Annotated in this window: 52 protein-coding genes (1 of these 52 running past the window's edge); 21 read left to right on the forward strand and 31 right to left on the reverse strand. The window is 66.2% G+C overall.

The features are described 5' to 3' along the window. Positions 1-159 carry the start of a flagellar basal body rod protein FlgC gene (flgC, locus tag AB6724_RS04540; protein ID WP_369337326.1) on the reverse strand. 246 nt of this gene lie to the left of the window's left edge, so only the first 159 of its 405 coding nucleotides appear in the window; its start codon is at positions 157-159; the stop codon falls past the left edge of the window. 15 nt (positions 160-174) lie between these two features. Beyond that, complete coding sequence (gene flgB, locus AB6724_RS04545) at positions 175-588, reverse strand: flagellar basal body rod protein FlgB (RefSeq protein ID WP_369337327.1); 414 nt, start codon at positions 586-588, stop codon at positions 175-177. A gap of 203 nt (positions 589-791) precedes the next feature. Here flgB and flgA point away from each other — a divergent pair, with 203 nt between their 5' ends. The 3 genes from flgA (at position 792) to AB6724_RS04560 (ending at position 2,416) form a co-directional block, all read left to right on the forward strand. Then, positions 792-1,550: a flagellar basal body P-ring formation chaperone FlgA gene (flgA, locus tag AB6724_RS04550; protein WP_369337328.1), complete on the forward strand. Its 759-nt coding sequence runs from the start codon at positions 792-794 to the stop codon at positions 1,548-1,550. Positions 1,551-1,709: 159 nt separating this feature from the next. After that, positions 1,710-2,018 carry a flagellar biosynthesis anti-sigma factor FlgM gene (gene flgM, locus AB6724_RS04555; protein WP_369337329.1) on the forward strand — a complete coding sequence of 103 codons (309 nt, stop codon included), beginning with the start codon at positions 1,710-1,712 and terminating at the stop codon, positions 2,016-2,018. A gap of 26 nt (positions 2,019-2,044) precedes the next feature. Continuing rightward, positions 2,045-2,416 (forward strand): hypothetical protein, encoded by a 372-nt coding sequence (locus AB6724_RS04560; RefSeq protein WP_369337330.1) that lies wholly within the window; start codon positions 2,045-2,047, stop codon positions 2,414-2,416. Here AB6724_RS04560 and AB6724_RS04565 read toward each other — a convergent pair. After that, positions 2,413-3,906 carry a glycosyltransferase family 39 protein gene (locus AB6724_RS04565; protein WP_369337331.1) on the reverse strand — a complete coding sequence of 498 codons (1,494 nt, stop codon included), beginning with the start codon at positions 3,904-3,906 and terminating at the stop codon, positions 2,413-2,415. The two genes, AB6724_RS04560 and AB6724_RS04565, sit on opposite strands and share 4 nt — an antisense overlap. 129 nt (positions 3,907-4,035) lie before the next feature. Here AB6724_RS04565 and AB6724_RS04570 point away from each other — a divergent pair, with 129 nt between their 5' ends. Genes AB6724_RS04570 through AB6724_RS04580 form a run of 3 tightly spaced genes read left to right on the forward strand, consistent with a single transcriptional unit; the run spans position 4,036 to position 6,274 of the window. Beyond that, positions 4,036-5,040 (forward strand): glycosyltransferase family 2 protein, encoded by a 1,005-nt coding sequence (locus AB6724_RS04570; RefSeq protein ID WP_369337332.1) that lies wholly within the window; start codon positions 4,036-4,038, stop codon positions 5,038-5,040. Continuing rightward, positions 5,037-5,453, forward strand: coding sequence for a GtrA family protein (locus AB6724_RS04575; RefSeq protein WP_439329825.1), 417 nt, complete (start codon positions 5,037-5,039; stop codon positions 5,451-5,453). Before AB6724_RS04570 ends, AB6724_RS04575 begins: the two co-directional genes overlap by 4 nt. Continuing rightward, positions 5,450-6,274 (forward strand): ChbG/HpnK family deacetylase, encoded by an 825-nt coding sequence (locus AB6724_RS04580; RefSeq protein WP_369337333.1) that lies wholly within the window; start codon positions 5,450-5,452, stop codon positions 6,272-6,274. Before AB6724_RS04575 ends, AB6724_RS04580 begins: the two co-directional genes overlap by 4 nt. Here AB6724_RS04580 and AB6724_RS04585 read toward each other — a convergent pair. After that, positions 6,271-7,743, reverse strand: a complete 1,473-nt coding sequence (locus tag AB6724_RS04585) for an aminotransferase-like domain-containing protein (protein ID WP_369337334.1) — start codon at positions 7,741-7,743, stop codon at positions 6,271-6,273. The two genes, AB6724_RS04580 and AB6724_RS04585, sit on opposite strands and share 4 nt — an antisense overlap. A gap of 385 nt (positions 7,744-8,128) precedes the next feature. On the opposite strand from AB6724_RS04585, the gene AB6724_RS04590 reads away from it, so the two are divergent. Both AB6724_RS04590 and AB6724_RS04595 read left to right on the forward strand, forming a co-directional pair. Further along, complete coding sequence (locus tag AB6724_RS04590) at positions 8,129-9,307, forward strand: aminotransferase-like domain-containing protein (protein WP_369337335.1); 1,179 nt, start codon at positions 8,129-8,131, stop codon at positions 9,305-9,307. Between the two features lie 231 nt (positions 9,308-9,538). After that, positions 9,539-10,465, forward strand: a complete 927-nt coding sequence (locus AB6724_RS04595) for a PhzF family phenazine biosynthesis protein (protein ID WP_439329828.1) — start codon at positions 9,539-9,541, stop codon at positions 10,463-10,465. A 20-nt stretch (positions 10,466-10,485) separates the two neighbouring features. Here the strand turns inward: AB6724_RS04595 and AB6724_RS04600 are convergent, their stop codons facing one another. The 3 genes from AB6724_RS04600 to AB6724_RS04610 all read right to left on the reverse strand — a co-directional run bounded on the left by AB6724_RS04600 (position 10,486) and on the right by AB6724_RS04610 (position 14,198). Then, on the reverse strand, positions 10,486-11,139 hold the full coding sequence (locus AB6724_RS04600; RefSeq protein WP_369337337.1) for an ABC transporter ATP-binding protein: 654 nt from the start codon (positions 11,137-11,139) through the stop codon (positions 10,486-10,488). 166 nt (positions 11,140-11,305) lie between these two features. Beyond that, complete coding sequence (locus tag AB6724_RS04605; RefSeq protein ID WP_369337338.1) at positions 11,306-12,958, reverse strand: ABC transporter permease; 1,653 nt, start codon at positions 12,956-12,958, stop codon at positions 11,306-11,308. A gap of 211 nt (positions 12,959-13,169) precedes the next feature. Then, on the reverse strand, positions 13,170-14,198 hold the full coding sequence (locus AB6724_RS04610; protein WP_369337339.1) for an extracellular solute-binding protein: 1,029 nt from the start codon (positions 14,196-14,198) through the stop codon (positions 13,170-13,172). Between the two features lie 235 nt (positions 14,199-14,433). Between AB6724_RS04610 and AB6724_RS04615 the strand changes: the two genes are divergently transcribed. The 3 genes from AB6724_RS04615 to AB6724_RS04625 all read left to right on the forward strand — a co-directional run bounded on the left by AB6724_RS04615 (position 14,434) and on the right by AB6724_RS04625 (position 16,688). Continuing rightward, complete coding sequence (locus AB6724_RS04615; RefSeq protein WP_369337340.1) at positions 14,434-15,111, forward strand: histidine phosphatase family protein; 678 nt, start codon at positions 14,434-14,436, stop codon at positions 15,109-15,111. Positions 15,112-15,159: 48 nt separating this feature from the next. After that, positions 15,160-15,603 (forward strand): hypothetical protein, encoded by a 444-nt coding sequence (locus AB6724_RS04620; protein ID WP_369337341.1) that lies wholly within the window; start codon positions 15,160-15,162, stop codon positions 15,601-15,603. A gap of 104 nt (positions 15,604-15,707) precedes the next feature. Further along, on the forward strand, positions 15,708-16,688 hold the full coding sequence (locus tag AB6724_RS04625) for a Bug family tripartite tricarboxylate transporter substrate binding protein (RefSeq protein WP_369337342.1): 981 nt from the start codon (positions 15,708-15,710) through the stop codon (positions 16,686-16,688). 119 nt (positions 16,689-16,807) lie between these two features. Here AB6724_RS04625 and AB6724_RS04630 read toward each other — a convergent pair whose 3' ends face one another. After that, positions 16,808-17,671 carry a creatininase family protein gene (locus AB6724_RS04630; protein ID WP_369337343.1) on the reverse strand — a complete coding sequence of 288 codons (864 nt, stop codon included), beginning with the start codon at positions 17,669-17,671 and terminating at the stop codon, positions 16,808-16,810. A gap of 66 nt (positions 17,672-17,737) precedes the next feature. On the opposite strand from AB6724_RS04630, the gene AB6724_RS04635 reads away from it, so the two are divergent. The 3 genes from AB6724_RS04635 to AB6724_RS04645 all read left to right on the forward strand — a co-directional run bounded on the left by AB6724_RS04635 (position 17,738) and on the right by AB6724_RS04645 (position 22,286). Continuing rightward, on the forward strand, positions 17,738-19,258 hold the full coding sequence (locus AB6724_RS04635) for an MATE family efflux transporter (RefSeq protein ID WP_369337344.1): 1,521 nt from the start codon (positions 17,738-17,740) through the stop codon (positions 19,256-19,258). Positions 19,259-19,357: 99 nt separating this feature from the next. Continuing rightward, a complete protein-coding gene (locus AB6724_RS04640) occupies positions 19,358-21,625 on the forward strand; it encodes a protein-disulfide reductase DsbD family protein (RefSeq protein WP_369337345.1) in 2,268 nt (755 codons plus the stop codon). Positions 21,626-21,770: 145 nt separating this feature from the next. After that, complete coding sequence (locus AB6724_RS04645; protein ID WP_369337346.1) at positions 21,771-22,286, forward strand: hypothetical protein; 516 nt, start codon at positions 21,771-21,773, stop codon at positions 22,284-22,286. A gap of 97 nt (positions 22,287-22,383) precedes the next feature. Here the strand turns inward: AB6724_RS04645 and AB6724_RS04650 are convergent, their stop codons facing one another. From AB6724_RS04650 to AB6724_RS04715, 14 genes are all read right to left on the reverse strand, one after another. Continuing rightward, positions 22,384-23,235, reverse strand: coding sequence for a GNAT family N-acetyltransferase (locus AB6724_RS04650; RefSeq protein ID WP_369337347.1), 852 nt, complete (start codon positions 23,233-23,235; stop codon positions 22,384-22,386). A gap of 181 nt (positions 23,236-23,416) precedes the next feature. After that, positions 23,417-24,163, reverse strand: coding sequence for an ABC transporter ATP-binding protein (locus AB6724_RS04655; RefSeq protein ID WP_369337348.1), 747 nt, complete (start codon positions 24,161-24,163; stop codon positions 23,417-23,419). After that, complete coding sequence (locus tag AB6724_RS04660; protein ID WP_369337349.1) at positions 24,160-26,049, reverse strand: branched-chain amino acid ABC transporter ATP-binding protein/permease; 1,890 nt, start codon at positions 26,047-26,049, stop codon at positions 24,160-24,162. Before AB6724_RS04660 ends, AB6724_RS04655 begins: the two co-directional genes overlap by 4 nt. Beyond that, a complete protein-coding gene (locus tag AB6724_RS04665) occupies positions 26,046-27,074 on the reverse strand; it encodes a branched-chain amino acid ABC transporter permease (protein ID WP_369337350.1) in 1,029 nt (342 codons plus the stop codon). The genes AB6724_RS04660 and AB6724_RS04665 overlap by 4 nt, the downstream gene beginning before the upstream one ends. Before the next feature lie 92 nt (positions 27,075-27,166). Continuing rightward, on the reverse strand, positions 27,167-28,315 hold the full coding sequence (locus AB6724_RS04670; RefSeq protein WP_369337351.1) for an ABC transporter substrate-binding protein: 1,149 nt from the start codon (positions 28,313-28,315) through the stop codon (positions 27,167-27,169). A gap of 141 nt (positions 28,316-28,456) precedes the next feature. Beyond that, positions 28,457-29,092: a TetR/AcrR family transcriptional regulator gene (locus AB6724_RS04675; protein WP_369337352.1), complete on the reverse strand. Its 636-nt coding sequence runs from the start codon at positions 29,090-29,092 to the stop codon at positions 28,457-28,459. Between the two features lie 70 nt (positions 29,093-29,162). Further along, positions 29,163-30,236, reverse strand: a complete 1,074-nt coding sequence (gene paaE, locus AB6724_RS04680; RefSeq protein WP_369337353.1) for a 1,2-phenylacetyl-CoA epoxidase subunit PaaE — start codon at positions 30,234-30,236, stop codon at positions 29,163-29,165. A gap of 17 nt (positions 30,237-30,253) precedes the next feature. Then, complete coding sequence (gene paaD, locus AB6724_RS04685; protein WP_439329826.1) at positions 30,254-30,793, reverse strand: 1,2-phenylacetyl-CoA epoxidase subunit PaaD; 540 nt, start codon at positions 30,791-30,793, stop codon at positions 30,254-30,256. Beyond that, the gene (gene paaC / locus AB6724_RS04690) at positions 30,793-31,560 is read right to left on the reverse strand and encodes a 1,2-phenylacetyl-CoA epoxidase subunit PaaC (protein WP_369337355.1); all 768 of its coding nucleotides are present in this window, start codon (positions 31,558-31,560) and stop codon (positions 30,793-30,795) included. Before paaC ends, paaD begins: the two co-directional genes overlap by 1 nt. Positions 31,561-31,567: 7 nt before the next feature. Next, positions 31,568-31,888 (reverse strand): 1,2-phenylacetyl-CoA epoxidase subunit PaaB, encoded by a 321-nt coding sequence (paaB, locus tag AB6724_RS04695; protein ID WP_369337356.1) that lies wholly within the window; start codon positions 31,886-31,888, stop codon positions 31,568-31,570. 29 nt (positions 31,889-31,917) lie between these two features. Then, complete coding sequence (gene paaA / locus AB6724_RS04700; RefSeq protein ID WP_369337357.1) at positions 31,918-32,931, reverse strand: 1,2-phenylacetyl-CoA epoxidase subunit PaaA; 1,014 nt, start codon at positions 32,929-32,931, stop codon at positions 31,918-31,920. A gap of 14 nt (positions 32,932-32,945) precedes the next feature. Next, positions 32,946-34,250, reverse strand: coding sequence for a phenylacetate--CoA ligase PaaK (gene paaK / locus AB6724_RS04705; RefSeq protein ID WP_369337358.1), 1,305 nt, complete (start codon positions 34,248-34,250; stop codon positions 32,946-32,948). Between the two features lie 23 nt (positions 34,251-34,273). Then, positions 34,274-34,711, reverse strand: a complete 438-nt coding sequence (gene paaI, locus AB6724_RS04710) for a hydroxyphenylacetyl-CoA thioesterase PaaI (protein WP_369337359.1) — start codon at positions 34,709-34,711, stop codon at positions 34,274-34,276. Positions 34,712-34,726: 15 nt separating this feature from the next. Next, complete coding sequence (locus AB6724_RS04715; RefSeq protein WP_369337360.1) at positions 34,727-35,527, reverse strand: enoyl-CoA hydratase-related protein; 801 nt, start codon at positions 35,525-35,527, stop codon at positions 34,727-34,729. 196 nt (positions 35,528-35,723) lie between these two features. On the opposite strand from AB6724_RS04715, the gene hemE reads away from it, so the two are divergent. The 3 genes from hemE (at position 35,724) to AB6724_RS04730 (ending at position 40,959) form a co-directional block, all read left to right on the forward strand. Beyond that, positions 35,724-36,833, forward strand: a complete 1,110-nt coding sequence (hemE, locus tag AB6724_RS04720; protein WP_369337361.1) for a uroporphyrinogen decarboxylase — start codon at positions 35,724-35,726, stop codon at positions 36,831-36,833. 654 nt (positions 36,834-37,487) lie between these two features. Then, entirely contained in the window at positions 37,488-39,641 is a 2,154-nt protein-coding gene (gene priA / locus AB6724_RS04725) for a replication restart helicase PriA (RefSeq protein ID WP_369337362.1), read from the forward strand. A gap of 196 nt (positions 39,642-39,837) precedes the next feature. Beyond that, on the forward strand, positions 39,838-40,959 hold the full coding sequence (locus AB6724_RS04730; RefSeq protein WP_369337363.1) for an asparaginase: 1,122 nt from the start codon (positions 39,838-39,840) through the stop codon (positions 40,957-40,959). Positions 40,960-41,147: 188 nt separating this feature from the next. On the opposite strand, the gene AB6724_RS04735 is transcribed toward AB6724_RS04730, so the two are convergent. After that, complete coding sequence (locus AB6724_RS04735; RefSeq protein WP_369337364.1) at positions 41,148-42,098, reverse strand: AEC family transporter; 951 nt, start codon at positions 42,096-42,098, stop codon at positions 41,148-41,150. 196 nt (positions 42,099-42,294) lie between these two features. On the opposite strand from AB6724_RS04735, the gene AB6724_RS04740 reads away from it, so the two are divergent. Genes AB6724_RS04740 through AB6724_RS04750 form a run of 3 tightly spaced genes read left to right on the forward strand, consistent with a single transcriptional unit; the run spans position 42,295 to position 46,026 of the window. Then, entirely contained in the window at positions 42,295-44,367 is a 2,073-nt protein-coding gene (locus tag AB6724_RS04740) for an ATP-dependent helicase (RefSeq protein ID WP_369337365.1), read from the forward strand. Between the two features lie 10 nt (positions 44,368-44,377). Then, positions 44,378-44,833, forward strand: coding sequence for a hypothetical protein (locus AB6724_RS04745; protein WP_369337366.1), 456 nt, complete (start codon positions 44,378-44,380; stop codon positions 44,831-44,833). 2 nt (positions 44,834-44,835) lie between these two features. Further along, positions 44,836-46,026 (forward strand): phospholipase A, encoded by a 1,191-nt coding sequence (locus AB6724_RS04750; protein WP_439329827.1) that lies wholly within the window; start codon positions 44,836-44,838, stop codon positions 46,024-46,026. Positions 46,027-46,058: 32 nt separating this feature from the next. On the opposite strand, the gene AB6724_RS04755 is transcribed toward AB6724_RS04750, so the two are convergent. The 8 genes from AB6724_RS04755 to AB6724_RS04790 form a co-directional block, all read right to left on the reverse strand. Beyond that, on the reverse strand, positions 46,059-46,652 hold the full coding sequence (locus AB6724_RS04755; protein WP_369337367.1) for a GDSL-type esterase/lipase family protein: 594 nt from the start codon (positions 46,650-46,652) through the stop codon (positions 46,059-46,061). Positions 46,653-46,908: 256 nt separating this feature from the next. Continuing rightward, positions 46,909-47,301 (reverse strand): RidA family protein, encoded by a 393-nt coding sequence (locus AB6724_RS04760; protein ID WP_369337368.1) that lies wholly within the window; start codon positions 47,299-47,301, stop codon positions 46,909-46,911. Positions 47,302-47,498: 197 nt separating this feature from the next. Further along, entirely contained in the window at positions 47,499-47,936 is a 438-nt protein-coding gene (locus AB6724_RS04765; protein ID WP_369337369.1) for an acyl-CoA thioesterase, read from the reverse strand. A gap of 32 nt (positions 47,937-47,968) precedes the next feature. Then, positions 47,969-49,594 (reverse strand): benzoate-CoA ligase family protein, encoded by a 1,626-nt coding sequence (locus tag AB6724_RS04770; protein WP_369337370.1) that lies wholly within the window; start codon positions 49,592-49,594, stop codon positions 47,969-47,971. A gap of 15 nt (positions 49,595-49,609) precedes the next feature. Next, entirely contained in the window at positions 49,610-50,776 is a 1,167-nt protein-coding gene (locus AB6724_RS04775; protein WP_369337371.1) for an acyl-CoA dehydrogenase family protein, read from the reverse strand. Positions 50,777-50,937: 161 nt separating this feature from the next. After that, a complete protein-coding gene (locus tag AB6724_RS04780; protein WP_369337372.1) occupies positions 50,938-51,792 on the reverse strand; it encodes an enoyl-CoA hydratase family protein in 855 nt (284 codons plus the stop codon). Positions 51,793-51,927: 135 nt separating this feature from the next. Beyond that, positions 51,928-52,695, reverse strand: coding sequence for an SDR family NAD(P)-dependent oxidoreductase (locus tag AB6724_RS04785; protein WP_369337373.1), 768 nt, complete (start codon positions 52,693-52,695; stop codon positions 51,928-51,930). Position 52,696: 1 nt separating this feature from the next. Then, positions 52,697-55,060, reverse strand: coding sequence for a bifunctional salicylyl-CoA 5-hydroxylase/oxidoreductase (locus AB6724_RS04790; protein WP_369337374.1), 2,364 nt, complete (start codon positions 55,058-55,060; stop codon positions 52,697-52,699). Positions 55,061-55,168: 108 nt separating this feature from the next. On the opposite strand from AB6724_RS04790, the gene AB6724_RS04795 reads away from it, so the two are divergent. Beyond that, positions 55,169-55,693, forward strand: coding sequence for a MarR family winged helix-turn-helix transcriptional regulator (locus AB6724_RS04795; RefSeq protein ID WP_439329829.1), 525 nt, complete (start codon positions 55,169-55,171; stop codon positions 55,691-55,693). Positions 55,694-55,733 lie beyond the last annotated feature (40 nt).

The following is a 55,733-nucleotide window of genomic DNA, read 5'->3' on the forward strand; positions in this document are numbered from 1 at the left end:
GGGCACGGTCTGGAACACGACCTGGCGCGCCTTGTAGGCATTGCCGTCGGGGCCGGCCACGGCATCGACGTTGGCCAGGTTGGAGGCCACGACGTTCAGGCGCTGGGACTGGGCGCTGACCGCGCTGCCCGAGATATTGAAGATGGAGAACATGGACATCTGGAATTCCTTGGCTTACTGACCCTGGATGGCGCTGAGCATGGTCTTGGCCTGCCCGTTGATGAAGCGCAGCGTGGCCTCGTAGCGCACGGCGTTGTCCACGAAGTTGGCACGCTCGCGGTCCAGGTCCACGGTGTTGTTGTCGAGGCTGGGCTGCGAGTTGAGCGAATACCCGAGCTTGGCCTTGAGCGCCTCGTCGGTCATCTGCGGCTGCAGCGGGATATGGGCAGGCGCCGTGGTGCTGGCCAGCGTCATGGGCTTGGGGCCGCTGGTTGCGGCCAGCAGGGCTTCGCGGAAATTGAAGTCGCGCGCCACATAGCCGGGGGTGTCGGCATTGGCGATATTGCTGGCAATGGTGCGCTGGCGCTCGGCGCGCAGCAGCAGCGCCTCGCTTTGGAAGTCCAGTCGTTCAGTCATCTTGTTCAGCATTGCGGCCTCGCTTTGGAAGTGGTTTCATGCCGGAGCCCACAGACTGCGGCATGCGAGGATTATGAAAATCGCAACGCCGGACTAAAGCGCGAAGAAAACGGTTTTGCACTCTCACTTCAAGCCATCGCCCGAACGGGACCGCCCTATATTTGCAGCCATCGTCTGCAGCTTTGGCGTCTGCAGAGCGCACAAAGGATTGATGCATGTCTGGCCGCACCGCTCTCCACTCCGTGATTCGTCCCGCCAGGGGCGCGGCTGCGGCATGGGGCCTGGCGGCGGCGCTGTTTGGCACGGCCGCCCTGGCCCAGGACGGCAGCGCCCAGCTCAGCCAGATCGGCCAGCGCTTTGTGGACGCGGCCCTGCACCAGGAAGGCGGCGATGCGCCCAAGGCCGGCAACGACCTGCCGCTGCGCATGGAAGTGCAGATGGGTCAGCTCGATTCACGCCTGCGCCTCGCGGCCTGCGCCCGGGTGGAGCCCTATCTGCCCGCGGGCAGTCGCCTCTGGGGACGCACCCGCCTGGGTCTGCGCTGCGTGCAGGGCAGCGTGCCATGGAATGTGTTCCTGCCCATCACGGTGCGCGCCTATGGCCCGGCCTGGGTGGTGCAGGGCAATATCCCCGCAGGCAAGACCCTGTCGGCCGAGGATGCAGCGCCTTCCGAGGTGGATTGGGCCGAGGACAGCTCTCCGGCCTTTGCCAATGCACAGGACTTCGTCGGCATGGTCGCCGCGCGCCCCCTGACTTCGGGCCAGGCACTGCGCCAGAACATGGTGCGTCCGCCGGCCCTGTTCACCGCGGGCTCGCCCGTGCAGGTCATGGTCAACGGCGGCGGCTTCAGCGTTTCCTCTTCGGGCAAGGCCATGGCCGCAGCCGGCGAGGGCCAGCAGGTCCGCGTTCGCATGGATAATGGCCGCCTGGTGACGGGCATTGTCAGCCCCAGCGGCGTGGTCATGGTGCAATAAACATGCGTCCCCACGCTTGTCCACTTCGTGCCAGCGCCTCCAAGGGGCGGCTTTGGTCATGGTGCGCCCCGGCAGAAAAAATTTCTCAAGTTTTGCGCGCCCTTGTCGAAAGCAAGGCTAGAGCGCCCTACGCCGCAAAAGGGCGAATGGAGAACCACCATGAAGATAGGTAACAAGCCGGATCTGCCGCAAGCCACCTCGGCAGCCAAGCAGGCCTCGAAGTCCGCAGCCACCGCCGAAGAATCGACCAAGGGTTTGCCCGAGCGAGCCGCCGGTGTGCCCGTGTCCTTCTCTTTTTCTGCGCGCGCCCTGGATGGCCAGAGCCGCAGCAATGCCGATTTTGATTCCGAACGTGTCAAGGCCATGCGCGAAGCCATTGCTAACGGCTCGTTCCGCGTCAATGCCGAGGCCGTGGCCGACAAGCTGCTGGCCAATACCGAAGAATTTCTGGTCCACGCCCAGGGCTGAGCCAGAGCACCACAAAGGCTGACCCGATGACCTTGCAGGAAATGCTCGATTCGCTGGATGCGGTGGTTCGGACCGTTTCGGGATCGTTGCAGGCTTCGGATGCATCGGCCCTGGAGCAGTCCAGCACCCGACTGCGCGACGCCATGGTGGCGTTTTCCCAGTTGACCAAGCGCTTTTCCGCCGCGGACTGGACACCCGAGCTGCACCAGCGCGCCCAGCACCTGGGCGACGAGATCTCTCTGCTGCGCGATCAGTTGGCCCGCCTCTCGGTGCTGGCCCAGCGCCGCGCCCAAGCCCTGGTTCCCGTGGCCGCAGACGACGCAACCTACGAAAGCAGCCTGCGCGGCAAGTCCCAGTCCGGCCCGGGCCGCGCAAGAATCTATCACGCTGCCGGCTAAGGCCGCGCTCCTCCCTCGGCCTCATCCGCCGTCATGTGCACCGGGCGCCATGCCCAGACACCGTAGGCACGGTAAGCACCCACCGGCAATTCGCCGGGCGCCACAAAGACCTCAATCATCCTGGCCCTGGGCAGCTCCTCGGCATGGATCCAGGGGCTGAACTTCAGATTCCTGTCCACAAACACGCGCGGCCGCTCCGGCAGCAGCATGGAAATGCGGCCGGCCAGAGCCTGGGGGCCGATGATGATGTCTATGGGGCCGCCCAGCAGCTGGTGCGCGGCCGGGGCAATGCCTGCGGCGATCTTGTCGGCGGGAATATGGTTCTGGTGGTCGCTCTTGTAGCCGGAGACCCCCCCCGGCGAAGCCATCCAGAACTGGACCAGCAGCAGCGCCTGAAGAATGCCGAACGCCACCCAGGCGGCGCGCAGCCGGGTCGGGCTGCCCCAGCTGGCGCGGGAGCGCACCAGCTCCATGGCGGTGGGCACGCAGAGAAACATGAAGGCCGTACCCCATTGCAGGCGCAGCACGGAGCCCGTGAACAGCCCCAGCAGGATGATGCAGACCAGCGGAACCATGCCCCACAGCAGCCAGAACTCCCGCACCAGAGCATCCTGCTGCGCCGCCGACATGGCGTTCGCGTCCCGGACTTCGGCATCGCGGCGGCGCAGTCCCCACCACAGGGCGCAGGCGAGCACGATCCAGGCCGGCATGCAGCGGTTGAGCAGCCAGTCGACCACGAACAGCAGCGTCATCTCGCTGCGCTGCAGCATGTTCAGGTGCGCACCCAGCGAGCTGTCCTCGGCGTAGTGCAGCGGCATCCAGTCGTGGGTGACCAGCCAGTACAGATGGGGCGCAAAGGTCAGCAGCCCCGTCACCGCGGCCAGCACCGCGCCCTTCAGATGCACGGGATGGCGCCAGCCGCCCAGGCGCAGCCACCACAGGCCGATCACGGCCAGGGCCAGCACATACTGGTATTTGCTGAGCATGCCCAGACCGGAGATCACGCCCAGCAGCGCCCAGCCGGCCAGCGAGGGACGTATCGTCAGCTGCCAGCTCACGGCCACGGCCAGCGCGATCCACAGCATCAGCACCACGTTGTGGTTGTAGTAGTACAGCCGCCCGCAATAAAAAGTGATGCACAGCGCGGCCAGCATGGCCACCGTGGCATAGCCTTGGCCGCGCATGCCGCACAGCAGCCTCCAGAAGATGGCCAGCGAGCCCAGCGTGAGCACGGCACCCAGAATATAGGTCAGCCCCACCGAGGGGCCGAACACGGCGGCAGCCGCCGCCATGATCCAGGTCGGCATGGGCGGGTGCTTGTAATAGCCGAGCTCCAGCGAACGGATCCAGATCAGCTGCTCCACATTGTCCCCGGGCGCGGCCAGGGCCGTCAGCCAGTACATGGCGATCCAGACCACGCCGTACACGGCCAGCAGTACGGCCAGGGTACGGCCGGTGAGGATGAGGGATTCGCGTTGCGGGGCAGCCATTGGCAATGAGATGGAGAGTGACGGCGAGGCAAAATAGCCTGGGGTCGAGAGTATAGCGATGGCCATTTATGCAACACGGCCACCTCCGCTTGCCCCGAAATACCCCGAAGTCTTGAGAAAATCCGTGACATGACCGATTTCCACGCCGAATATGCCCCCGCCGCGCCGCCGGCCCAGTTGCCGCGAGCGCCGCTGAGCCTGAGCTGCGTGGTGCCGGCCTATAACGAACAAGCCAATCTGGAAGGCTTTCTGCGCGCTCTGGCGCAGACCGTGCAGACACTGACGCCCGATTTCGAGATCGTGGTGATCAACGACGGCAGCCGCGACGGCACGCACGAGCTGGCCATGCACCTGGCGCAGGAGCTGCCGCTGCGCTATCTGGCGCTGTCGCGCAACTTCGGCAAGGAGGCCGCGCTGTCCGCCGGCATAGACCACGCCCGCGGCAATGCGGTGCTGCTCATCGACGCCGACTTCCAGCATCCGCTGGAGATGCTGGCCGAGATGCATGCGCTGTGGCAGACCGGCTACGACATGGTCTACGGCGTGATTGCCAACCGCGGCGCCGAAAGCGGCGCCAAGCGCCTCGGCACCGAGCTTTTCTACCGGCTGATGAATTCAGGCAACCCGGTCCAGCTGCCGCCCAATGCCGGCGACTTCCGCTGGATGGACCGCAAGGTGGTCGATGCGCTCAAGGCCTTGCCCGAAAGCAATCGCTTCATGAAGGGCCTGTACGCCTGGGTGGGCTTCAAGACCGCGGCCCTGCCCTTTGTGCCCAAGGACCGGGCCGCGGGCAGCTCCAGCTTCAATCTGCGCCGCCTGGGCTCGCTGGCCCTGCTCGGGCTGACCTCCTTCACCACGCTGCCGCTGCGCGTCTGGAGCATGGTGGGCGCCGTGATCTCCCTGATCGCACTCAGCTACGGCCTGTGGATTGCGGCCGAAGCCATGTTTCTGGGCAACCCGCTGCGCGGCTGGCCCACGCTGGCGGCCAGCATCATGCTGTTCTCCGGCGTGCAGCTGCTGTCCATAGGCATTCTGGGCGAGTACATAGGGCGCATCTACGACGAGGTCAAGCGCCGCCCCATCTACCTGGTCGCCCATGACGAGGACCACAGTCCTCTGCGCGAGAAATCGTGATTTCGGACCTGTTGCAAGCGCTGCGCAGGCTGCCGCAGCTGCTCCAGTTCGTCCTGGTCGGAGGCGCGGCGGCGGCCACCCATCTGGCCGTGGTCGGAGCCCTGGTCGCGTTCACGGGCCTGGCGCCGCTGTGGGCCAATGTGCTGGCGTTTCTGGTGGCTTTTGTGGTCAGCTACAACGGCCATGCGCTGCTCACTTTTTCCGAGGCACGCGCACGTGGCTGGGCCGTGGTGGCACGCTATTTTGCCGTGGCCAGCCTGTCCTTCGCGGCCAATGAGCTGCTCTACTACATCGCGCTGAACTGGCTGCATTGGCACTACTTCTGGAGTCTGGCCGCGGTGCTGGTGCTGGTTGCGGTCGGCACTTTTGCCATGAGCAAGTTCTGGGCCTTCAGGTCGCACAGCACAGCATGAGCCATACCCCCTCCCGCAGCATTCTGCTGTGCGCCGACGATTACGCTCTCCACCCCCTGGTGGACGATGCCGTGCAGCAGCTGGCGCTAGCGGGCCGCCTGTCCGCCACCAGTTGCATGACGACTTCGCCGCGCTGGCCCGAGGCCGCGGCCGGCCTCAAGAGCCTGCGCCCCCAGCTGTCGGTCGGGCTGCATTTCAATCTGACCGAAGGCCATGACGGACAACATGCTGCACAGGCGCTGGGCTCGGTGATCCGTCAGGCCTATGCCCGACAGATGCCGCAGGCGCAGATGCGCGCGGCCTGGCGCGAGCAGCTCGATGCCTTCGAGCAGGCCATGGGCACGCCCCCGGACTTTATCGACGGCCACCAGCATGTGCACCAGTTGCCCGGCCTGCGTGAAGCCATGCAGGCCGAACTCCAGGCCCGCTATGCAGGGCCCGAGATGCCCTGGGTGCGCTCCACCGCCCCCGCGGCCGGTCTATGGCGCAGCCCCAAGGCCGCCATCATCGCCCTGCTCGGCGGCTGGACGGCCACGCGCCGGCTGCGCAGCGCCGGCATCCCCATGAACCATGGTTTCGGCGGCGTCTACGGCTTTGATGCCGCGGATGCGGCTGGCTATGGCGCGCAGATGGCCGGCTGGCTGCCGCATATGGCCGACGGCGGCCTGCTGATGTGCCACCCGGCCAGCGGCGTGGTGGAGGGCGATGCCATAGGCAGGCAGCGCCCCGTGGAGTTCGAGTATCTGATGTCCGACGCCTTTGGCGCGCTGCTGCAGCGCCAGGGCTGCCATATCCATCAGGGCCCCATCCAACTGGGCTAGGACTTCTGGGCCTGGGCCCGCATCTGGGCCACCACGCGCTCGAAGACGCGCCAGAAGGCGGCGTCCTGCGTGGTCGCGAAATTGATGCGCATGCAGGTGCTGGAGCCCCGGCTGGCATGGAACATGGCACCGGGGGCAATCATGTAGCCCTGATCCAGCAACAACTGGGTCAGCACCTCGGTATCCACACCGGTATCCACCCAGCCGAACATGCCCGCAGGCTCGGCCACGAAGCGGCAGCCGGCCTGCTGGGCCAGCGCCACGCTGCGCGTGCGCGCCTGGGCCAGATGCTGGCGCAGCCGCTCGGCATGGCGGCGCAGCTGGCCTTGCTCCATGCACAGGGCCAGCGCCTGCTCCATGGGGGTCGGCGTGGACAGGGTGGACAGCAGCTTGGTGTCCAGCAGTCTTTCGACCAGCTCGGGCGGCGCCGCCAGATAGCCCAGACGCCAGTTGGGCACCAGCACCTTGGCAAAGCCGCTGATATAGATGCTGCGCTGCAGCCGGTCCAGCACCGTCACGCGCGGCGCATGATCGGGCGCGATATGGCAATAGGTATCGTCCTCGACCACATAAAAGCCGTGGCGCTGCGCCATCTGCAACACCTCGTGGGCGCTGGCGGCGCTCAGGCTGTAGCCCGTGGGGTTGTGCAGCACGCTGACGCTCACATAGAGCTTGGGGGCCATGGTTTCGCAATAGCGCTGCATCACGGCCATGTCCGGCCCCTCGGGCCCGCGCGGCACCGGCAGCACGCGCATGCCCATGGCGGCCAGGCGCGCATATTCCACGGCCCAGCCGGGCTCTTCCACCATCACCGGATCGCCGGGCTGCAGCAGGGAGCGGCTCACGATATCCAGCGCCTGGGTGGCGCCCATGGTGGTGATGATCTGGCCCGGCGCGGCCGCAATGCCTATGCGCTGCAGGCGCCGCGCCAGAGCCTCGCGCAGGCTGTTGTCGCCCATGGGCTCGCCGTAGCGCACCAGGGATGAGCGCAGCGCCGGGCCGCTGGTGACCTTGCGCATGGCCGCCACCAGAAAACCCGCATCCAGCCATTCGGCGGGCAGCACCCCGGCTCCGGGCTGGGGCTTGCCGGCCACGCTCTCCACAAACATGCCGCGGATCAGCATGGTGGCGTTGATGCGCGTGCCCGGCGGGATGCCTACCGGGGTATTGATCGCTCCCTCATTGATAGCTAACTGCGCCTTTCCCTCCTGCGTTTGAAGCGGATTTTGCACAATGTCGCGCACAAAGAAGCCGCGTTGCGGCCTGGCCTCGACCAGTCCCTGGGCCTGCAGCAGGTCGTAGGCGGCCACCACCGTGTACGGACTCACGCCTTGCTGGCGCGCACATTCACGCACCGAAGGCAGGCGCGCGCCCGCGGGCAGCAGCCGCGTGCGTATGCGCTCGGCCAAACGCTCGGCCAGCTGCTGGGTCAGGGTCAGTGCCGCCTGGCGGGACAGGGAAATGGACATGGGGCGTAGGCAAGATGAACTGTATTGAACTCGGCACCAATACAGAAGCCATAATTGTGAGACTGTCTGTATTGGTACTGTAATGGTCTCAAGCGTATATTGAGTCCATCAACCTCGCTTGGCCGCCCTCTACACAGGGCTATGGCCGCGGCCCGCGGCCTCACCGGCCGCAGACCACCCAGTCGCAATTGCCCGCCAGCCCACACAGGCAAACCGTGCCGCGACACAATAAGCCCACTTGCTGGTGCATAGTTGCAGCGCCACCCGCGCGACAGCTATTGAAAAAGAGCCCCAAGCTCCGGCCGGCACATGCCCGACAACGGCGTGAGAACGCACAATGGCCAGCCCCGCCCGGGCTGGCAACGTAGAGATCGAGTACTGTTTTATGACAACCTGGACGCTGGCAGAACGTGCTGCCAAGATGAATTCCTCCGCCATCCGCGAAATCCTCAAGCTGACCGACCGCCCCGGCATTATCAGCATGGCTGGCGGCCTGCCCTCCCCCAAGGCCTTCCCCCTGGATGCGTTTACCGAGGCCTGCCAGGCCGTGATGCAGCGCGATGGTGCCGCAGCCCTGCAGTACTCGACCACCGAAGGCTTTGCCCCGCTGCGCCAGGCGATTGCCGACTTCCTGCCCTGGAACGTCGATCCCGAGCAGATACTGATCACCACCGGCAGCCAGCAGGCGCTGGACCTGATCGGCAAGGTGTTCCTGGACAAGGGCAGCCGTCTGCTGGTCGAAAAGCCCACCTACCTGGGTGCGCTGCAGGCCTTCACCCCCATGGAGCCTGTGGCCGTGGGCGTGGACAGCGACGACGAAGGCATGCTGATCGAGGACTTTGCCAAGCAGATCGGCAGCGGCGCCGACAAGGCCCGCCTGGCCTATGTGCTGCCCAACTTCCAGAACCCCACGGGCCGCACCATGAGCGATGCGCGCCGCCAGGCTCTGGTGGAAAAGGCCAAAGAACTGGACATTCCGCTGATCGAGGACAACCCCTACGGCGACCTCTGGTACGAACAGGAGCCTCCCCTGCCCCTGGCTGCACGCAACCCCGAGGGCGTGATCTATATGGGCTCGTTCTCCAAGGTGCTGGCTCCCGGCCTGCGCATCGGCTTCATCGTCGCGCCCAAGTCCGTGTACGGCAAGCTGACCCAGGCCAAGCAAGCTGCCGACCTGCACACCCCCAGCTTCAACCAGCGCGTGGTGGCCGAGGTCATCAAGGACGGCTTCCTGGACCGCCATGTACCCACCATCCGTGCCATGTACAAGGCCCAGCGCGATGTGATGCTGATGGCGCTGGAGCGCGAGATGGCCGGCCTCGACGTGAAGTGGACCCGTCCCGTGGGCGGCATGTTCCTCTGGGTCAAGCTGCCCGCAGGCATGGACGCCCAGGCCTTGCTGGCCAAGGCCGTGGAGCGCAATATGGCTTTTGTGCCCGGCGCGCCCTTCTACGCCGGCGATGCGCAGAACAACACGCTGCGCCTGTCGTATGTGACGGTGTCCGCCGAGCAAATCAACACCGGCATCAAGTCGCTGGCTGATGCGATCAAGGCAAGCTTGTAACTGGTAACCCCCCCTGAGGCGCTGACGCGCCTTCCCCCTCTCTCTTCGGGAGGGGGACGACAGCCTCGCCGTGAGGCGGCTCTTGCTCGCTGTCTCTGATATACGATGGCAAGCTCCATGCTCTATCAACCGGCCTGACACGAACCTCCGTGCAGCGCCGGTTTTTCTTTTTGCCGACAATCGCTGCCCATGTCTGCCAACGCCTCCACCAGCCCCATCTCCCGTCCCTATATGACCGTGGACGTGTTCACGCAGACCGCTCTGCTCGGCAACCCCGTGGCCGTGGTGCTGGGCGCCGATGGACTGAGCGATGCGCAGATGCAGGCCTTTGCGCGCTGGACCAATCTGTCGGAAACCACGTTTGTGCTGCAGCCCAGCGCTGCAGCGCTGGCCGCCGGAGCCGACTACCAACTGCGTATCTTTACGCCCGCGGGCGAGCTGGCTTTTGCAGGCCACCCCACGCTGGGCAGCTGCCATGCCTGGCTGGCCCAGGGCGGCCAGCCGCGCAACCCCGAGCAGGTGCTGCAGGAATGCAAAAAAGGCCTGGTGGCCATTGGCTGCGATGCGCAAGGCGCTCTGTTTTTCGAAGCACCCTCACTGGACTCCCAGGAGGTTTCCGCGGAAGAGCTGACACCCGTGCTGCAGGCCCTGGGCCTGGAGCGTGAACAGCTGCTGATGGCGCGCAGCCTCCATAACGGATCGCCCTGGCTGGGTCTGCTGCTCGATCACCCGGACACCGTGCTGGGCGTGGAGCCCGATTTTGCAGCGCTCAGAAAGCTCGATGCCAAAGCCGGCCTGGCAGCCATTTATGAGGTGGAAGAGGATGCGCCGCTGATCGGCCGCTCCAGCCGCGAAGCCCGTGCCTTTGCCAAACAAGCTGAAGAAGCAGCTCAAGAAAAAGTGAGCTCGGCACAGCCACGCCTGGAAGTGCGCGCCCTGATCGGTGAGACCGCCAGCGAAGACCCCGTGACAGGCAGCCTGAATGCAGCTCTGGCGCAGTGGCTGACGGGTGAGGGCCTGCTGCAGACACCCTATATCGCCGCGCAGGGCGTGTGCGTTGGCCGCGACGGGCAGGTTCATGTGCAGACCGCTGCCAACGGCAAGCTCCGGGTGGGCGGCCATACGGTAACCGTCACCTCAGGCCGCGTCCTGCTTTAAACCTCGGGGTCGGTTCAGAGCTAAACCGGCGTCATCCGGCAGATCTGGTCGGCCATGGTTTCGGCCTCCTGCGCGTTGTGCGTGACCAGGATTGCGGTCTGGCCGGCCGCACGCAGAATATCGCGCACCTCCAGCGTCAGTCGCTCGCGCGTGGCCGTATCGAGATTCGAAAACGGCTCATCGAGCAGCAGCAGGGCCGGCGCCGGGGCCAGAGCCCGCGCCAGTGCAATGCGCTGCTGCTGCCCGCCCGAAAGCTCATGCGGGAACTTGCCGCCCGCACCGGCCAGGCCCACCACCGCCAGCAACTCCAACACGCGCCGATCGCGCTCGGCCCTGGCCATACGGCGCAGGCCGAAGCCCACGTTCTGCTCTGCCGTCAGGTGCGGGAACAGGCCGTATTCCTGAAACATCATGCCCACATGGCGCTGCTCGGGCGGCAGGTGAACCTTGGGTCCGGAGAGCAGGACTTCGCCCAGATGGATGCTGCCCGCGCGCACCGGCTCGAAACCCGCGATGGCGCGCAGCACCGAGGTCTTGCCGCAGCCCGAGGGCCCGAGCAGGCTGGCGATATGGCCCGCGGGCACCTGCAGATCAAAACCCTGCAGCACGGTGTGCAGGCCTTCGGGGCTGTCATAGCCCAGCTGCAGCTGGGAGATCTGTAGAGAGGCGGTCATGCAATCACTTCATCAAGACTGAGGCAAAACAGGCTCAGGCAGGACGACTGCCTCGGGAGGCCGGCCGTTGCTGCATTCTTGTTTGCACAAGTCCTGTTCATCCTATTCATATTCAATAGCTGCTTGCGCAGTACCCATATACGTCTCCGGCACTTTTCATGCATTGTCAGTGTGCCCCCACCGAAGGCTGGGTACGCGCCAGCAGCATCACGGGTATCAGCCCCACAGCCACGATGCACAAAGCGGCGATCGCACCCTCCTCATAGGTGCCGCGCGCGGCCTCGGCATACAGCCAGGTGGCCAGGGTGTCGAAGTCCGCGGGGCGCAACAGCAGCGTGGCCGGCAACTCCTTCATCGCGTCCACGAACACCAGCATGGCACTGGTCGCCATGGCCGGGCGCAGCAGCGGCAGGTGCACGCGGCGCAGCGTTCCCAGACGGCTTTCGCCCAGCAGGCGCGAGGCCTGCTCCAGCGTGGGCGGGATACGCGCCAAACCGGCCTCTATGCCGCCCACGGGCATGACCAGAAAGCGGATCACGCAGGCAGCCACCAGCACAATGCCCTGGCCCATCAGCGGCAGCCCCTCGATGCCGAACAAGCGGGCAAAACCGGCGTCCAGCGCCAGCGCGGGCGTGAGCAGGCCTATGGCCAGCACCGTGCCCGGCAGCGCATAGCCCAGGGCCGCCAGCTGCGCGGGCCAGCGCGACGGCGCTCGCGTGCTGATGCCGGTGCGCGTCGCCCAGGCCACGATCAGTCCCGCGGCCACGGCCAGCAGCGTCACCCCCAGCGCCAGTCCCAGCGTGTTGAGCAGGCTAGAGACTAGGCCCTCGGACACGCCCGAGCCCTGCACAAAGCGTTTGCCGCTCTCCCAGGCCAGATAGGCCGCGGGCGCCACAAAGCCGATGATGACCGGCAGGCTGCAGGCCAGCAGGGCCAGCAGCGCGCCGCCGCCGCGCAGGCGGTGCGGCGTCATGGCGCGCATGCGCTGGGCCGAGCCAAAGCGCTGGCGGCTGCGGCCCTGGCGCTCCAGCCAGACCAGGGCCACCACGGCCAGCAGCATGGAGCAGGCGATCTGCGCGGCGCCCGCGAGGTCGGAGCGCGTGATCCAGGTCGTATATACCGACACCGTGAGCGTGTGCACGCCCAGAAACTCCGAAGCGCCGATATCGTTGAGCGCCTCCAGCAGCGCCAGGCTCAGGCCCACGGCCAGCGCGGGGCGCGCCATGGGCAGGGCCACGCGGCGGAAAGCGCCCCAGCGGGTCTCGCCCAGCGAACGCGCGGCCTCGAGCAGATGCGCGGGCTGGGTCATGAACATGGCCCGCGCCGTCATATAGACATAGGGGTAGAGCGTGAATCCCAGCACGAAGATCGCGCCGCCCATGGAGCGCAGGTCCGGCAGCCGCCACTGGCGCGGACTGTCATAGCCCAGCAGCCAGCGCAGCGCGCCCTGCACCGGGCCTATGGGGTGGAGCAGGTCCAGATAGGCAAAGGCCACGATATAGGCCGGCATGGCCAGAGGCAGCAGCAGCGCCCACTGCAGCACGCGCCGCCCCGGAAAGTCATGCGCCGTCACCAGCCAGGCACAGCCCGTGCCGACGATGAGCACCAGCAGCCCCACGCCGGCCAGCAGCCGAGCCGTATTGGCCGCGGCGTCGGGCAGCACATAGCGCAGCAGATCCTGCCAGTGCGCCCAGTCCGCCCCCAGGGCCAGCCAGGCCAGCGAGGCAATGGGCGCCAATACCCCCAGCGCGATCATCCAGCTTGCGCCCTGCCACACAGGCCCTACGGGCCGCAGCCCCGAACGAAGAAAAGAAAACATCAAGAAGAAAAAAGAAGGACGGCTCTTCAAGCAGACAGACCCCATGAAGGGGCCTCAAAACCATGGCGCAACACTCGACAGAGCACGCCCAATCTCAGAGATGCCGAGCAAGAGCCGACTCGCGGCGAAGGCATCGCCCCCTCCCATAGCGCGCAGCGCGTAGTGAGAGGGGAAGCGGCGGGGCCGCCCAGGCACGGCCGCTCAGGGGTGCTTACTTGTCGTATCCAACTTTGTCCACCAGCGCGCTGGCCTGCTTGCGGTATCTGGCGATCTCGGTCAGCGGCAGCGGGTCGATCTTGATCTCGCCTATGCTGCGCGCCACCACCGGGTCCAGGGCCACGCCCTTGCGCACCGGGTACTCGTAATCGGCCTGGGCATACATGTTCTGGGCGGACTCGGACACCAGGAACTCCAGCAGCTTCACGGCGCGCTCGCGGTTGGGGGCATGCTTGGCCACCGAGGCGCCGCTGATATTGATATGGGTGCCGCCATTGGCAGCTCCGAACACGGGCTTGACCACCTGGATGGCATCCCCCCATTTGCGCGCATCCGAGCCTTCCTTGGCCGACTTCATATGGCCCACGTAATAGCTGTTGCCCAGGCCCACATCGCAGATGCCGCCGAGGATGTCGCGCGCCACATCGCGGTCGCCGCCCGTGGCCTTGCGCGCCAGATTGGCCTTGACGCCCTTGAGCCACTGCTCGGTCCTGGCCTCGCCATCGTGGGCGATCATGGCCGCGACCAGTGCCGTGTTGTAGGGATGCTGGCCGGCACGGCTGCAGACCTTGCCCTTCCACTTGGGGCTGGCCAGATCCTCGTAGCGGAAGGCGCCCAGCTTCAGATCCTTCTCCGCATACAGCACGCGGGCGCGCATGGACAGCGCAAACCACTGGCTGCCCGCATCGCGCAGCTGCGCGGGAATCGCCGATTCCAGCACCGACGACTTCACGGGCTGGGTCACGCCGGCGTCGACCAGATCCAGCAGATTGCCAATGTCCACCGTCATCAACACATCGGCGGGGGAGCGCTCGCCCTCGGCCCTGACGCGCTCCAGCAGGCCATCCTTGACGAACACCGTCTTCACGCCGATCTTGGTCTGGGCCGTGAAAGCGGCCAGCAAAGGCTGGATCAGCGCGGGTTCACGCGTGGTGTAGAGCGTGATCTCATCCTGCGCGGCATGGGCGGCCGAAACGCACAGGCTGGCAACGGCGGTCAAAGCAATCAAGGGGCGTCGGAACATTCAGGTCTCCAGAGAGAGAAAAAGGTTGGCGAGCAAGCGGCGCACAGGCCGCAAAAAAATTGCTCCACCTCGCGGCGGAGCATTGCTTGAGAATCGCTCTCATTATCTTAACCAAACTCAGCTACAAACGGTTTCACAACCCCAGCGCTGCATACGGACAATGGGCTGTCGCCCAAGCGCCAGCGCGTCGCGGGCATGACAGCGCGGCGCAAAAGCCCGGCTCAACATCCGCCCCATGGGAACCCTCTATCTTGTGCGCCACGGCCAGGCCTCGTTTGGCGCCGACGACTACGACCAACTCAGCGAACGCGGACAGGCCCAGGCCCTGCGCCTGGGCGAGTACTGGCGCGAGCGGGGGCTGAAGTTCGACGCCGTCTATACGGGCACGCTCAAGCGCCATAGCCAGACCTTGGCGGGCATCGTCCAGGGTCTGGGTGAAGGCTCGGACCTGCCCGTGCAGAACCGCCCCGGCCTCAACGAATACGACAGCAAGGCCTTGCTGCACGCGATCCACCCCGCGCCCCTGCCCAAGCCCGACACGCCCGAACTCTACCGCCACCACTTCCGCCTGCTCTGTGACGCCCTGTCCCAGTGGATGGGCGGCACCATCAGCCCCGCAGGCATGCCGGACTGGAACGGTTTCTCGGACGGCGTGCACCAGGTGCTGGAGGAGGTGCGCCACCGCCACAGCGGCCAGAACGTGCTGCTGGTCAGCAGCGGCGGCCCCATCTCCACGGCCATGGGGCAGGTGCTGGGCACGGCGCCCGAGGTGACGATCGCCCTCAATATGCGGCTGCGCAATATCGCGGTGACGGAGTTCAGCATCAGCCCCAAGCGCTTGATGCTGCAGAGCTTCAACACCCTCAACCATCTGGACAGCGACCAGCACCGCAGCTGGATCACCAGCGCCTGATCGACCCCAGGCCCAGCGTGGTAGTGCGCGGTACGCTACAAATCCTGCATGTCTGAAGCCACACTCCAGCTGGATAAAGCAGCGCTCACGCTGACCGTGGGGACCGAGCAGCACCGGCTGCCCATAGGCATTGCCGGCCTGAGCCAGGCCTTTGGCCGGCGCATGCCCGATGCGCTGGCGCTCGAAAACGCGATCGCCGATGTCGAGGACGCCATCATGCCGGCCGCGCGCCATCTGCCCGCCGGCACCCGCGCCCTGGGCACCTCTAACCCTTTGCTGCTGCAGCTGATGTGCAGCGCCACCGGCGATCCCCAGGCCCGCAGCGCCAGCCGCGAGGCCATAGAGGCCCTGTTTTCGGCCCTAGCCCGCCAAGCCCAGCAGCCGGGCTATCGCGATGCGCAGATGCCGCAGACACCCGAGGCCGCGGCGGCACTGCTGGTGCTGCGCGAATGCCTGCACCACTGGGGCATCCTGGAGCTGCGCGCGCTCTGAAGCCCTCTGTTTACGGCATAGCTGGCAGAACGTTTTTCAACTGGGTGAGTCCCGGCTTTTGGGCCAAACTGCGCCCATTGAATTGCCAAGACAGAGAGACAAGCATGAAACGTCGCCACTTCACCCAATCCCTGATAGGTGCCGCAGCGGGGGCTGCGCTGCTCACAGGGTTTGCCGCCCAGGCCCAGGGGCTGTCCAGCCGCCCCATCCGCATCGTCGTGCCCTTTGGCGCGGGCGGCGTGGCCGATGTGACGGCCCGCGTGGTGGCCCAGCAGCTGTCCAGCCAGCTGGGTCAGCCCGTGGTGATAGACAACAAGCCCAGCGCCGGCGGCATCGTGGCCGCAGACACCGTGGCCAAGTCCGCGCCCGACGGGCACACGCTGTTTCTGATGTCCAACGGCAGCGCCGTCACGGCCAATCTGTTCAACAGCCTGCCCTTCGACATGGTCAAGGACTTCACGCCGATCTCCACGCTGGGCTATTTCGACATCGGCGTGATCACCGATGCCAAATCCCCGTTCAAGAACCTGGGCGAGCTGGTCGGCTACGCCAGGGCCAACCCGGGCAAGCTCAACCTGGGCAGCATCAACGTGGGCAGCACCCAGCATCTGGCGGCCGAGCTGTTCAAGACCACGGCCGGCGTGGACATGCAGATCGTGCCCTTCAACGGCACGCCGGCCGTGGTGACCGCGCTGCGCGGCAAGCAGATCGATGCGGCCGTGGAAATCCTCACCCCCATCATGGGCCAGATCAACTCCAAGGCCGTGAACCTGCTGGCCATCACCGGCGACAAGCGCTCGCCGCTGCTGCCCGGCGTACCCACGGCCCAGGAATCCGGCGTCAAGGGCTTTGTCGCCTCGTCCTGGAATGCCCTGGCAGCACCCTCCAGGACCCCGGCCCCGGTGATTGCACGCCTGAGCCAGGAAATCACCACGGCGGTGAACCATCCCGAAGTGGCCAAGAAGCTGCGCGAACTCAATGTCCAGGCCCAGGCCGGCACGCCGGAGCAGACCGCGAAGCTGCTGCAGACCGAAATCAAGCGCTGGGGCGAGGTGATCACGGCCGCCAAGATCCCGAAACAATAAGCTCCCCCTGTGGCGCTAACGCGCCTTCCCCCTCTCTGGTGCTTCGCACCGGAGGGGGACGACAGCCTCGCTGCGCGGCGGCGCTTGCTCGCTGTCTCTTTGTGGGATCGCGCCAGCTCCTAGGGCATCTGCAGTGGCTGCGGCTTCTGCCCTACGGTGTCTGCGGGCAGATCATGAATCTCGCCCAGCAGCCTGACCAGACCTTCTGCTGCGGACTGCACCACCTTCGCGCCACGCTCGACCGTGGCGGCCGCGGCGTTGCCCACGGCGCCCGCGGGGTTGTAGTCCTCCATGGCCCAGCCCAGCTTGGCGCTCCTGCCGTTGCCTATCAGCCGGTACTTCTTGGCGCGGTCCTCGGAGGTGGAGGCGAAATTCTGCGCGCGCTCCATGTGCACGCTCTGCGGCGCCAGATGCAGCATCATCGAGGTCTCGACCTCGCCGCCGTGGATGCCGAAGCGGTGCTCATGGGCGCAGAACTGCCGATTGGCCTCGTCGTCGACCAGGCCGAACCAGCTGGCGCTGTAGACCAGCAGCCCATGGCGGATGCGCAGCTCGCGCGCGACGATGTCCATCACGCTGACCTGGCCGCCATGGCCGTTGAGCAGCAGCAGCTTCCTCACCCCGGCGCGCGCCACGCAGGCGCCCAGCTCCGTCCACAGCGCCAGCAGCGTGGCGGGCTGCAGGCTCAGGGTACCCGCGTAATTGCTGTGCTCCACCGACAGGCCTATGTTCTGCGGCGGCAGGAACAGCACGGGCAGACCGGCCGGCAGCAGCGGCAGGGCTTCGGCGATCACGCCCTCGGTCAGGCTGGCATCCACCGACAGCGGCAGATGCGGCCCATGCTGCTCCACGGCCCCCACGGGCAGCACGGCCACGGTGTCGGCCGCCAGCCCATTGCCCTGCGCCAGCGCAAAGTCGTAGGCCGAGACCTGGGCCCAGAAGCGCGACGGCCAGCGCGCCGCGGAAGACGGGATATTGCTCATGCCGCCATCGTAGCCGCCTCCGCAGGATGCCGACACGACTCGGGCCGCAGGCCTCACAATCGGACGATGTCCGAAGCTTCCGCAAGCGTCCAGCGCCAGGACGCAACCCATGCCAAACCCAGGTCACCGACCCGGGATCTGACCCAGGGCCCCATCGCCAGCACCCTGCTGGTCTTTGCGCTGCCCATTCTGGCCGGCAATGTGCTGCAGTCGCTCAACGGCTCGGTCAATGCCGTCTGGGTCGGCGGCCACCTGGGCGAGGCCGCGCTGACGGCCACCGCCAATGCCAACAACATCATGTTTGCGCTGATCGGCGCGATGTTCGGCATCAGCATGGCCACCAATATCCTGATCGCCCAGTCCATGGGCGCGCACGACATAGGCCAGGCCAAGCGCATCCTGGGCAGCAGCGCCACCTTCTTCGCCATGATCTCCACGCTGGTCGCGCTGCTGGGCTGGCCGCTAGCGCGCCACCTGATGCTGTGGATGAGCACGCCCGAGGCCGCCCTGCCCCTGGCCGAGTCCTATCTGAAGATCATCTTCCTGGCCCTGCCCATGCTGTTCATGTTCACCTTCGTGACGGCAGCCCTGCGCGGCGCCGGCGATACCAGAACGCCGTTCTGGTTTCTGCTGCTGGTCGTGGTGCTGGACATGGCCCTCAACCCGCTGCTGATCTTTGGCTGGGGCCCCGTGCCGCGGCTGGGCATCCAGGGCTCGGCGCTGGCGACCCTGATCGCCAACGGCCTGAGCTTCGTGGCCCTGGTCTCCTGGCTGCGCTGGCGGCGCCATCCGCTGTGGATAGGGCGCAGGCAGTTAGGCCTGTTCCTGCCCGATATGGCGATAGTGCGCACCCTGGTCGTCAAGGGCCTGCCCATGGGCATGCAGATCGTGATGATCTCGCTGGCCATGATTGCCATGATCTCCCTGGTCAATGTGCATGGCGTGCAGACCGCCTCGGCCTATAGCGCGGCGCTGCAGCTGTGGACCTATGTGCAGATGCCGGCCATGGCCATAGGTGCGGCCTGCTCCTCCATGGCCGCGCAGAACGTCGGCGCCGGCCTGTGGAGGCGGGTGAACGCCACGGCGCGTGCCGGCATGCTGGGCAACATCGCGATGACGGGCGGGCTGATCGTGCTCATCGTGCTGCTGGACCGCCTGGTGCTGGGCTGGTTTCTGCCCTCCGGCAGCGCCTCGCTGGAGGTCGCGCGCCATCTCAACCATATCGCCATCGGCTCCTTTCTGTTCTTCGGCGTGACCTTTGTGCTGGCCGGCGTGGTGCGCTCCACGGGCGCCGTCATGGCGCCGCTGCTCATCCTGGCCATCGCCATGTGGGGCATACGCGTTCCCCTGGCCCGGTGGCTGCAGCCCATGCTGGGTGTCGATGCGATCTGGTGGAGCTTTCCCATCAGCTCCCTGTGCTCCATGCTGATGACGCTGACCTATTACCGCTGGGGCAACTGGCGCAGGGCGGCCATGCTGCCACGCAGCATGGCCGCCTCTCGGCCGAGGCCCGCCGCAGAAACGGCGACGGCCGATGCATTACCCGAAGGCGCCAAGGCCGAGCCGGCCCTGACCGCAGACAAATAGCGGCGCGGCATCTCATGCAGGCTTAATCCCGGCTCGCGATACTGGGGCCGCCCCCGCGCTTCCGGAACCAAATCACCGCCTCAGGCTCTCATCAAGGTCATGCAGTCCGCACATTTTTCAAGCCACGCCCGTCGCCAGCCGCTAGTGCTCTGGCTGTTCGCCCTGTTTTTGATAGCTGCCAGCGCAATATCCACCAGCGCTTTTGCGCAAATTCATCTCAAAACCACGAGCACCGCCGCCGTGGTGCAGACGCCCCGGGTGCGCGCTGAGCTGGTCGCCCAGGCGCCCGAAGGCGTGGCCGCGGGCCAGACGTTTTGGCTGGGCCTCAAGCTCGAGCATGAGCCTGGCTGGCACACCTACTGGAAGAATGCGGGCGACTCCGGCCTGCCTACCGAGCTGCAGTGGCAGCTGCCCGCGGGCCTGAGCGCCGGACCCATAGACTGGCCCGTGCCCAACGCCCTGCGCGTGGGCCCGCTGGTCAACTACGGCTACGAGAAATCCGTGCTGCTGCCCGTGCCCGTCAAGGTTGCCGCCGACTTCAAGGCCCCGGCCTCGGGCATGGTCGAGGTGCGGCTGTCGGCCAGCTGGCTGATCTGCCGCGTGGAATGCATTCCCGAGAACGGCGAATTCACGCTGCAGATTCCAGTCCAGGGCACGACGGCGACCAACAGCGAGGACTTTTCCAAGGCCCAAGCGCAGCAGCCTGCCAGCCTCAAGGAGCAGGGCCAGGCCATCGTCAAGCCCGACGGCGGCAGCGCCAAGCTGCCCGATGAGCGCCTCAGCCTGCGCGTGCCCGGCCTGCCCGAGGCACTGAAGGGCAAGGCTCTGGAGTTCTATCCCGAAAATGCCGAGACCTTCAAACATGCGGCCGAGTCCGGCAAGGACTGGCAGCAGCGCTGGGAGGGCGATACCTGGGTCGCCGAAGGCCTGCCGCTGTCCGAACTGCGCGGCGACACCCCCAAGCAGCTGGCCATAGTGCTGGCCCTGCCTGCGGGCGAGCGCGCCGCGGCGCTGGACAAGGGCGAAGCCGCCGCCTGGCGCAGCACGCTCGATGTGGCAGGGCAGTGGACGCCGGCGACCGTCGCCAGCGTCTCGCCGGCCCTGGCCGCCGCGCTGGAGGCCAACAAGGCTTCGGCCTCCATGCCGCCTTCCGCCCAGGCAAGTGCCACCGACCTCTGGGCCGCGCTGCTGGGAGGGCTGATCGGCGGCCTGATCCTCAACCTCATGCCCTGCGTATTCCCGGTGCTGGCCATCAAGGTGCTGGGCTTTGCGGGCCATGGCCAGAGCCGGCGCGCCCAGCGCCTGGGCGGTCTGGCCTATGCGGCGGGCATGGTGCTGTCCTTTCTGGCCCTGGGCGCCCTGCTGCTGGGCCTGCGCGCCGCAGGCCAGCAGCTGGGCTGGGGCTTCCAGCTGCAGTCGCCCGTGGTCGTGGCGCTGCTGGCCGCGCTGTTCACGCTGCTGGGCCTGAACCTGGCGGGCTTTTTCGAGTTCGGCAATATGCTGCCCGGCAGGCTGGCCAGCCTGCAGCTGCGCAACCCCGTGCTGGACTCCTTTCTCTCAGGCGTGCTGGCCGTGGCCATCGCCTCGCCCTGCACGGCTCCGTTCATGGGCGCCTCGCTGGGCTTTGCGATCGACATGCCCATGGCGCAGGCGCTGACCGTGTTTGCGGCCCTGGGCATAGGCATGGCCCTGCCCTATGTGCTGGCCAGCTTCGTGCCTGCCGCGGTCGGCTGGCTGCCCCGGCCCGGCGCCTGGATGCAGACCTTCCGCCATGCCATGGCCTTTCCCATGTTTGCCACCGTGGTCTGGCTGGTCTGGGTGCTAGGCCATCAAAGCGGTGTGGACGCGGCGGCAGCTCTGCTGGCCCTGCTACTGGTTCTGACGGCGCTGATCTGGGCCCTGAGCCTGGTCGGCAGAAGCCGCGTCGTGCTCACCGGCCTGGCCCTGCTGCTGACCGCTGGCATCGGCTATCACGCCCTGCCGCTGCTCGGCGCCCAGCCGCCTGCCGCGGCGCAAAGCGAAGCCGGCGAACTCTGGCAGCCCTGGTCGCCAGAAAAGGTCCAGTCGCTGCAGGCGGCCAATCGCCCCGTGTTCGTGGACTTCACCGCCGCCTGGTGCGTGACCTGCCAGGTCAACAAGCGCACCACGCTGAACAGCGCCGAAGTGCTGAGCGCCTTCGAGCAACACCAGGTGCAGCTGCTGCGCGCCGACTGGACGCGCCAGGACCCGGCCATCACCCAGGCCCTGTATGCACTGGGCCGCAACGGCGTGCCCGTCTATGTGCTGTATGCGCCGGGCAAGCCTCCCGTGGTCATGACCGAGCTGCTCACCAAGAGCGAGGTTCTGGATGCGCTCAAACTGCTGTAGGCACAGCAGCCATCCTCTGGCGCGGACGCGGCAAACGGTCTAGACTGGAACTGCCCACAACCCAGGCGCCACCGCAGTTTTCTGCTCTTGCCCGCCTTGCATGCGTCGACCGCTGCGGCCCGCCGGAACCACAAGGAGGTGAGCCATGCCTGCCGACGCCACCCAACACCCCACCCACAAGCAACGCCATTTTTTGCGCGCTCTGGCGCTGGCCAGCTTGGCGATCGCAGGCCTGGCCCTGCCTTTCGTCTGGGACGTTCTGGCCGCCATCAACGAGCTGCCCAAGATGGCTTGGCTGCAGCATGTTCTGGCCCTGATGCCGGCCGCCAGCTGGCTGATGATGTTTGTCTGGGGCGGCGCCATTCCCCTGGTGCTGCTGCTGAACGCGCATCAGACGCCGCCGCACAAGCTGCGCACCATCGTCGAGATGCTGGTGCTGATGTGGATTGCCATCACCTGGTATGTGCATATGCCGGCCAGCAGCCAGTGCAGCATTCTTTACGAGCACTGGAGCCTGGCCTGCTCCGTCCTGCAATGGGCTTACAGCCTGAGCCTGGGTCTGGCCACCGCCGCCTATGTCTTCATCATGCTGGGCCTGGGAGTTTCGGCTCTGGGCCTGTTCGCCGAAGGCCTGGACGATGAAACGGCCCACGCCTCGTGAACGCGGCGCTGGCCATCGGGTCTGCGGCATGGCCGCAGACTTTTTCCTGCCTCCCAAGCAGACGCGGTGAAGGCCGGCGAAGCCGCTGAGCCGAATCTCAGCTCTTGCCGCGGCCAAACAGGCGGCGATAGCGCGACGGCAGATCCTGCATGCGCATCATGATGGGCAGATCCGCCGTGTTGAAGTCGCTGTCCCAGGCCGGCGCCCCCAGCACCTTGGCACCGGCGCGCAGATAGCCCTGGATCAGCGCCGGCGGCTCCACCTTCAGCGTGTCCATGGCGACGTCGCTGATATGGGCGAGCTCCTCGGGCAGGGCCACGCGGGGGCGGACCTGGAGCTCGGGCTCGGCCAGATGGCTGTGGCGCAGTTGCTGCCAGATGCGCGCCGGGCCTTCGCCATGGGCCAGGCCCGGGTACTGCATGGGAATGCTGGCACAGCCGACCATGGCCTCAAGCCGATTGCGCTGCATGAATTCGGCCAGTGCCGCCCAGAGCGCGAGAATCACGCCACCCTGGCGGTGTTCCGCGTGCACACAGCTGCGGCCCAGCTCCACCATCTGGCCGCGCCAGGCATTGATGGGCGTCAGGTCGAACTCCTGATCGCTGTACAGGCCGCCGGCGCGCAGCGCCTGGGCGGGTGTCAGCAGACGATAAGTGCCTATCACCCGGTCCCGCTCTTCGTCGCAGACCATCAGGTGTTCGCAGAAATCGTCGAAAGCATCGATGTCGTGGCCGGCCACCGGAGTCGGCAGCACGGCGCCCATCTCCTCGGCGAACACCTGGTAGCGCAGGCGCTGGGCCTGGCGGACCTCATCCAGATGGTGTGCCCAGCGCACCTGCAGGCGCAAAGCGGGTGCCGGTGCGGGGCGGGAAGAAAGCGGGGCAAGTGCTGACTGCGGTGCGGTGATGGCCTGCTTGTTCAGCGCATCAAGTACCTCGGGATGCCTCATGTCTGCTTTCCTCTCAGTGTTGGACGCAGTTGGCGGCCTGCCTGTGCCACACGGTGTGTCTGCGTGCCGTCATTGTGGAAAACCGAGATGAAGCCTGCGCGTCACTTCCATGACGCTTGCATGACATGGGGCAACAAAAAACGCAGCCCCAAGGCTGCGTTTCAAGCACGAGAGCGGCAGCTCAGACGGTTTCGGCCGCCTTGTTGCCCATGCCCAGATAGGTTTCGATGATGCGCTGGTCGCCCAGCAAATCCCGGGCCTGGCCCGTGAGCGCCACGGCCCCCATCTCCAGCACATAGGCGCGGTCGGCCACCTTGAGCGCCGCGCGCGCGTTCTGCTCCACCAGCAGCACCGAGACCCCATGGTTGCGCAGGCTGGCCACCACCTGCAGCACCTCCTTGACGATCAGCGGCGCCAGGCCCAGAGAAGGCTCGTCCAGCATCAGCAGGCGCGGCCTGGCCATGAGCGCGCGGCCTATGGCCAGCATCTGCCGCTCGCCGCCCGAAAGCGTGGAAGCCAGCTGCGCCCGGCGCTCCTTGAGGCGCGGGAAGATGGCGAAGACCTCTTCCATGCGTGCGCCCTGGTCGCGCTGGCCCTTGCGCCACAGCGAAAAACCGCCGAGCAGCAGATTGTCTTCCACCGACATCTCGCCGAACAGCTCGCGCTTTTCGGGCACCAGGGCCACGCCATGCGCCACCATGGCCTCCACCGAAGGCCGGGCAATGCGCTGGCCGTCGAGGGCGATCTCGCCCCTGGAGGCCAGCAAACCCATGGCCGCGGACAGCAGCGTGGTCTTGCCCGCGCCGTTGGGGCCGATCACGGTCACGATCTCGCCGCAGCGCACCTCCAGGTCGACCTGGTGCACGGCCTCCACGGGGCCGTAGGAGACGCAGAGGCCGCGCAGCTCCAGCAATTTCTGCTCGCTCATGCTGCGGCCTCCTCGTCGTCGCCACCGCCCAGATAGGCATCCAGCACGCGCTGGTTCACCTGTATCTCGGCGGGCTTGCCCGTGGCGATCACGCAGCCGAACTCCAGCACCGTGATGCGGTCCGCCAGATTCATCACAAACTCCATATCGTGCTCCACGACCAGAATTCCCAGGCCTTCGGCGCGCAGCTGGCGCAGCAGGTCGGCCAGCGCCTGCTTCTCCAGGTGGCGCAGACCCGCGGCCGGCTCGTCCAGCAGCAGGGCCGCGGGCTGGCCGGCCAGGGCGCGCGCGATTTCCACGATGCGCTGCTGCCCCAGCGCCAGCGAAGCCGCAGGCAGGTCGGCGTAGGCACCCAGGCCGCAGCGCTCGATCTGCTTGCGGGCCTCGGCCAGCAGCGCCGCTTCCTCATGCCGGTCCAGACGCAGCATGGAGGCGATCCAGCCCTTGTGGGCGCGCCGGTGCGCGCCCAGAGCCACGTTCTCCAGCACCGAGCGCTGACCGAGCAGGCGCACATGCTGGAAGGTACGACCCAGGCCCAGCGCCGCAAACCGGCGCGAAGGCGCATCGCCCATGACCTGGCCCATGAGCTGGACCTCGCCCTCGGTGGGCGAATCCACGCCCGAAATCATGTTGAAGAAGGTGCTCTTGCCCGCGCCATTGGGGCCGATCAGCGCATGCACCTCGCCGGCCTTGAGGCTCATGGACACATTGTTGTTGGCCACCAGTCCGCCAAAGCGCTTGATCACATGCTCGGCTTGCAGAAGCACCGTGCCTGCGGCCGGCAGGACACGCCGGTCCAGCGGCCTGGGTTCGGCGCGCAGCTTGTTTTCGGGCCGGTGGATCAGCCCGGCCGTCAGCCGCTGCAGCGTGGGCCAGAGCCCTTCGGCAAAACGCTGCAGCACCAGCACCATCAGCAGGCCGAAGACGATGGTCTCGAAGTTGCCGTTGCTGCCCAGCAGCGCGGGCAGGATGTCCTGCAGCTTTTCCTTGAGCAAGGTGATGATGGCCGCACCCAGCACGGCGCCCCAGAGGTGGCCGGCGCCACCCACCACGGCCATGAACAGGTATTCGATGCCGATGTTCAGATTGAACGGCGCCGGGCTCACGAAACGCTGCATATGCGCATACAGCCAGCCCGACAGCGTGGCCAGCAGGGCCGCCAGCACGAACAGCTTGATGCGGTAGCGCGCGGTGTTCACGCCCATGGATTCGGCCATGATCTGCCCGCCCTTGAGCGAGCGTATGGCACGGCCCTCGCGCGAATCGAGCAGGTTGTGCAGCAGCCACATGGCCTGCAGCATCACGGCCCAGATCACCACACCTATGGTGCGCGACGAAGACAGATCCAGGCCCGCGATCTTGATGGCCGGGATGCCGGTCAGCCCGGTCTGGCCGCCCAGGAACTCCATATTGCCGAACAGGTAGTACAGGCTCAGGCCCCAGGCGATGGTGCACAGCGGCAGATAGTGGCCCTGCAGCTTCACCGTCACCGAGCCCAGCACCCAGGCCACGGCAAAGGTGATGACAAAGCCCAGCAGCAGGCCCAGCCAGGGCAGGGCCTGCGTTCCCAGCAGACCGCCCAGCGCGCTGGCGGCCAGGGGCGAGGTGCAGACCCAGGCCGTGGCATAGGCGCCAACACCCACGAAAGCGGCCTGGCCAAACGAGGTCATGCCGCCCACGCCTGTCAGCATCACCAGCCCCAGGGCCACCATGGAATAGAGGCCTATGTAGCACAGCACCACCACCGTGAAGTCGGGCAGAAAGCTCCAGACCGCGGCCAGCAATGCCAGCGCGATCACCGTCAGCAGGCGTGCGCTGACCAGGCCCTGGCGCACCGGCTGCGCCGCCGCCAGGGATGCGGGCCGAGAAGACACGGGCGAACTCATTCTTCTTCCTCCACATGGTGGCTGTTACGCGAGCGCCACCACAACACCGGGATGATCAGGGTAAAGACCAGCACCTCCTTGTAGGCACTGGCCCAGAACGAGGAAAACGCCTCGAGCAGGCCCACCAGGACGGCTCCCGCCAGCGCCAGCGGATAGCTGGCCAGTCCGCCCACGATCGCCGCCACAAAGCCCTTGAGGCCGATCAGAAAGCCGGTGTCGTAGTAGACGGTGGTGATGGGCGCAATCAACAGGCCCGAGATGGCGCCGATCAGGGCCGCGAGTGCAAAGCTCACGTCGCCGGCCAGCCCCGTGGGAATGCCCATGAGGCGTGCGCCAACGCGATTGATGGCCGTGGCGCGCAAGGCCTTGCCCACCATGGAGCGGCCAAAGAAGGCAAACAGCGCGAACACCAGCAGAATGGCCACGCCCACCACGACCAGGGCCTGGCCGGAAACAGGGATCTCGCCCAGCTGGAACGAGGCTTCCGAAAATGCCGGTGTGCGCGATCCTTCGGCTCCGAAGAAAACCAGGCCCAGCCCCACCAGCACGCCGTGCATGGCCACGGAAACAATGAGCAGGCTGAGCACCGTGGCATTGGCCAGCGGCCTGTAGATCAAACGATACATCAGCGGCCCCATGGGCGTGATGATGGCCAGCGTGGTCACGGCCTGCAGCAGCAGCGACGAGGGACGCAGACCATAGGCCAGCGCAAAGGCCAGGCCCGGAGCCGCGACGGTCCAGAACAGCGAGGCCTGCCAGCTGACCTCGCGCCCCGAGCGGTAGCGGATCACGTCCAGCACCAGCACGATGGCGGCCACGGCCAGCAGCAGCCAGAGCGTGGAAGGCACACGGCCGGTCTGCATCATGGCCAGTGTCAGGGCCCCGAAGGACACAAACTCTCCCTGCGGAATGAAGATGACGCGGGTAACGGAGAAAACGAGCACCAAAGCCACCGCCAGCAGCCCATAGATGGCGCCGTTGACAATGCCGTCCTGCCCTAGCAGCAAGGCGATCTGCAGATCCATGATTGAGACTTTCGCTAAAGCCGCCCGCGCCCCGCCCGGCCTGTAAGCACTAAGGCCCCAGGCGGGAGGAAGGCGCTATGGGCGTGACGGGCTCAGGGCTGGTATTTCCAGGTGCCGTTTTCAATCTTGACCATCACCACGCCGTGCTGGATGCCCAGGTGGTCCGTGGGCGCCATGGTGAATACGCCGTGCGCGCCGGCAACGCCCTTGGTCTTCTCCAGCGCCTCGCGCAGTGCTGCGCGGAACTCGGCCGTGCCGGGCTGACCCTTCTTCAGCGCCTCGGGCACAGCGGCCTCCAGCACGCGGCCGGCATCCCAGGTGTGACCACCGAAGGTGGCGGCGCTGCCCTTGCCGTACTTGGTCTCATAGGAGTCCACATAGGCCACGGCCGTCTTCTTCACGGGATGGGAGTCGGACAGCTGATGCGCCACCAGCACCGGGCCCGCGGGCAGCAGCGTGCCCTCCACATCCTTGCCACCCACGCGCAGGAAGTCGGCGTTGGCCACGCCGTGCGTCTGGTAGTAGCGGCCCTTGTAGCCGCGCTCCTTGAGGGTCTTTTCCGGCAGGGCCGCCGGCGTGCCCGAGCCGGCCACCAGCACGGCATCGGGTTTGGCGCCCATGATCTTGAGCGCCTGGCCCGTCACCGAGGTATCGGTGCGCGAGAAAGCCTCGGTGGCCACCAGCTTGATGCCCTTGGCCTCTGCGGCCTTCTTGAATTCCTGCAGCCAGCCTTCGCCGTAGGCATCGTTGAAGCCGATGAAGCCCACGGTCTTGACCCCGCTCTTGGCCATGTGCTCGGCGATGGCGCCGGCCATCATGCTGTCGTTCTGCGGCACCTTGAAGACCCACTTCTTCTTGTCGTCCATGGGCTCGATGATCTTGGCCGAAGCGCCCAGCGTGATCATGGGCGTCTTGTTCTCGGACACCACATCGATCATGGCCAGCGAGTTGGGCGTGGTGCTGGAGCCGATGATGATGTCGGCCTTGTTTTCGCTGATCAGCTTGCGGGTGTTGGAGACGGCGGCGGTGGTGTCGGAGGCGTCGTCCAGAATCACATAGTTGACCTTCTGGCCGCCCATGGTCTGGGGCATCAGGGCCACGGTGTTCTTTTCCGGAATGCCCAGCGAGGCGGCCGGCCCCGTCGCCGAAACCACGACCCCCACGGTGATGTCCGCCATGGCGGTACCCCAGACGGCGGCCAGAGCCGCGGCCACCAGACCCAGTTTTGCGAAGCGCTTCATGCTTGTCTCCTATTGAAGTTTTCCTGCACAGAAATCACAACCGCCACACCAGTGGACGGCGGCCTGTCCGCAAGAGGATGGCCGCTCTGTTTGCCGCTGGTCGCATTTGGCGCCGTAGAGCACCACAATTTATCTTGGTAACTAGTTTTTGACCAGCCCTTTTTCAGACTTGGTGATCGGGGTTTTTACGGCCCCGATGCCACCCATAAACAGGTCCGCCACCACGGGCGCCATGTCCTCATGGTCGAGGGCTCCGCCGGAACGCAGCCAGGTGAACATCCAGTTCATCATGCCAAACAACAGCATGGTCAAGGCCTTGGAAAGCCCGGCCTGGTCCAGGTCGGGGCGGATTTGCAGCAGAGTCTCGCTGAAGCCCGCGACCAGGGCGCGCTCCTTGTCCAGCACCCGCTGCCTGTCGTCGGCCTGCAGATGGCGCACGCTTTCCGTCAGCACGCGGTGCGCGCTGGTCGCCTGCGCATATTCGCGCACAAAGCGCTGAATCAGGCCGCGCAGGCGCTGCTCGGCGGACAGCTGGGACTCGGCCCTGACCTCGCTCTCGAGTGCCTGGAGACGCGTCAGATGCGCGTCGCAGATCTCCAGCAGCAGCGCATATTTGTCGCGGAAATAGTGGTAGATGGCAGGCTTGGACAGGCCGCAGGCCTGGGCCACCTCGTTCATGCTGGTCGCGGCATAGCCCTGGCTGGCAAACAGCGCTGCCGCCTGTTGCAGGATCTGTTCACGCTGCTCGTCGTAGCCGGCCGCACGCCCCCTAGCCATGCTCCCACCCCCGAACGGCATCCGCCTGTTGAATACTCATATCCGCTTGCCGTGCTTTCGATTCATGTGGTTAACGCTCATCAAACGATAGCGTAACCGAAGCGCTGACGGGGCGGCACTGGCAGGTCAGCACAAAGCCCTGCGCGACCTCGGAGGCATTGAGCGCGAAATTGCGCTCCATGCGCACCTCCCCGCCCAGGCATTTGGCGCGGCAGGTTCCGCACACGCCCGAGGTACAGGAGAACGGCAGCTCCAGCCCCGCGGCCTCCGCAGCCTGCAGCAGGCTGTCATGCCGGGCCTGGAACGGAAAGCTGCGCTTCAACCCGTCGCGGATCAAGGTGATCTGCGCCGCCTGCGCGTCGTGGGAGCGCTGCGCCGCCAGCACCGCAGAGGCGGCAGGCAGCACCCCGAAGCGCTCGATATGGATATGCTCGGCCGCCAGCCCTGCGTCCTGCAGCGCGGCCTCGGCCTCGTCGTTCATCTGGTAGGGGCCGCAGACAAAGGCTTCGTCGATCCCGGCGGGCGGCACCACCGAGGCCAGAAACTCCGCGATCTTGGCGCGGTTCATCAGGCCCATATTGAGCGGCGCATCGGTGTCTTCGGCCGAGAACACATGGTGCAGCACCAGACGCGTCAGATAGCGGTTCTTGAGGTCTTCGAGCTCCTCCTTGAACATGCTCGACTGCAGGCTGCGATTGCCGTAGATCAGCGTGAAGCGGCTGCCGGGCTCGCGTGCCAGCACGGACTTCATGATCGACAGAATCGGCGTGATGCCGCTGCCTCCGGCAATGCCGAGATAGTGGCGCCTGGCCTCGGCCTCGATGGGCACGAAAAACCGGCCCTGCGGCGGCATCACCTGGATCTGGTCGCCGGCCTTGAGGCTGGTGTTGACCCAGTTGGAGAACACCCCTCCGGCCACGCGGCGCACGCCCACGCGCAGCTCGTCGTCGTCCACGCCCGCGCAGATCGAGTACGAGCGGCGCAGGTCCTGGCCATCGATCTCGGCGCGCAGGGTCAGGTACTGGCCCTGGATGAACGCGAAGCGCTCGCGCAGGTCCGCGGGCAGCTCAAAGCACACAATCGCCGCCTCGGCCGTATCGGGCTGCACGGAGCGCACCGTCAAGGGGTAAAACAAGGTACTCATGGGCGTCTTTCGCTGACCTAGATCGGTTTGAAGTATTCGAAAGGCTCGTGGCAGCTCACGCAGCGGTACAGGGCCTTGCAGGCCGTCGAGCCATAGGCGGACAGCCGCTCGGTCTGCGCGCTGCCGCAGCGCGGGCAGGGCACGGCTTCATCCGTACGCGGCCGGTACTGCGCACGCGGCACAAAGCGCAGGGTCACGGGCTCGTGCGGCCGCACGGCACCGGGGGGGGCAATGCCGTAGGCACGCAGCTTGTCCCGGCCTGCGGGCGTGATCCAGTCCGTGCTCCAGGCCGGTGCGCGCTGCAGCCGCACCCGCACCGGCCCCAGGCCGGCACGCTGCAACCCTTCCACCACGCTCTGCTCTATCGCTTCGGTCGCCGGGCAGCCGGAATAGGTGGGCGTAATGGCGATTTCCAGCCCTTCGCCGCTCTCTGCCACCGAGCGCACCATGCCCAGATCGCAGAGGCTCACCGCAGGCACTTCCGGGTCCGGAATCTGTGCAAGCACGGCCCAGGCATGGGCCACACGGGCCGACTCTGCCATGGCGGCGGCCTTCATCACCAGGCTCCACCCGGATAGGCGCGCTGCAGATGCTGCATCTCGGCCAGCATATAGCCCAGATGTTCGCTGTGCACGCCGCGCTTGCCGCTGCTCACAAAGGCCGAGTCCTGGGGCAGCCGCAGGTTTGCGGCCTCCAGCACGGATTGCATCTCGGCCAGCCAGGATGGCTGCAGGCTCTCCCAGCGCGGCCCCAGGCCGGTTTGCTCGGCATGCAGGTCCACGGTGTCGCTGCTGAACAGCTCGGGCGTGTAGTGCCACAGCGCATCCACCGCGGCCTGGGCGCGCCGGTGGGATTCCTGAGTGCCATCGCCCAGGCGCACCACCCAGTCGGCCGCATGCTCCTGGTGGTAGCGTGCCTCCTTCAAGGCCTGGCCCGCAATCGCCGCCAGCTCGGCATTGCGGGACTGCAGCAACTCGCGCCACAGCAGGCTCAGAAAGGTGGCAACCAGGGTGTTGCGCAGCACGGTGAATGCGAAATCGCCACGCGGCAGCTCGACCAGCGTGGGGTTGTAGTAGTGGCGCTCCTCGCGCAGAAAAGCCAGCTGGTCTTCGTCATGGCCGGACGGCTTGCCGGCCAGGGTCAGCACGGCGCGGGCCTGGCCGATCAGATCCAGCGCCATATTGGACAGCGCGATGTCTTCCTCGAGTACGGGCGCATGGCCGCTCCACTCGGCGATGCGCTGGGCGAGGATCAGGCAGGTATCGCCTATGCGCAGCAGATACTGCTGGGCCGGATCCTGGGGCAAGGTGATGCTGTGTTGCATGGCGCCCTCACATGTGGTTGACGGCCTGGGGCAGCTGGTAGAACGAAGGATGGCGGTACACCTTGTCCTGCGCCGGGTCGAAGAACATGTCCTTGTCGCCGGGGTCGCTGGCCACGATCTGCTCGGACCTGACGACCCAGATGCTCGTGCCCTCCTGCCGGCGCGTGTACACATCGCGCGCCATCTGTATGGCCATGGCCGCATCGGCCGCGTGCAGGCTGCCGCAGTGCTTGTGATCCAGGCCGGCCTTGCTGCGGATGAAAACCTCCCACAGCGGCCATTCGTGTTGAGGGCCGCTGCCGGCCGTGGTTTCGGAAGCTGTGCTCATGACGGACTCCACAATTCGGACATTGATATTCAGGCTTGCCGGCGCGCACGCTCGGTCTGCCTGGCTGCATGGGCCAGGGCCGCATCGCGGACCCAGGCGCCGTCCTCCCAGGCCTTGACGCGCGCGCTCAGGCGTTCGCGGTTGCAGGGGCCGTCGCCGCCCACCACGCGCCAGAACTCGCTCCAGTCGATGGCGCCAAAGTCGTAGTGCTGGCGCGCCTCGTTCCAGCGCAGCTCGGGGTCGGGCAGGCTCACGCCCAGCACCTTGGCCTGCTCCACCGCCGCGTCGACGAATTTCTGGCGCAGCTCGTCGTTGCTGATGCGCTTGATGCCCCAGCGCATGGACTGCGCGGAGTTGGGCGACTGGTCGTCGGGCGGGCCGAACATCATCAGGGTCGGCCACCACCAGCGGTTCACCGCATCCTGCACCATGTCCTGCTGCGCCGGTGTGCCCCGCTGCATCATCACCAGCAGGCTGTCGAAGCCCTGGCGCTGATGGAAACTCTCCTCGCGGCAGATGCGGACCATGGCGCGCGCATAGGGGGCGTAGGAACAGCGGCAGATCGGCACCTGGTTCATGATGGCCGCGCCGTCCACCAGCCAGCCGATCACGCCCACATCCGCCCAGCTGAGCGTGGGATAGTTGAAGATGGAGCTGTACTTGGCCTTGCCGCTGTGCAGCGCCTCCAGCATCTGGTCCCGGCTGCTGCCCAGGGTTTCCGCCGCCGCATACAGATACAGGCCGTGGCCGCCCTCGTCCTGCACCTTGGCCAGCAAAATGGCCTTGCGCTTGAGCGTGGGCGCACGCGTGATCCAGTTGCCCTCGGGCAGCATGCCGACGATCTCCGAATGCGCATGCTGGCTGATCTGGCGCAGCAAGGTCTTGCGGTAGTTCTCGGGCAGCCAGTCCTTGGCCTCCATGAACTCGCCCGCGTCGATGCGCGCATCGAAGCGCTGCTGCAGTGCGATCTCCTCGGCGCTGCGCAGCAGCGGAGCCTCGCTTTTGCCTTCCTTGGCCATCAGATCCATGGCTTGGGTGTACATGGGTCGAACCTCCTTCAACGGGGACGCTTGTCGATCACGCGGCGGGCTTTGCCGACCAGGGTGCGCTCTATGGAATCGGAGTTCAGCACCTCCACCGCCGTGCTGATGCCTATCATGGTCTTGATGCGCTGCTGCACCCAGTCGGCCAGCTGCTGCTTTTCGCCGCCACCGCCGGGCTGCAGCTCGCAGCGCACCGCCACCCGGTCCAGATTGCCGTCGCGCGTGACCACGATCTGATACTGGCCCGAAAGCTGCGGGCTTTGCAGCACGATCTCCTCGATCTGCGTGGGAAAGACGTTGACGCCGCGGATGATGAGCATGTCGTCCGAGCGGCCCACGATCTTGCCCATGCGGCGAAACGACCGCGCCGTGGGCGGCAGCAGCCGCGTCAGATCCCGCGTGCGGTAGCGGATGATGGGCATGGCCTCTTTCGACAGAGAGGTGAACACCAGTTCGCCCTCGCTGCCTTCGGGCAGCACAGCGCCGGTGTCGGGGTCGATGATCTCGGCATAGAAATGGTCTTCCCAGATCACCGGCCCGTCCTTGGTCTCCACGCACTCGCTGGCCACGCCCGGCCCCATGACTTCCGACAGGCCGTAGATATCGACGGCATCCAGGCCGCCCTTGGTTTCCAGCTCCTGGCGCATGGCCTCGGTCCAGGGTTCGGCGCCGAAGATCCCGGTGCGCAGCGAACTCCGGGCCGGATCCAGCCCCTGGCGCCGCATCTCCTCGATGATCACCTGCATGTACGAGGGCGTGACCATGATGATGTCGGGCTTGAAGTCGGCGATCAGCTGCACCTGTTTTTCGGTCTGCCCGCCGGACATGGGGATCACGGTGCAGCCGGCGCGCTCGGCGCCGTAGTGGGCCCCCAGGCCGCCGGTGAACAGGCCGTAGCCGTAGGCCACATGGATCAGGTCCCCGGCGCGGCCGCCGGCAGCGCGGATGGAGCGCGCCACCAGCTCCGCCCAGACATCGATGTCCCGCTTGGTATAGCCGACCACCGTGGGCTTGCCCGTGGTGCCGCTGGAGGCATGGATGCGCGCGACCTGCTGGCGCGGCACGGCAAACATGCCGAACGGGTAGTTGTCGCGCAGATCCTTCTTGGTCGTGAACGGAAACTTGGCAATGTCCGCCAGAGTCTTGAGATCCGCGGGGCTCACGCCCCTGGCATCGAAAGCCTGGCGGTAGTGCGGCACCCTGTCATAGGCATGCTGCAGCGTCCAGCGCAGGCGCTGCAGCTGCAGGGCTTCGATTTCATCGCGGCTCGCGGTTTCTATGGCGTCGAGCGCGCAGCTCTGGTGATGGCGTGCATCCATGTTTGGCCTCCGTGTCTTGCGCCTCAGGCGGGCCTGACGGGCACGCTGGGCTTGCCCTTCATCGAGTAGGACCGGCCGCGGAATATGGCGATCAGCTGTCCCTGGCGGTTGCGTATCGTCACGTCGTACACGCCGGTGCGGCCCGCCTGCGACTGCTCGCGCGCCTCGGCCACCAGCATGTCGCCGGGCCGCCCCGGGGCCACGAAATCCACCGACAGACCCGAAGCCACCGTCATCTCGTTGCGCGTGTTGCAGGCATAGGCAAACGCCGTGTCGCCCAGGGCGGTGATAAAGCCGCCGTGGCAGGTATCGAAGCCGTTGAGCATGTCGTCGCGCACCGGCATCTCAATCGTCGCCTCGCCGGGCGCGATATGGGTGATGCGCATATTCAGCGCCTGAGCGGCGCGGTCGCGGGCAAACATGCCGTCGCGCACCAGTTCCGCGGTTTGCTGTGGAGTCATGGCCTGGGCTCGCTTTCAACGATCGGTGAACGCCGGTGCACGCTTGGCCATGAAGGCCGAGACACCTTCCAGATAGTCGTGGGCCGAGCCCAGTGCCTTCTGTTCGCGAGCTTCCAGCGCCAGCGACTCGCCAAAGCTCAGATGCTGGGCCGCATCGACGGCCTGGCGCGTGGCGACCAAGGCCTTGGTCGGCATGGCGGCCAGCCTGGCCGCCGTCTCCGCCACCGCGAGCTCAAAATCCGCATCGGGCAGGCAGCGCCAGATCAGCCCCATGGCCTGGGCCTCGGCAGCGGACAGCTTGTCGCCCAGCAAGGCCAGGCCCAGCGCGCGCTGCCGTCCCACCAGGCGCGGCAGCAGCCAGGTGCCGCCGCTGTCGGGCAGCAATCCGATCTTGGTGAAGGCCTGGATAAAGCTCGCCGATTCGGTCGCCACGACCAGATCGCAGCCCAGGGCGATATTCGCGCCCGCCCCCGCGGCCACGCCGTTGACGGCGGCGACGACGGGCATGGGCATGGCACGCAGCTGCTCGCACAGCGGCTTGTAGCAGCGTTCTATCAGCAGGCTCAGATCCGTGGGCGGCTGGCCCGCTGCCGCAGGCGCCGCGCCCTCATCCGCCAGATCCTGGCCCGCGCAGAACCCGCGTCCGGCCCCGGTCAGGACCACGCAGCGCACGCCGGGATCGGCCGCGGCCTGCTGCAAGGCCGCCAGCAGTTCGACATGCATGGCCTGCGTCAGGCTGTTGAGTGCTTTGGGACGGTTCAGCGTCAAGGTGCGCACCGCACCATGCTGCCCAAGCAGAACGAGGGACTCCGACATGCTCACTCCTGTGACAGGGTTGGCTTGCGGCAGATCAAACAAAATCTACCGAACGGTCGGGAAATAGTATTCCCGCTCTGATCTGCATCAAATCAGAGCAAACCCGTAACCCTGGCCGCCCATACATGCACAGAGGTGTGGACAGCTGCTCGGGATTGCTGCAGCCGCCGGCACCGGAGTGGGCGACAATCGGTACATGAGTTTCGCCCCCCTGACCAATGACACCTTCCTGCGCGCCTGCCGTCGCCAGGCTACCGACTACACGCCGCTGTGGCTGATGCGCCAGGCGGGCCGTTATCTGCCCGAGTACCGCGACACGCGCGCCAAGGCCGGCAGCTTCATGGGCCTGGCCACCAACGTGGACTACGCCACCGAGGTCACGCTGCAGCCGCTGGAGCGCTTTCCGCTGGACGCGGCCATCCTGTTCTCCGACATCCTCACCGTGCCCGACGCCATGGGCCTGGGCCTGTCCTTCGCCCAGGGCGAGGGACCGAAGTTCGCCAAGGTGGTGCGTGACGAAGCGGCCGTGGCCGAGCTGGCCGTGCCCGATATGGACAAGCTGCGCTATGTGTTCGATGCCGTCACCAGCATCCGCCGCGCGCTCAATGGCCGCGTGCCGCTGATCGGCTTCTCGGGCAGCCCCTGGACCCTGGCCTGCTATATGGTCGAGGGCGGCGGCAGCGACGACTACCGTCTGGTCAAGAGCCTGATGTATGCGCGCCCCGACCTGATGCACCGCATTCTGGAAGTGAATGCCGACAGCGTGGCGCTTTATCTGAATGCCCAGATCGACGCGGGCGCCCAGGCCGTGATGATTTTCGACAGCTGGGGCGGCGTGCTGGCCGACGGCATGTTCCAGCAGTTCAGCCTGGCCTATACCAAGCGCGTGCTGGCCCAGCTCAAGCGCACCGGCGTGGACGGCCAGGACGTGCCGCGCATAGTCTTCACCAAGGGCGGCGGCATCTGGCTGGCCGACATGAACACGCTGGACTGCGAGGTCCTGGGTCTGGACTGGACCGCCAACCTGAGCCAGGCACGTGCCATGGTCGGCGGAAAGGTCGGCGGCCCCGGCAAGGCGCTGCAGGGCAATATCGACCCCAATGTGCTGTTTGCCCCACCCGATCAGGTGGCGGCCCAGGCGCGCGCCGTGCTCGACAGCTTTGGCAAGCCCCACACGGACAAGAGCAGCACCGGCCCTACGCATATCTTCAACCTCGGCCATGGCATCAGCCAGTTCACTCCGCCCGAGCATGTGGCGGCGCTGGTCGAGACCGTGCACAGCTACTCGCGTCAGCAGCGCGGCTGAACTGCGGGCGGCGCCAAGTGCCCGAACCGGCACTTGGCCCCATCACCCCTCAAAATTAAAAGGTTATTGAGCGACATTCATGCCCCGACAGGCCGCATGAAACTTCATAACCCATTGATTTTTATAAATTTATTTGTAAATTTCAGAATTTCCCAGGGAAACGGGATTTCAGGATTTTTTTATTTCCAGCCCCCGGCTGCAGCGCAAATCCCAAGTTATCCACATGTGGAGTTCTGCAACGCAGGCAAAGCATGCAGGCTTCAGCCATTAGCGCTACTTTTTTGTAGATTTGTGGCCTAGACAAAAGCATTTGCAGGCTTTTAGGTCTAGGGAGCTTCGCGCTTGACAGTGGGCCGCAGCCTGATTTATGCACAGATGCGGGAAAGCAGACCCTGGGTAACAACCGCCTCGAAGGCGGCCTAGCCATCACTCGCATTCGCTCATAAGTTATTGTTCTATTTATATTTTTCATTCCACAACGGTTTACCTCCAGATTCATATCCGTGCTGCAGTGCATTTGACAGGCTTTCTGCCCGCACTTTTCCCCACAAAGTTATCCACAAGCAGCAAAGCCTTGGCTGGCGTCAAAATCTGCTATAGCTCTGATGGAAACCGGCGCAGCAGGCGCCGGAACAGACGCCGCCCCGACCCTCCATGCCTCATATCGTTCACGTTGCCGTCCAGACGCCGGCCCACAGCGCTGTGGGCGAATTGCTCAGCTACAGCTGCGACGAGGCGCTGCCGCCCGGCACCCTGGTCCGCGTCCCCCTGGGCAAGCGGGAGCTGCTGGGCGTGGTCTGGGAGGCACCTGCCACGCCCGATGCCATTCCCGACGGAGTGGAGCTGCGCGGCATCGCCGCCGTGCTGCGAGGCATAGAGCCTCTGAGCCTGGGCTGGCGGCGGCTGGTGAGCTTTGCCGCCCACTATTACCAGCGCAGCCTGGGAGAGATCGCGGTGACGGCTCTGCCGCCGCAGCTGCGCGATATGACGCCCGAGCAGCTGGCGCGACGCCTGGCCCCGCCCAAGGCCGCCAAGAGCGGCAAAAGCCGGAAAGCCAAGACCGAGGAAGGCATCGAGAAAGCCGCAATCGATACGCCCCCTCCTCCAGATACTCCTTTGCTGGCACTGAGCGCCGAGCAGGCTGCGGTATTCACGCAGATTGAGCAGAACCCCGGACCTTTTCTGCTCTACGGCAGCACGGGCAGCGGCAAGACCGAGGTCTATCTGCGCGCCGTGCAGGCCGTGCTGGACGCCAACCCCGAGGCTCAGGCCCTGGTCATGGTGCCCGAGATCAATCTCACGCCCCAGCTCGAGCAGCGCTTCATCGCCCGCTTCGTGCCCCAGTACGGCCAGGATGCCGTGGTCAGCATGCACAGCGGCATGACCCATCCGCAGCGGCTCAAAAGCTGGCTGGCCGCGCATACGGGCCGCGCGCGCATCGTGCTGGGCACGCGCATGGCGATTTTTGCGAGCCTGCAGCAGCTGGCGCTGATCGTGGTCGACGAGGAGCACGACGCCAGCTACAAGCAGCAGGAGGGCGCACGCTATTCGGCACGCGATCTGGCCATCTGGCGTGCCCGCGACAGCGGGTCCAAAGTCATTCTGGGCAGCGCCACGCCTTCGCTGGAAAGCTGGCATGCGAGCGACCCCGAGGTGGGCCGCTATCTGCGGCTGGCCATGCCCAGCCGTATCGGGTCCGCCAGCCTGCCCCGGGTGCGGCTGGTCGACATGAGCCAGCAGCCGCGCCGGGCCGTGTTCTCGCCGCCGCTGATCGAGGCCATCACCGAGCGCGTGCGGCGCGGCGAACAAAGCCTGATCCTGCTCAACCGCCGCGGCTTTGCGCCCGTGCTGTTCTGCGCCGACTGCAACTGGAAAAGCGACTGCCCGCATTGCAGCGCCCACCAGGTGTTCCACAAGGGCGACCGCACTCTGCGCTGCCACCACTGCGGCTTTACCCAGCGCGTGCCGTTTGTCTGCCCCGGCTGCGGCAACCCCGACATACTGCCGCTGGGCAAGGGCACGGAGCAGTTGCAGGAAGAGCTGGAGCGGCTGCTGCGCAATGTGCAGCGCCCCGACGGCGATCCGGCCCGCGTGGCGCGCATCGATGCCGACACCACAAAGGCCAAGGGCAGCCTGGCGGAACAGCTGGCCCAGGTCCATGCGGGCGACGTGGACGTGCTGGTCGGCACGCAGATGGTGGCCAAGGGCCATGATTTCCGGCGCATCACGCTGGTGGCCGCCGTCCAGCCCGACAGCGCGCTGTACTCCAGCGACTACCGCGCACCCGAGCGCTTGTTCTGCCTGCTGATGCAGGCAGCGGGCCGGGCCGGGCGCGACGCGCAATATGTGCAGGCCCAGGGCAGCCACCCGGAGATGTGGATCCAGACCCACGAACCGCAAAACGCCGTCTACACGGCACTGCGCAAACATGACTATCCGGCGTTTGCCAGGCGGCAGCTACAGGAGCGCCTGGACGCGGGCATGCCGCCCTATGCCTTCCAGGCCATAGTCCGCGCCGATGCGCGCTCGCAGGAGGCGGCCCAGGGCTTTCTGGCCGCGGCCACGCAGGTGGCGCGCGATGCGGGCCTGCCCTATCTCGACGAGGTCTTCATCTATCCGCCCATCCCCATGGCGGTGCAACGCGTGGCCAATGTGGAGCGCGCCCAGATGCTGCTGGAGGCCGGCAACCGCAGCGCGCTGCTGCGCTTTCTGAATGCCTGGCAGCAATACCTGCACTGGCTGCGTGCCCGGCCCGAGCACAAGGCCCTGGTGCGCTGGCTGGTGGATGTGGACCCGCTGAGCATCTGAGAGCGCCTGGCCTCAAGGCTTTTTGCGCTGCAGCCCTTTATTCTTTAGCGCTTCACGCTATCAAATCCGGTACAAGCACCAGCGCCCGGCCGAATCCATCGGGATTTGCGCGAATGTGCAGCCCGGCATGAGTATTGCATCGTGTGAAGATCGGCTCCACAAGAGGCCGGTTCTTTCAATCACGGAGCACTACTTCATGCAAAAGCAAGCCTTCCGCCAGACACTGCTGGCCGCCACCATCGCCGTCCTGGGCGTTCTGTCCTCCCCCGGCGCAGCCCTGGCTCAGGATGCATCGCCTGCCGCCATGCAAGCTGCCAAGGCTCAGGTAGCCAAGCCCAATGTGGTGGTCTTGGCCACCGGCGGCACGATTGCAGGCGCCGGCGCCTCCACCGTCAACAGCGCCACCTATACGGCGGCCAAGGTGCCCGTGGACAAGCTGCTGGCCGGCCTGCCCGAGCTGGCCAATGTGGCCAATGTGCGTGGCGAACAAGTGTTCCAGATCGCCTCCGAAAGCTTCACCAACGACAATCTGCTGACCCTGGCCAAGCGCGTCTCGCAGCTGGCCAAGCAGCCCGATGTGGACGGCATCGTCATCACCCACGGCACGGACACGCTGGCCGAAACCGCCTACTTCCTGAGCCTGACGGTGCATACCGACAAGCCCATCGCCGTGGTCGGCAGCATGCGCCCCGGCACGGCCCTGTCGGCCGACGGCGCGCTGAACCTGCTCAATGCCGTGAGCGTGGCCGGCTCCAAGGACGCCAGGGGCAAGGGCGTGTTCGTCACCATGAACGACGAGATCAACACCGCCCGCGATGTGAACAAGGACATCAACATCCAGACCAGCGCCTTCCACAGCCAGTGGGGCCCGCTGGGCATGGTGGTTGAAGGCAAGAACTACTGGTTCCGTGCGCCCGTCAAGCGCCACACCATGAACTCCGAGTTCAATATCGACAACATCGACAAGCTGCCCCAGGTGGACATCGTCTATGCCTATGGCAATGTCCAGCCCACGGCCGTGAATGCGCTGGTCAGCAGCGGCGCCAAGGCCATCGTCCATGCGGGCACGGGCAATGGCTCGGTGGCCGACCGCATGGTCAAGCCGCTGCAGGATGCGCGCGCCAAGGGCGTGATCATCGTGCGCTCCTCGCGCGTGCCCTATGGCTTTGTGCTGCGCAATGCCGAGCAGCCCGACGACAAGTACGACTGGGTGGTGGCCCACGATATGCGCCCCGAAAAAGCGCGCCTGCTGACCATGCTGGCGCTGACCAAGGGCGCCAACACGGCCGAGCTGCAGCGGATGTTCTGGGAGTATTGATCCACACCCCCTGAGGCGCTTCGCGCCTTCCCCCTCTCTCGCTTTGCGGGAGGGGGACGATGCCTTCGCAGCGAGGCGGCTCTTGCTCGGCATCACTCGCAAAAGAGTCGCTGCATGCGACAAAGATTGCTTCCACCAAAACAGCGGCTTGCGCATACTGGGTGTGCGCAAGCCGCTTCTGTTTTTGATCAGATCATCAGCGCCACGGCGGCGGAGAAGCTCAGGAAGGCCAGGGTTGTGCTCACCAGGATGATGCGGGCCACGCGGCCGCTGTGGGCACCGAAGCGTTCGGTCAGCAGCGAGACATTGCTGGCCGAGGGCAGCGCGGCCAGCAGCACCAGGATGACGAAGGCCTCGCGGCCCAGCGGCAAGCCCAGGGCCATGGCGGCGCTGCCCACGGCCCAGACCAGCAGCGGGTGAACCAGGAGTTTGGCCAGAGCGATCGGCACATAGTCGCGCGCGGCCACGCGTTCGTGGCTGTTCATCTGCGAGCGCGCCAGCACCGCACCTATGGTGAACAGCGCCACGGGCGAGGCTGCAGCGGCCAGCATGGCCACGGTCTTGTCCACCGGACCGGGCAGGGACCAGCCCAGAGCCGATGCCAGGCCGCCCAGCGCTATGGACCAGGGCATGGGATTGGACACCATGCCCTTGAAAGCACCTCTGAGCGCCACGGCCGCGCCATGCGCACCCGCCGCGTCCAGTCGCGACAGCGCAATGCAGGCCGAGGTGGTGATCACCATGTCTATGGCCATGGTCACGATGACCGGACCCGCGCTCTGCGCGCCCAGCAGCGCCACCAGCATGGGCACGCCCATGAAGCCGGTATTCGGAAAGGTCGCGACCAGGGCGCCGAAGGCCGCGTCGCTCCAGCCCAGGCGCCGGCGCGTCAGCACCACCGTAGCGGCCACCATCACGCAGGCGCACAGCAGATAGACGGCCGTCACCTGGGCATCGAGCAGCTGGGCGATGGGCGTCTGCGCACCGAAGCGAAACAGCATGCAGGGCAGCGCGAAATACAGCACGAAGGCATTGAGCCCCGGAATCGCCGCCTGGGGCAGAACGCCGCGCCAGGTCGCGACAAAGCCGCAGGCCACGAGCGCGAAGAAGGGAAAGGTGATGAAAAGCACGGACAGCACCGGCGGATTCTCACCGCATTGCCTGCGGGCGAGGCCAGGCGCCCGCGTGAAATTTCTTGCACCCGGGGCAGGACCCGCTGCAAGGCCTGCCGATAATCCCGCGCCCGTCATCAGTTGTCACAGTCCTGCACCGGCACGATCGCGGCAAAGCGGTATGCTTCCCGCTCCCCCAACTCCTATCGCAGCCGTCCGTTTCATGTCCGCAGGTCTCAATCTCGCCCAGCTCCAAGCCGTGCATTACACCGAAGGTCCATGCCTTGTGCTGGCTGGCGCGGGCTCGGGCAAGACGCGCGTGATCACCCACAAGATCGCGCGCCTGATCGAAACTGGCCTCGCGCCGCGGCGCATTGCGGCCATCACCTTTACCAACAAGGCCGCCGCCGAAATGCGCGAACGCGCGGCCGGGCTCATAGGCCGCCAGGCCAAGGACGTGCTGGTCTGCACTTTTCACGCCCTGGGCGTGCGCATGGTGCGCGAGGACGGCCATGTGCTGGGCCTCAAGCCCCAGTTCAGCATCCTCGACCAGGACGATGTGACCGGCATCCTCAAGGACTGCGCGGGCGGCACCACCGATGCGGCCACGGCACGCCAGTGGCAGTGGACCATCAGCAACTGGAAGAACCAGGGCTGGGACAGCCGCAAGGCCCTGGCCATGGCCCAGGACGACAACGAGCGCAGCATCGCGCTGATCATGCAGCGCTATGAAGAGCGCCTGACCGCCTACCAGAGCGTGGACTTCGACGACCTCATCGGCATGCCCATGCGCTTGCTGCGCGGCCATGCCGAGGTGCGCGAGAAATGGCAGCGCCTGCTCGGCCATGTGCTGGTGGACGAGTACCAGGACACCAATGCCACGCAGTACGAGCTGCTCAGAATGCTGGTCGGCGAGCGTGCCCACTTCACGGCCGTGGGCGACGACGACCAGAGCATCTACGGCTGGCGCGGCGCCACACTGGACAATCTGAAAAAGCTGCCCGTCGATTTTCCGCAGCTCAAGATCATCAAGCTGGAGCAGAACTACCGCTCCACCAGCGCCATCCTGCGCGCGGCCAACAATGTGATCGGCCCCAACCCCAAGCTGTTTCCCAAGACCCTGTTCTCGGAGCTCGGCGAGGGCGAGCCCGTGCGCATCGTGGACTGCGACACCGAGGAGCACGAGGCCGAGCGCGCCGTGGCGCGCATCCAGGGCCTGCGCGCCAGCATGAACCCGCAGCCGGCCTGGAAGGACATGGCGATTCTGTACCGTGCCAACCATCAGGCCAAGCCCTTCGAGAAGGCGCTGCGCAAAGCCAACATCCCCTACAAGGTCTCGGGCGGCACCTCGTTCTTCGACCGCGCCGAGATCAAGGACCTCTGCGCCTGGTTCCGGCTCTGGATCAACAACGACGACGACCCCGCGTTTCTGCGCGCCATAGGCACGCCCAAGCGCGGCATAGGCCACACCACGCTGGGCAAGCTCGGCGAGTTCTCGGGTGCGCACAAGCTCTCCATGTTCGGCTCGCTGTTCAATGCCATGCTCGAGGAGGCCCTGCCCCGCAAAGCCTTCGAGAGCCTGCTGGAGTTCGGCCGCTATATCAACGACCTCGAATACCAGGCCCGCCACACGCTGGGCGCCGAGGCCGCGCGCGCTTTTCTGCTCGACTGGCTCAAGGAGATAGGCTACGAGCAGTATCTGTACGACAGCGAGGACAGCGAGTCCGTGGCCGCGGCGCGCTGGAGCAATGTGCTGGAGTTCTGCGACTGGATGTCCCAGCGCGCGGGCGGCAAGATCGAGGATGCGGCGGGAACGACCACGCAGACCGAGGTCAAGAGCCTGCTCGAGGTCTCGCAGAACATCGCCCTGCTCTCCACCATCAGCGAACGCGAACAGGAGCAGGACATGGTGGTGCTCTCCACGCTGCACGCCTCCAAGGGCCTGGAGTGGCCGCATGTGATGCTGGTCGGAGCGACCGAGGGCATGCTGCCCTTCAAGCTCGACGACGACGACGGCCGCCAGCAGAAGCTCAGCGACGAAACCGCGGCCCGCCTGCAGGAAGAGCGCCGCCTGATGTATGTGGGCATCACGCGCGCCCAGCGCACGCTGGCCGTGAGCTGGACCAAGCGCCGCAAGAAAGGCCGCGAGATGGTGGCCTGCCAGCCCAGCCGCTTCATCAAGGAAATGGGCCTGGACGCGGCCACCGCCAAGGAAGACCCGCGCGAGAAGCTGCGCAAGCTGCGCGAGGAATTTGCCGCACGCAAGGCACAGCCGGGCGCCGCAGCCGCATCCTAAGCACCGACACATGAACTACTCCTCATTGCTTCGCGCTCTTGTTTGTGGAGCGGGCATCGCGCTGCTGGGCAGCGCCCAGGCGCAGGACGGCACGACCTGCCCTTCCGACTGGACCATGAGCGATGCCCAGCTGCAGGGCCACTGGACGGCCAGCATCGAAGGCCAGCCCGGCAGCCTGAGCCTGGAGCTCGGGCCGCACCCCGAGTGGCAGGGCACGGTCAAGGGCTATGTCCTGCGCGGCGACGCACGCCTGCCCATGGTCGGCGATGTGAACGAGGGCGCGGTCACGCTGGAGGAAAGCGCCGACGGCGTGCACATCACCGGGACCTGGCTGGGCCAGGTCGTCGCCGCCAGCTGCGGCCGGGAGATACGCGGCGACTATCTGCCCGGCGAAGAAGCCCGGTCCCAGCCCTTTGTGCTGCGCAAACGCTCCGAGCCAGGCACGCCCCCATACGCCCCCAGGTGAGCATGAACCGACCTTTTCCCCTCAACACCATGGCGCTGGCCGCCCTGGCCTGCGGCACCTGGCTGCCGCCCGCCCAGGCGCAGAACACCTTGAGCCCCGAGGCCTGGCGCCAGTGCGCGGCCACCACCGACAACACGGCGCGCCTGGCCTGTTTCGACGCCTGGGCCCAGCATCAGCAGCCGCTCACGGCTCCGCCCGGCGCCAGCTGGAGCCTGCCCGAGGCCAATGCCGCAAGCGCCGGCAACAACCCCGCACCAACACCCGAGTCTGCGCCCGAGCCGGCGCCCGTGCTCGCGGCCGACACCAGCCTGGCCCTGCCCGTCACACCGACCAACGGCGGCTGCCGCGACCCGCGCTACAGCGAGATCTCGCGCTACTACGAACTTGAGCCCGGCTCGGACTGCGGCACTTTCAGCTTCCGCGGCTACCGGCCGATGTCGGTGTCTGCCGTGCTCGGCAGCCGTGTCGACACCCAGCCCTTCTCGCCCAGCCGCGGCTCGCCCGAGCCCGAGGGCTACCAGAAGCACGAGATGCGCATCCAGCTGTCGGCGCGCACCAAGCTGGCCTCGGGCCTGTTGACGGGGCCGACCTCCGGCGGCAAGGACTCGCTGTGGTTCGGCTATACCCAGCAGTCCTACTGGCAGCTGTTCAACGGCGCCATCTCGCGCCCCTTCCGCACCACGGACCACGAGCCCGAGGTGTTCTACGTCTATCCCACCGACGCGCAACTGCCCTTTGGCTGGCGCTGGCGCTACTCGGGCGTGGGCCTGGTGCACCAGTCCAACGGCCAGAGCAATCCGCTGTCGCGCAGCTGGAACCGCTGGTATCTGATGACGGGCGCCGAACTCGGCAACCGCTGGCAGCTGCAGCTCAAGGCCTGGAAGCGCATAGAGGAAAGCGCGCCCGACGATGACAACCCGCATATCCAGGACTACATAGGCCGCGGCGAAGTCAAGCTGGGCTGGAATGTCAACGACCAGAACTATCTGGGCTTCACGGCCCGCGGCTCGCTGGGCCAGGGCAAGGGTTCGGGCCGCATCGAATGGCTGCGCACCCTGGGCGAGGGCTGGAACGGCGGCAAGAGCAATCTACGCCTGCATGTCCAGCTGTTCAGCGGTTATGGCGACAGCCTGGTGGACTACAACTACAAGCGCACGGTGCTCAGCGTGGGCTTCAGCCTGCTGGATTTCTAGGAGCAGAGCAGATTGCCCCGGCGGCACATGGCTTAGGCCCAAAATCCTGAGGCCTTGAGCTGTGCCGCCAGCAACTCGGTAAAGCGTGCATAGCCTGCCGCATTGGCATGCACCTGATCGGCGCGCAACGCGCTATTACTCAGCACTTCGCTCCAGGCCTCGGCCAGCAGGGCTACCTTGTTGTCCTTGGACAGCGTTTGGTAGATGGCGTGATCTTTCATGCGCCCGGTCAGCGCTGCGCTCAGACTCAGCTCGGGCACCGCCACTAGCAACACAGGGATGGCCTTGCTTTTGCACAGCTGCAGCATGCGATTGATATCGCTCTGCACGCCTTGCGCACTCTTGCGCTGCAGCCAGTCATTGCCACCCGCGCACAAGATCACCAAAGACGGCTGATGTTCATCCAGCAGCCCGGACAAGCGCGCCGCGATCTGGCTGCTAGTCTCGCCCGAGACTCCGGCATTTACCACCTTCCAGCCTGTGCGTTCGGCCAGCATGCTGGGGTAGGCCGCGTCGGCACTGGCGCCAACGCCTTGCGTCAGAGAGTCGCCCAGAGCCAGCACCGTGGCGCCTGCTGGAATGGCCGCCGCCTTCGGTGCTTTTTTGCCGCAGGCACTCAACAACATTCCACTGCCCGCAATCACGGCGGCGGCACGAATGCCTTGAAGAACACGGCGACGGTACGAATCAAATATCGGCTGCATGGCATCTCACAAAAAATGGGGTTGCAACGTCGGGGGCAGATCCCCCTGGCCGCGAGGATAGCCCAGCCCCTGCCGCCCACAACACCTCTTGCGTCACAACAGCAAAGCCGCAATACCGCAGCCATGAAAAAAGCCACTGCGGCCAAGGCCCAGCGGCTATGTAATTACCAGATATGAATCAGTCGGGCACCACGGCCGTGACCTCGATCTCCACCTTGGCGCGATCCTCGATCAGGGCCGCGACCTGCACGGCCGTCATGGCCACGCTGAAGGAGCCGATCAGCTCGCGATAGGCCTTGCCGATCTCGGCCTGCTGCGCCAGGTACTCTTTTTTGTCGGTGATGTACCAGGTCATGCGCACGATGTGCTCGGGCCTGGCGCCGCCGGCCTGCAGCACCTCCACGATGTTCTGCAGCGCCTGGCGCACCTGGCCGGCCAGGTCGTCGGTATGGAACTTGCCGTCCGCATCCCAGCCAATCATGCCGGCCACATAGATCTGGCGGCCGCTGACGGACACACCGTTGGCATAGCCCTTGGGGCGAGGCCAGCCCGAAGGCAGCAGTACTTGCATCGTCATTCCTTTCTAAAAACCAAACTTGGACTTGCGCAACCGGCAACAAAAATAAATGCCCCCTGACCCAAGCCAGAGACGCCGAGCAAGAGCCTAAGCCGGCCGCGCCGCCTCGCGGCGGGGGCGCCCAGCCGAGGGCGTCGTCCCCTTTGGGGGAAGCCGCGGGGCCGCCTAGGCGAAGCGGCTCAGGGGGGAGTTCATTCATGCATCCAGCGCTCCATCGCGGCGCGTATATGGACGGGTATGGCGATCGCCTTGTGGCTTTGCAGGTCGGTGAACACCAGCGCCTTAGTGGCGGCCACGCGCAGCTCGCCGTCCGCGCCGCGGCAATCCACCGCCAGCGTCAGCGAGCGATGGCCCAGCTTGGCCACGCTCAGGCCGAAGTCCACGTTCTCGCCCATGCGGGTGATAGCGCGGAAGTCGCACTCCAGATGCACTATGGGCAGGCCTATGCGTTCGGTCTGCACCATGTGCGCATAAGGCAGTTGCAGGGCCTGGTCGAACCAGTCCTCCACCAGGGCGTTGAACAGCACCAGATACTGCGGGAAGAAAATAATGCCCGCGGGATCGCAGTGCGCAAAACGAATCGGCACCCGGATCACGAAGCGCCTGGAGCAGATGGTCTTTTCACTCATGACATGTGTTCCTCCATACGGAGCGCGCGCGCTCAGGCCTCGTGCAGACGGAAGCGCTGTAGCTTGCCCGTGGCCGTGCGCGGCAGCTGGTTCACAAACTGCACGGCACGCGGATATTTGTAGGGGGCGACGGTGCTCTTCACGAAATCCTGCAGCTCCCTGGCCATGGCATCGCCCGCCGCATGGCCCGCACGCAGCACCACAAAGGCCTTGACGATCTGGCCGCGCTCCGCGTCGGCCACGCCTATCACCGCGCATTCGGCCACGGCCGCATGCTGCATCAAGGCTTCCTCGACCTCGGGCGCCGCGATGTTGTAGCCGGCCGAGATGATCATGTCGTCGGTGCGCGCCTGGTAGACGAAATAGCCGTCTGCGTCCATCAGATAGGCATCGCCGGTGAGGTTCCAGCCCTGGCTCACATATTTGCTCTGGCGGCTGTCGTTGAGATAGCGGCAGCCCGTGGGGCCTTGCACGGCCAGCTTGCCCACCATGCCCGGCGGCAGCTCGCGGCCCTCGTCGTCCACCACCTTGGCCCGGTAGCCGGGCACGGCCTTGCCCGTGGCGCCGGGGCGCGCCTCCTCCTCGCGGTGCGAGATGAAGATGTGCAGCATCTCGGTCGAGCCTATGCCGTCGATGATCTCTATGCCCGTGGCGTCCTTCCAGAGCGCGCGCGTGGAGGCCGTCAGCGCCTCGCCGGCCGACACGCATTTGCGCAGCCGGGTCTTGCGCAGGCGCTCGCCCTGCTGGGCCATGACGCGGTAGGAGGTGGGCGCGGTGAAGACCACGGTGGCGCCGAAGCATTCTATGCCGTCCGCCAGCTGCGGCGGGCCGGCTTTCTCGAGCAGCACCATGGAGGCGCCTATGGACATGGGAAACAGCACCTGCCCGCCCAGGCCGAAGGTGAAGGCCACCGGCGGGCTGCCTATGAACACATCGTCGGCATCGGCGCGCAGCACATGCGGCGGCCAGCAGGCGCAAACGGCCATCACGTCGCGGTGGAAGTGCATGGTGGCCTTGGGCACGCCCGTGGTACCCGAGGTGAAGCCCAGCAGACAGGTGTCGGTGGCCGCCGTGTCCACCGTCTGGAACTGGCCCGAGGCCTGGGCCATCAAGGGCTCCAGCGCGTCGGCGGCATTGGCGGCGCCTGCGCGGCCGTTGAAGAAGCGCAGGGTCTTGAGCGTGGCGGATTTCTGCTGCGCGCCCTCCACCTCGGCCCGCAGCGCCTCGTCGCACAGAGCATGGCTGATCCGGGCGATGTCGGCGATGGTGGACAGCTCCTTGGCCCTCAGCAGCGGCATGGCAGCCACGGCAATGCCGCCGGCCTTGACCACGCCGAACCAGCTGGCGACCAGCATGGGGTTGTTGGGGCCGCACAGCAGCACACGGTTGCCCGGCACCAGCCCCATGTCCCGCGTCAGCACGTGGGCGATGCGGTTGGCGTTTTCCTGCAGCTCGGCATAGGTCCAGCGCACGCCGTCGGCCTGCACGCACAGCCGGTCGCCGCGCCCTTCCTGCACATGGCGGTCCAGCAGCTCGGCCGCGCAGTTCAGCCGTTCGGGAAACTGCAGCTCGGGCAGCTCGAACAGGTAGTCGGGCTGCAGCTCGGCGGGCGGTAGGTTGTCGGCAGCAAAGGTATCGATATGGGCGGTGTAGGTCATGGTCAACCTCGCTATCTAGGCGCTCGCGCCCTTGAGCAGTTCGCGCGCGATGATGAGCTGCTGCACCTCGGTCGCGCCCTCGTAGATGCGCAGCGCGCGAATCTCGCGGTACAGGCGCTCCACGGGCTGTTCGCTGACCACGCCCAGCCCGCCCCAGATCTGCACGGCGGCGTCTATGACCTGCTGGGCGTTCTCGGTGGCCGTCATCTTGGCCATGGCGGCCTCACGCGTCACGTTCTCGCCCTGGTCGCGCTGCCAGGCGGCGCGGTAGGTGAGCAGGGCCGCGCTGTCGATCTGCGTGGCCATCTGCGCGAGCTTGGCCTGGGTCAGCTGGAAATCGGCCAGCACCCCCTGGAACATCTTGCGCGTGGTGGCACGCTTGAGCGCCTCGTCGAGTGCGCGGCGCGCAAAGCCCAGCGCCGCTGCGGCCACCGAGGTACGGAACACATCCAGCGTACGCATGGCCACCTTGAAACCCTCGCCGGCCGCACCCACGCGCTGCGTCACTGGCACGCGGCAATGGGTGAACTTGAGCCGCGCCAGCGGGTGCGGCGCGATCACATTGATGCGCTCGGCGATCTCGAAGCCTGGCGTTTCGGCATCGACGATCAGCGCCGAGATGCCGCGCGAGCCTGGCGCCTCGCCCGTGCGCACGAAGACCACGTAAAAATCGGCAATTCCTCCGTTGGAGATCCAGGTCTTCTCGCCGTTGATCACATAGTGGTCGCCTTCCAACCTGGCCTCACAGGCCATGGCCGCCACATCGGAGCCCGCATCGGGCTCGGACAGCGCAAAGGCCGAGATCGCCTCGCCCGCCGCCACCTTGCCGAGGTAGCGCTGCTTCTGCTCCGCTGTGCCGGCCAGGCTGATGGCGCCCGAGCCCAGGCCCTGCATGGCAAACGCGAAGTCGGCCAGGCCGCTGTGGCGCGCCAGGGTTTCGCGGATCAGACAGATGGAGCGCGTGTCGATCTGCGAGCCCGCGCCGCCGAACTCGGCACCGGCCACCGCATGGCGCAGCCAGCCGGCCGCACCCAGGGCCTTGACCAGTTGGCGGCACTCGGCATCCACATCGGGGCCGTGATCGTGGGCGATATGCTGCGCGGCCCAGGCGTCGAGCTCCTGCGCCAGCTGCGCATGGCGGGCCTCGAAGAACGGCCATTTCAGATAATTTTCATCTGCCATTTCAAGTCTCCGTAATACCAAGCATCACTCAATGATTCGCCAAACCGGCACGGCCCAAGCCTGGGGCGCCAAGCAAGGGCCGCCCCGCAGCGAGGGCGTCGTCCCCCTCCCGCGAAGCGAGAGAGGGGGAAGCCGTGCAGCGGCTCAGGGGGAGCTTCATTTCAGTTCCCCTTGAACACTGGTTTTTGCTTGGCGACGAACGCGTGATAGGCGCGCCCGTAGTCCTGGGTCAGCATGCAGATGGCCTGGGCCTGGGCTTCGGCCTCTATGGCCTGCTCCACGGTCATGGCCCATTCCTGGTGCAGCATGGTCTTGGTGATGCCGTTGGCAAAGCTGGGGCCGGCCGCCAGCTCGGCCGCGAGCTGCTGAGCCTCATCCAGCACGGCCTCGGGCTCGCACAGGCGGTTGAAGAAGCCCCAGCGCTCGCCCTCTTCCCCGCCCAGGCTGCGGCCCGTGTAGAGCAGCTCGCTGGCGCGGCCCTGGCCGATGATGCGCGGCAGGATGGCGCAGGCCCCCATGTCGCAGCCCGCCAGGCCCACGCGGTTGAACAGAAAAGCCGTCTTGCTGCGCGCCGTGCCCAGGCGCATGTCCGAGGCCATGGCCATGATGGCGCCGGCCCCCGCGCAGACGCCGTCCACGGCCGCGATGATGGGCTGGGGGCAGGCGCGCATGGTCTTGACCAGCTCGCCCGTCATGCGTGTGAACATCAGCAGCTCGGGGGCCTTGAGCTGCACCAGCGGACCGATGATTTCATGCACGTCGCCGCCCGAGCAGAAGTTGCCGCCCGCGCCCACCAGCACCACGGCCTTCACGTCCTGCGCCCATTTGAGCCTGTGGAACAGGTCGCGCAGCTCGGCGTAGGAGTCGAAGGTCAGCGGGTTCTTGCGCTCGGGCCGATTGAGCGTGATCGTGGCCACGCCGTCCGTCACCTGCCACAGGAAATGCCGGGCCTCATAGCCTGCCAGATACTGATGGTTGCCCGCCACCAGCGCGGGATCGATTGCGTATTCACTCATCTTGGTCTCGCTCTCCATTGAATAAGTCATCCAAGACACTGTCTCTCAAGCAAGGGGCGCCAAGCAAGGGCCGCCCCGCAGCGAAGGCGCCGTCCCCCTTCCAGGGGGAAGCCGCGCAGCGGCTCAGGGGGTGCATCACACTTCGCCGCCGGCTACGGCTATGGCCTGGCCGGTAATCGCCCCCGCGCCCGGACCGCAGAGCCAGAGCACGGCATCGGCCACTTCCTGCGGCTGGACCAGCCGGCCCTGGGGATTGCCCTTGACGAACTCGGCCATGGCCTGCTCTGGCGTGCGCCCGGTCTTGGCCACCACGCGCGCAATGCTCTCGCGCACGATCTCGGTTTCGGTATAGCCGGGGCAGACGGCGTTGACGGTGACGCCCTTGCTCGCCAGCTCCAGCGCCAGCGCGCGCGTCAGGCCCACCACGCCATGCTTGGCCGCGCAATAGGCCGCCACATAGGGATAGCCTTTGAGCCCCGCGGTGCTGGCCACGTTGACGATGCGCCCGCGGCCGCGCTCCACCATGGCGGGCAGCACCTGCTGTATGCACAGCATGGTTCCCGTTAGGTTGACGGCCAGCATGTTCTGCCACAGCGCCGCGTCCATCTTCAGGAACGGCGCGCTCTGCGCCTGGCCCGCGTTGTTGACCAGAATATCGATAGCACCCAGCGCAGATGCAGCCTGCGCAAAAGCGGTTTTGACCTGGGATTCATCGGCCACATCGGCAAGTTCCATGCGGCATTGGCCGGAGAACTCGTCCACCAGCTTTTGCAGCGTCCCGGCCCGGCGCCCCAGCACCGTGACCCTGGCACCGCGCGCCAGCAGCTGGCGCGCGATGGCCTCGCCAATGCCCTGGCCCGCGCCCGTCACCAGCGCATGTTGATCGTTCAGATCGCCTGCCATCTCAGTGCCCCGCCGCCGAAGCCGCAGCTGCGGCTTGCTGCATTTTCTCGCGCTCGAACAAAGTCTCCATCTGGCGCTTGCCCTGGTACAGCTGCTTGGGCCAGGCGATGGGCGTGTAGCCTATCTTGGCGGCCTCGGTCAGCGTCCAGTTCGGGTTGGCCAGATGCGGGCGCGCCACGGCGCACAGGTCGGCACGGCCCGCCGCGATGATGGAGTTCGCATGGTCGGCCTCGCTGATCGCGCCCACGGCGATGGTGGCGATGCCGGCCTCCTGGCGGATGCGGTCGGCAAACGGCGTCTGGAACATGCGGCCGAAAACCGGTTTCTCCTGCTTGCTGACCTGGCCCGAGGAGCAGTCGATCAGGTCGGCGCCCGCCGCCTTGAAGGCCTTGGCGATCTGTACCGCATCCTCGGGCGTGATGCCGCCCGGCACCCAGTCATGGGCCGAGATGCGCACGGACATGGGCCGCTTCTCGGGCCAGACCGCGCGCACCGCCTTGAAGACCTCGAGCGGATAGCGCAGCCGGTTCTCCAGGCTGCCGCCGTATTCGTCCTCGCGGTGATTGGTCAGCGGCGAGATAAAGGCCGAGAGCAGATAGCCGTGGGCGCAGTGCAGCTCCAGCCAGTCGGCGCCGGCCTCGGCGGCCATCTGCGCGCCATGCGCGAACTGCTGCTTGACCTCGTCCATGTCGGCGCGCGTCATCTGCCTGGAGATCTGGCTCACGCCCTCCAGATACTGCTGGGGCGAGGCCGACATGATGGGCCAGTTGCCCTCGGTCAGCGGCAGGTCCGTGCCCTCCCAGGCCAGGCGCGTCGAGGCCTTGGCGCCCGCATGGCCGATCTGCATCGCGAACTTGGCGTCGGTGTGGGTGTGTATCCAGTCGGCGATGCGAGTCCAGGCCGCTTTCTGCGCTTCGGAATAGGTTCCCGGGCAACCCGGGGTGATGCGCCCCTCGGGGCTCACGCAGGCCATCTCGGCAAACACCAGGCCCGCACCGCCCAGGGCGCGCGCGCCCAGATGCACCAGGTGGTAGTCGCCGGGCACGCCGTCCTGGGCCGAATACTGGGCCATGGGCGAGACCACGATGCGGTTCTTGAGCGTCAGGCCGCGCACCTTGTAGGGCAGGAACATGGGAGGCGGCGCCTTGCCGCTGTCCGCATCCACCGGCACGCCGCTCCTCCGGGCCAGCCATTGCTCGTAGCCCCCCAGCCAGGCCGGGTCGCGCAGGCGCAGGTTCTCGTGGCTGATGCGCTGGCTGCGCGTGAGCATGGAGTACATGAACTGCTCGGGCTCGAGCTGGTCGCAGTAGCGCTGGCCGCAGACCTCGAACCACTCCATGGCGTTCCAGGCCGCATTCTGTATGCGCAGCGTCTCCACGCGGCGCGCCTCCTGATAGGCGGCCAGCACCTCGGGAATATGTTCGCGCCCATCACCCGACACATTGCCCAGCAGCTTGAACTGGCGCGTGAGCTCGATCGCATCCTCTATGGCCAGCTTGGTGCCCGAGCCGATCGCGAAATGTGCGGTGTGCACGGCATCGCCCATCAGCACCACATGGCTGCCCTTGGCATTGCGCAGCCACCATTGCTCGCAGACCACGCGCTGGAAGTTGATCCAGGCCGAGCCGCGCAGATGGCGCGCGTTGGTCATGAGCTTCTCGCCCTGCAGATTGTCCGTAAACAGCCGCTCGCAGAAGTTGATGGACTGCTGCTGGTCGGCCTCATCCAGGCCATGGGCCTTCCAGCAGTCCTCGGTGGTCTCGACGATGAAGGTCGAGGTCTGATCGTCGAACTTGTAGATATGGGCCTGGAACCAGCCGTGCTCGGTGCGCACGAAGTCGAAGGTGAAGGCCTCGTAGACCTTGTTCGTGCCCAGCCAGATATAGCGGTTGGGCCGCGTGACGATGTCGGGCTTGAACATGCCCGCGTACTTGCCGCGGATGCGCGAGTTCACGCCGTCGCTGGCGATGACCAGATCGGCATCCGCATAGTCCTCGTCGGACTGCACATCGGTCTCGAACACCAGCTTCACGCCGAGCTGCTCGCAGCGCGCCTGCAGGATGTTGAGCAGATGCTTGCGGCCTATGCCCACGAAGCCATGGCCGCCCGAGCGGATCTTGCGGCCCTTGAACAGCAGCTCGATGTCGTCCCAGTGGTTGAAGGCTTCCTCGATCTGCGCGGCCGTGACCGGATCCCACTCGCGCATATTGTCCATGGTCGCATCGGAGAACACCACGCCCCAGCCGAAGGTGTCGTAGGGCTTGTTGCGCTCCACGACGGTGACGTCGTGCGCCGCATTGAGCTGCTTCATCAGCAGTGCGAAATACAGACCCGCGGGGCCGCCACCTATGCAGACGATTTTCATGGCCAGTATCCGATCCCGAAAATTACTTCAGGACTAAATTATTAATGCATGAATTTTTTACTAAAATCAGGCCAAACCCTGAATCACAAACGCAGTAGCTTGAGCACCATGCGATCCATGGCCCAACCCAATCTGGACTCTTCAACCCTCATGCCGGAAGCTCTTGGCCGCGAGGCCGGTCTGTCCCACGACGACCACCAGGCCGTGCGGCTATGGCTGCGCCTGCTGACCTGCAGCACGCAGATCGAGCAGGTCATACGCAGCCAGCTGCGCGCCCAGTTCGGCACCACCTTGCCGCGCTTCGACTATCTGGCCCAGCTCAGCCGCTTCCCCAAGGGCTTGCGCATGAAGACGCTGTCCGAATACCTGATGGTCACGGGCGGCAATGTGACGGGACTGACCGATCAGCTGGTAGCCGAAGGCTGGGTGGAGCGCGTGGCCGACGAGGAAGACCGCCGCGCCATGATCGTGCGGCTGACGCGCACCGGCAAAAAGCAGTTCGGCGCCATGGCCGCGGCCCATGAGCAGTGGCTGGAGCAGTTGCTGGCGCCGCTGGGCGGCGACAGCGCGCGCGAGCTCTACGAACAGCTGGGCAGACTCAGGCTGGTGCTCAGCCAGTCGGAGAGCGACTGACGAGAAAAATGCCCGGCTCCGGGTAATTTCGTAGAGAATG

The sequence above is a fragment of the Comamonas guangdongensis genome (assembly GCF_041079535.1).
In the GTDB taxonomy this organism is placed as follows: domain Bacteria; phylum Pseudomonadota; class Gammaproteobacteria; order Burkholderiales; family Burkholderiaceae_C; genus Comamonas; species Comamonas guangdongensis.

Coding starts and splice junctions, on each gene's coding strand:
- flgB (WP_369337327.1), bottom strand. CDS start 588: ATGCTGAACAAGATGACTGAACGACTGGACTTCCAAAGCGAGGCGCTG.
- flgA (WP_369337328.1), top strand. CDS start 792: ATGTCTGGCCGCACCGCTCTCCACTCCGTGATTCGTCCCGCCAGGGGC.
- flgM (WP_369337329.1), top strand. CDS start 1,710: ATGAAGATAGGTAACAAGCCGGATCTGCCGCAAGCCACCTCGGCAGCC.
- AB6724_RS04560 (WP_369337330.1), top strand. CDS start 2,045: ATGACCTTGCAGGAAATGCTCGATTCGCTGGATGCGGTGGTTCGGACC.
- AB6724_RS04565 (WP_369337331.1), bottom strand. CDS start 3,906: ATGGCTGCCCCGCAACGCGAATCCCTCATCCTCACCGGCCGTACCCTG.
- AB6724_RS04570 (WP_369337332.1), top strand. CDS start 4,036: ATGACCGATTTCCACGCCGAATATGCCCCCGCCGCGCCGCCGGCCCAG.
- AB6724_RS04580 (WP_369337333.1), top strand. CDS start 5,450: ATGAGCCATACCCCCTCCCGCAGCATTCTGCTGTGCGCCGACGATTAC.
- AB6724_RS04585 (WP_369337334.1), bottom strand. CDS start 7,743: ATGTCCATTTCCCTGTCCCGCCAGGCGGCACTGACCCTGACCCAGCAG.
- AB6724_RS04590 (WP_369337335.1), top strand. CDS start 8,129: ATGACAACCTGGACGCTGGCAGAACGTGCTGCCAAGATGAATTCCTCC.
- AB6724_RS04595 (WP_439329828.1), top strand. CDS start 9,539: ATGACCGTGGACGTGTTCACGCAGACCGCTCTGCTCGGCAACCCCGTG.
- AB6724_RS04600 (WP_369337337.1), bottom strand. CDS start 11,139: ATGACCGCCTCTCTACAGATCTCCCAGCTGCAGCTGGGCTATGACAGC.
- AB6724_RS04605 (WP_369337338.1), bottom strand. CDS start 12,958: ATGTTTTCTTTTCTTCGTTCGGGGCTGCGGCCCGTAGGGCCTGTGTGG.
- AB6724_RS04610 (WP_369337339.1), bottom strand. CDS start 14,198: ATGTTCCGACGCCCCTTGATTGCTTTGACCGCCGTTGCCAGCCTGTGC.
- AB6724_RS04615 (WP_369337340.1), top strand. CDS start 14,434: ATGGGAACCCTCTATCTTGTGCGCCACGGCCAGGCCTCGTTTGGCGCC.
- AB6724_RS04620 (WP_369337341.1), top strand. CDS start 15,160: ATGTCTGAAGCCACACTCCAGCTGGATAAAGCAGCGCTCACGCTGACC.
- AB6724_RS04625 (WP_369337342.1), top strand. CDS start 15,708: ATGAAACGTCGCCACTTCACCCAATCCCTGATAGGTGCCGCAGCGGGG.
- AB6724_RS04630 (WP_369337343.1), bottom strand. CDS start 17,671: ATGAGCAATATCCCGTCTTCCGCGGCGCGCTGGCCGTCGCGCTTCTGG.
- AB6724_RS04635 (WP_369337344.1), top strand. CDS start 17,738: ATGTCCGAAGCTTCCGCAAGCGTCCAGCGCCAGGACGCAACCCATGCC.
- AB6724_RS04640 (WP_369337345.1), top strand. CDS start 19,358: ATGCAGTCCGCACATTTTTCAAGCCACGCCCGTCGCCAGCCGCTAGTG.
- AB6724_RS04645 (WP_369337346.1), top strand. CDS start 21,771: ATGCCTGCCGACGCCACCCAACACCCCACCCACAAGCAACGCCATTTT.
- AB6724_RS04650 (WP_369337347.1), bottom strand. CDS start 23,235: ATGAGGCATCCCGAGGTACTTGATGCGCTGAACAAGCAGGCCATCACC.
- AB6724_RS04655 (WP_369337348.1), bottom strand. CDS start 24,163: ATGAGCGAGCAGAAATTGCTGGAGCTGCGCGGCCTCTGCGTCTCCTAC.
- AB6724_RS04660 (WP_369337349.1), bottom strand. CDS start 26,049: ATGAGTTCGCCCGTGTCTTCTCGGCCCGCATCCCTGGCGGCGGCGCAG.
- AB6724_RS04665 (WP_369337350.1), bottom strand. CDS start 27,074: ATGGATCTGCAGATCGCCTTGCTGCTAGGGCAGGACGGCATTGTCAAC.
- AB6724_RS04670 (WP_369337351.1), bottom strand. CDS start 28,315: ATGAAGCGCTTCGCAAAACTGGGTCTGGTGGCCGCGGCTCTGGCCGCC.
- AB6724_RS04675 (WP_369337352.1), bottom strand. CDS start 29,092: ATGGCTAGGGGGCGTGCGGCCGGCTACGACGAGCAGCGTGAACAGATC.
- paaE (WP_369337353.1), bottom strand. CDS start 30,236: ATGAGTACCTTGTTTTACCCCTTGACGGTGCGCTCCGTGCAGCCCGAT.
- paaD (WP_439329826.1), bottom strand. CDS start 30,793: ATGAAGGCCGCCGCCATGGCAGAGTCGGCCCGTGTGGCCCATGCCTGG.
- paaC (WP_369337355.1), bottom strand. CDS start 31,560: ATGCAACACAGCATCACCTTGCCCCAGGATCCGGCCCAGCAGTATCTG.
- paaB (WP_369337356.1), bottom strand. CDS start 31,888: ATGAGCACAGCTTCCGAAACCACGGCCGGCAGCGGCCCTCAACACGAA.
- paaA (WP_369337357.1), bottom strand. CDS start 32,931: ATGTACACCCAAGCCATGGATCTGATGGCCAAGGAAGGCAAAAGCGAG.
- paaK (WP_369337358.1), bottom strand. CDS start 34,250: ATGGATGCACGCCATCACCAGAGCTGCGCGCTCGACGCCATAGAAACC.
- paaI (WP_369337359.1), bottom strand. CDS start 34,711: ATGACTCCACAGCAAACCGCGGAACTGGTGCGCGACGGCATGTTTGCC.
- AB6724_RS04715 (WP_369337360.1), bottom strand. CDS start 35,527: ATGTCGGAGTCCCTCGTTCTGCTTGGGCAGCATGGTGCGGTGCGCACC.
- hemE (WP_369337361.1), top strand. CDS start 35,724: ATGAGTTTCGCCCCCCTGACCAATGACACCTTCCTGCGCGCCTGCCGT.
- priA (WP_369337362.1), top strand. CDS start 37,488: ATGCCTCATATCGTTCACGTTGCCGTCCAGACGCCGGCCCACAGCGCT.
- AB6724_RS04730 (WP_369337363.1), top strand. CDS start 39,838: ATGCAAAAGCAAGCCTTCCGCCAGACACTGCTGGCCGCCACCATCGCC.
- AB6724_RS04740 (WP_369337365.1), top strand. CDS start 42,295: ATGTCCGCAGGTCTCAATCTCGCCCAGCTCCAAGCCGTGCATTACACC.
- AB6724_RS04745 (WP_369337366.1), top strand. CDS start 44,378: ATGAACTACTCCTCATTGCTTCGCGCTCTTGTTTGTGGAGCGGGCATC.
- AB6724_RS04750 (WP_439329827.1), top strand. CDS start 44,836: ATGAACCGACCTTTTCCCCTCAACACCATGGCGCTGGCCGCCCTGGCC.
- AB6724_RS04755 (WP_369337367.1), bottom strand. CDS start 46,652: ATGTTGTTGAGTGCCTGCGGCAAAAAAGCACCGAAGGCGGCGGCCATT.
- AB6724_RS04760 (WP_369337368.1), bottom strand. CDS start 47,301: ATGCAAGTACTGCTGCCTTCGGGCTGGCCTCGCCCCAAGGGCTATGCC.
- AB6724_RS04765 (WP_369337369.1), bottom strand. CDS start 47,936: ATGAGTGAAAAGACCATCTGCTCCAGGCGCTTCGTGATCCGGGTGCCG.
- AB6724_RS04770 (WP_369337370.1), bottom strand. CDS start 49,594: ATGACCTACACCGCCCATATCGATACCTTTGCTGCCGACAACCTACCG.
- AB6724_RS04775 (WP_369337371.1), bottom strand. CDS start 50,776: ATGGCAGATGAAAATTATCTGAAATGGCCGTTCTTCGAGGCCCGCCAT.
- AB6724_RS04780 (WP_369337372.1), bottom strand. CDS start 51,792: ATGAGTGAATACGCAATCGATCCCGCGCTGGTGGCGGGCAACCATCAG.
- AB6724_RS04785 (WP_369337373.1), bottom strand. CDS start 52,695: ATGGCAGGCGATCTGAACGATCAACATGCGCTGGTGACGGGCGCGGGC.
- AB6724_RS04790 (WP_369337374.1), bottom strand. CDS start 55,060: ATGAAAATCGTCTGCATAGGTGGCGGCCCCGCGGGTCTGTATTTCGCA.
- AB6724_RS04795 (WP_439329829.1), top strand. CDS start 55,169: ATGCGATCCATGGCCCAACCCAATCTGGACTCTTCAACCCTCATGCCG.